The organism is Chlorobium sp. KB01 (genome assembly GCF_001975465.1).
Taxonomy (GTDB): Bacteria; Bacteroidota; Chlorobiia; order Chlorobiales; family Chlorobiaceae; genus Chlorobium.
In genome coordinates this window covers 7,501-62,284 of the sequence record NZ_MPJE01000115.1, presented here as the reverse complement: position 1 = coordinate 62,284, position 54,784 = coordinate 7,501, and the positions used below count along the sequence as shown (strand labels likewise).

64 protein-coding genes, 1 tRNA gene and 1 pseudogene (2 of these 66 running past the window's edge) are annotated in these 54,784 nt (G+C 49.9%); 38 read left to right on the top strand and 28 right to left on the bottom strand.

All coding sequences use genetic code 11. From position 1 onward, the window contains the following. From BOO20_RS12175 to BOO20_RS12150, 7 genes and pseudogenes are all read right to left on the bottom strand, one after another. Positions 1–1,250, bottom strand: the 5' portion of a protein-coding gene (locus BOO20_RS12175; protein ID WP_076792977.1) for a Clp protease N-terminal domain-containing protein. It extends 76 nt beyond the left edge of the window; the window shows 1,250 of its 1,326 coding nt (coding positions 1–1,250); the start codon lies at positions 1,248–1,250; its stop codon lies beyond the left edge, outside the window. 183 nt (positions 1,251–1,433) lie between these two features. After that, positions 1,434–1,736 (bottom strand): hypothetical protein, encoded by a 303-nt coding sequence (locus BOO20_RS12170; protein ID WP_076792975.1) that lies wholly within the window; start codon positions 1,734–1,736, stop codon positions 1,434–1,436. Positions 1,737–1,868: 132 nt separating this feature from the next. After that, positions 1,869–2,900, bottom strand: a complete 1,032-nt coding sequence (locus tag BOO20_RS12165) for a VWA domain-containing protein (RefSeq protein ID WP_006367109.1) — start codon at positions 2,898–2,900, stop codon at positions 1,869–1,871. Between the two features lie 130 nt (positions 2,901–3,030). Further along, on the bottom strand, positions 3,031–4,041 hold the full coding sequence (locus BOO20_RS12160; protein WP_076792974.1) for a VWA domain-containing protein: 1,011 nt from the start codon (positions 4,039–4,041) through the stop codon (positions 3,031–3,033). A 108-nt stretch (positions 4,042–4,149) separates the two neighbouring features. Then, on the bottom strand, positions 4,150–4,287 hold the full coding sequence (locus BOO20_RS13430; protein WP_368665439.1) for an HTH domain-containing protein: 138 nt from the start codon (positions 4,285–4,287) through the stop codon (positions 4,150–4,152). Positions 4,288–4,425: 138 nt separating this feature from the next. Then, a pseudogene (locus BOO20_RS12155) lies at positions 4,426–5,417 on the bottom strand (ATP-binding protein); the annotation flags it as partial. Then, positions 5,414–5,584 (bottom strand): ORF6N domain-containing protein, encoded by a 171-nt coding sequence (locus BOO20_RS12150; RefSeq protein ID WP_144277172.1) that lies wholly within the window; start codon positions 5,582–5,584, stop codon positions 5,414–5,416. The pseudogene BOO20_RS12155 and the gene BOO20_RS12150, both read right to left, overlap by 4 nt. Before the next feature lie 403 nt (positions 5,585–5,987). Here BOO20_RS12150 and BOO20_RS12145 point away from each other — a divergent pair, with 403 nt between their 5' ends. Then, positions 5,988–6,614 (top strand): plasmid pRiA4b ORF-3 family protein, encoded by a 627-nt coding sequence (locus BOO20_RS12145; RefSeq protein WP_076792971.1) that lies wholly within the window; start codon positions 5,988–5,990, stop codon positions 6,612–6,614. Positions 6,615–6,688: 74 nt separating this feature from the next. On the opposite strand, the gene BOO20_RS12140 is transcribed toward BOO20_RS12145, so the two are convergent. From BOO20_RS12140 to BOO20_RS12125, 4 genes are all read right to left on the bottom strand, one after another. After that, positions 6,689–7,663, bottom strand: a complete 975-nt coding sequence (locus BOO20_RS12140; protein ID WP_076792969.1) for a hypothetical protein — start codon at positions 7,661–7,663, stop codon at positions 6,689–6,691. Then, entirely contained in the window at positions 7,647–8,537 is an 891-nt protein-coding gene (locus tag BOO20_RS12135; RefSeq protein ID WP_076792968.1) for a DUF58 domain-containing protein, read from the bottom strand. Before BOO20_RS12135 ends, BOO20_RS12140 begins: the two co-directional genes overlap by 17 nt. A 5-nt stretch (positions 8,538–8,542) precedes the next feature. After that, positions 8,543–9,541, bottom strand: coding sequence for a MoxR family ATPase (locus BOO20_RS12130; RefSeq protein WP_076793051.1), 999 nt, complete (start codon positions 9,539–9,541; stop codon positions 8,543–8,545). A 97-nt stretch (positions 9,542–9,638) separates the two neighbouring features. Next, positions 9,639–9,866, bottom strand: a complete 228-nt coding sequence (locus BOO20_RS12125; protein WP_076792966.1) for a hypothetical protein — start codon at positions 9,864–9,866, stop codon at positions 9,639–9,641. A 23-nt stretch (positions 9,867–9,889) separates the two neighbouring features. On the opposite strand from BOO20_RS12125, the gene tsaD reads away from it, so the two are divergent. The 12 genes from tsaD to BOO20_RS12065 all read left to right on the top strand — a co-directional run bounded on the left by tsaD (position 9,890) and on the right by BOO20_RS12065 (position 20,215). Beyond that, entirely contained in the window at positions 9,890–10,942 is a 1,053-nt protein-coding gene (tsaD, locus tag BOO20_RS12120; RefSeq protein ID WP_076792965.1) for a tRNA (adenosine(37)-N6)-threonylcarbamoyltransferase complex transferase subunit TsaD, read from the top strand. An 82-nt stretch (positions 10,943–11,024) separates the two neighbouring features. Continuing rightward, entirely contained in the window at positions 11,025–11,378 is a 354-nt protein-coding gene (yajC, locus tag BOO20_RS12115; protein WP_076792963.1) for a preprotein translocase subunit YajC, read from the top strand. An 8-nt stretch (positions 11,379–11,386) separates the two neighbouring features. Next, positions 11,387–12,496, top strand: coding sequence for a glutamine-hydrolyzing carbamoyl-phosphate synthase small subunit (gene carA / locus BOO20_RS12110; protein WP_006367116.1), 1,110 nt, complete (start codon positions 11,387–11,389; stop codon positions 12,494–12,496). 43 nt (positions 12,497–12,539) lie between these two features. Then, positions 12,540–13,679 (top strand): alanine--glyoxylate aminotransferase family protein, encoded by a 1,140-nt coding sequence (locus tag BOO20_RS12105; RefSeq protein WP_076792962.1) that lies wholly within the window; start codon positions 12,540–12,542, stop codon positions 13,677–13,679. A 155-nt stretch (positions 13,680–13,834) separates the two neighbouring features. Beyond that, complete coding sequence (locus BOO20_RS12100; RefSeq protein ID WP_076792960.1) at positions 13,835–14,503, top strand: tetratricopeptide repeat protein; 669 nt, start codon at positions 13,835–13,837, stop codon at positions 14,501–14,503. Between the two features lie 4 nt (positions 14,504–14,507). After that, positions 14,508–15,953 (top strand): radical SAM protein, encoded by a 1,446-nt coding sequence (locus BOO20_RS12095; RefSeq protein ID WP_076792958.1) that lies wholly within the window; start codon positions 14,508–14,510, stop codon positions 15,951–15,953. Positions 15,954–16,023: 70 nt separating this feature from the next. Then, the gene (locus tag BOO20_RS12090) at positions 16,024–16,446 is read left to right on the top strand and encodes a cytochrome c5 family protein (RefSeq protein ID WP_076793049.1); all 423 of its coding nucleotides are present in this window, start codon (positions 16,024–16,026) and stop codon (positions 16,444–16,446) included. A 191-nt stretch (positions 16,447–16,637) separates the two neighbouring features. Further along, the gene (locus BOO20_RS12085; protein WP_076792957.1) at positions 16,638–16,970 is read left to right on the top strand and encodes a cytochrome c5 family protein; all 333 of its coding nucleotides are present in this window, start codon (positions 16,638–16,640) and stop codon (positions 16,968–16,970) included. Positions 16,971–17,198: 228 nt separating this feature from the next. Continuing rightward, on the top strand, positions 17,199–17,531 hold the full coding sequence (locus BOO20_RS12080; protein WP_076792955.1) for a cytochrome c5 family protein: 333 nt from the start codon (positions 17,199–17,201) through the stop codon (positions 17,529–17,531). A gap of 175 nt (positions 17,532–17,706) precedes the next feature. Continuing rightward, on the top strand, positions 17,707–17,961 hold the full coding sequence (locus tag BOO20_RS12075; RefSeq protein ID WP_076793048.1) for a SemiSWEET transporter: 255 nt from the start codon (positions 17,707–17,709) through the stop codon (positions 17,959–17,961). Positions 17,962–18,050: 89 nt separating this feature from the next. Beyond that, the gene (gene proC, locus BOO20_RS12070; RefSeq protein WP_076792953.1) at positions 18,051–18,851 is read left to right on the top strand and encodes a pyrroline-5-carboxylate reductase; all 801 of its coding nucleotides are present in this window, start codon (positions 18,051–18,053) and stop codon (positions 18,849–18,851) included. A 5-nt stretch (positions 18,852–18,856) separates the two neighbouring features. After that, a complete protein-coding gene (locus BOO20_RS12065) occupies positions 18,857–20,215 on the top strand; it encodes a BatD family protein (RefSeq protein ID WP_076792952.1) in 1,359 nt (452 codons plus the stop codon). A gap of 57 nt (positions 20,216–20,272) precedes the next feature. Here BOO20_RS12065 and BOO20_RS12060 read toward each other — a convergent pair whose 3' ends face one another. Both BOO20_RS12060 and BOO20_RS12055 read right to left on the bottom strand, forming a co-directional pair. Then, positions 20,273–21,103, bottom strand: a complete 831-nt coding sequence (locus tag BOO20_RS12060; RefSeq protein WP_076792950.1) for a glycerophosphodiester phosphodiesterase family protein — start codon at positions 21,101–21,103, stop codon at positions 20,273–20,275. A gap of 257 nt (positions 21,104–21,360) precedes the next feature. Then, the gene (locus tag BOO20_RS12055) at positions 21,361–21,669 is read right to left on the bottom strand and encodes a hypothetical protein (RefSeq protein WP_076793046.1); all 309 of its coding nucleotides are present in this window, start codon (positions 21,667–21,669) and stop codon (positions 21,361–21,363) included. 254 nt (positions 21,670–21,923) lie between these two features. Between BOO20_RS12055 and BOO20_RS12050 the strand changes: the two genes are divergently transcribed. After that, positions 21,924–22,094 (top strand): YqaE/Pmp3 family membrane protein, encoded by a 171-nt coding sequence (locus tag BOO20_RS12050; RefSeq protein WP_076792949.1) that lies wholly within the window; start codon positions 21,924–21,926, stop codon positions 22,092–22,094. Between the two features lie 99 nt (positions 22,095–22,193). Beyond that, on the top strand, positions 22,194–22,649 hold the full coding sequence (locus tag BOO20_RS12045; RefSeq protein ID WP_233120983.1) for a universal stress protein: 456 nt from the start codon (positions 22,194–22,196) through the stop codon (positions 22,647–22,649). A gap of 28 nt (positions 22,650–22,677) precedes the next feature. Here BOO20_RS12045 and leuA read toward each other — a convergent pair whose 3' ends face one another. Both leuA and BOO20_RS12035 read right to left on the bottom strand, forming a co-directional pair. After that, entirely contained in the window at positions 22,678–24,360 is a 1,683-nt protein-coding gene (gene leuA / locus BOO20_RS12040) for a 2-isopropylmalate synthase (protein WP_076792947.1), read from the bottom strand. Positions 24,361–24,680: 320 nt separating this feature from the next. Then, positions 24,681–25,163 carry an META domain-containing protein gene (locus BOO20_RS12035; protein WP_076792945.1) on the bottom strand — a complete coding sequence of 161 codons (483 nt, stop codon included), beginning with the start codon at positions 25,161–25,163 and terminating at the stop codon, positions 24,681–24,683. A gap of 251 nt (positions 25,164–25,414) precedes the next feature. Between BOO20_RS12035 and BOO20_RS12030 the strand changes: the two genes are divergently transcribed. The 10 genes from BOO20_RS12030 to rnc all read left to right on the top strand — a co-directional run bounded on the left by BOO20_RS12030 (position 25,415) and on the right by rnc (position 32,854). Further along, a tRNA-Asn gene (locus BOO20_RS12030) sits at positions 25,415–25,486 on the top strand. 149 nt (positions 25,487–25,635) lie between these two features. Further along, a complete protein-coding gene (locus BOO20_RS12025; RefSeq protein ID WP_076792943.1) occupies positions 25,636–26,163 on the top strand; it encodes a DUF177 domain-containing protein in 528 nt (175 codons plus the stop codon). A 25-nt stretch (positions 26,164–26,188) separates the two neighbouring features. Next, positions 26,189–26,380: a 50S ribosomal protein L32 gene (gene rpmF, locus BOO20_RS12020; protein WP_006367159.1), complete on the top strand. Its 192-nt coding sequence runs from the start codon at positions 26,189–26,191 to the stop codon at positions 26,378–26,380. A 28-nt stretch (positions 26,381–26,408) separates the two neighbouring features. Further along, positions 26,409–27,434, top strand: a complete 1,026-nt coding sequence (plsX, locus tag BOO20_RS12015) for a phosphate acyltransferase PlsX (protein WP_076792942.1) — start codon at positions 26,409–26,411, stop codon at positions 27,432–27,434. A 102-nt stretch (positions 27,435–27,536) separates the two neighbouring features. Further along, the gene (locus BOO20_RS12010; protein ID WP_076792941.1) at positions 27,537–28,529 is read left to right on the top strand and encodes a beta-ketoacyl-ACP synthase III; all 993 of its coding nucleotides are present in this window, start codon (positions 27,537–27,539) and stop codon (positions 28,527–28,529) included. Positions 28,530–28,560: 31 nt separating this feature from the next. Next, a complete protein-coding gene (gene fabD / locus BOO20_RS12005; RefSeq protein ID WP_076792939.1) occupies positions 28,561–29,469 on the top strand; it encodes an ACP S-malonyltransferase in 909 nt (302 codons plus the stop codon). Positions 29,470–29,663: 194 nt separating this feature from the next. Further along, positions 29,664–30,401 carry a 3-oxoacyl-[acyl-carrier-protein] reductase gene (fabG, locus tag BOO20_RS12000; RefSeq protein WP_076792937.1) on the top strand — a complete coding sequence of 246 codons (738 nt, stop codon included), beginning with the start codon at positions 29,664–29,666 and terminating at the stop codon, positions 30,399–30,401. Between the two features lie 86 nt (positions 30,402–30,487). Then, positions 30,488–30,727, top strand: a complete 240-nt coding sequence (gene acpP / locus BOO20_RS11995) for an acyl carrier protein (RefSeq protein ID WP_006367164.1) — start codon at positions 30,488–30,490, stop codon at positions 30,725–30,727. 51 nt (positions 30,728–30,778) lie between these two features. Further along, entirely contained in the window at positions 30,779–32,032 is a 1,254-nt protein-coding gene (gene fabF / locus BOO20_RS11990; protein WP_076792936.1) for a beta-ketoacyl-ACP synthase II, read from the top strand. Positions 32,033–32,041: 9 nt separating this feature from the next. Beyond that, on the top strand, positions 32,042–32,854 hold the full coding sequence (gene rnc, locus BOO20_RS11985) for a ribonuclease III (protein ID WP_083694692.1): 813 nt from the start codon (positions 32,042–32,044) through the stop codon (positions 32,852–32,854). Positions 32,855–32,911: 57 nt separating this feature from the next. On the opposite strand, the gene BOO20_RS11980 is transcribed toward rnc, so the two are convergent. Next, positions 32,912–33,130: a type II toxin-antitoxin system HicA family toxin gene (locus tag BOO20_RS11980; RefSeq protein WP_076792934.1), complete on the bottom strand. Its 219-nt coding sequence runs from the start codon at positions 33,128–33,130 to the stop codon at positions 32,912–32,914. Then, positions 33,123–33,332, bottom strand: coding sequence for a type II toxin-antitoxin system HicB family antitoxin (locus BOO20_RS11975; RefSeq protein WP_076792932.1), 210 nt, complete (start codon positions 33,330–33,332; stop codon positions 33,123–33,125). The genes BOO20_RS11980 and BOO20_RS11975 overlap by 8 nt, the downstream gene beginning before the upstream one ends. Positions 33,333–33,805: 473 nt before the next feature. Here BOO20_RS11975 and BOO20_RS11970 point away from each other — a divergent pair, with 473 nt between their 5' ends. The 13 genes from BOO20_RS11970 (at position 33,806) to pheS (ending at position 46,557) form a co-directional block, all read left to right on the top strand. After that, positions 33,806–34,060: a DUF4160 domain-containing protein gene (locus BOO20_RS11970; RefSeq protein WP_076792931.1), complete on the top strand. Its 255-nt coding sequence runs from the start codon at positions 33,806–33,808 to the stop codon at positions 34,058–34,060. A gap of 11 nt (positions 34,061–34,071) precedes the next feature. Further along, positions 34,072–34,314 carry a DUF2442 domain-containing protein gene (locus tag BOO20_RS11965; protein WP_076792928.1) on the top strand — a complete coding sequence of 81 codons (243 nt, stop codon included), beginning with the start codon at positions 34,072–34,074 and terminating at the stop codon, positions 34,312–34,314. A gap of 679 nt (positions 34,315–34,993) precedes the next feature. After that, on the top strand, positions 34,994–35,581 hold the full coding sequence (locus tag BOO20_RS11960) for a helix-turn-helix domain-containing protein (protein ID WP_076792927.1): 588 nt from the start codon (positions 34,994–34,996) through the stop codon (positions 35,579–35,581). A 288-nt stretch (positions 35,582–35,869) separates the two neighbouring features. Beyond that, positions 35,870–37,330: an aminomethyl-transferring glycine dehydrogenase subunit GcvPB gene (gene gcvPB / locus BOO20_RS11955; protein WP_076792925.1), complete on the top strand. Its 1,461-nt coding sequence runs from the start codon at positions 35,870–35,872 to the stop codon at positions 37,328–37,330. 144 nt (positions 37,331–37,474) lie between these two features. Continuing rightward, positions 37,475–37,987, top strand: coding sequence for an HNH endonuclease (locus BOO20_RS11950; RefSeq protein WP_006367168.1), 513 nt, complete (start codon positions 37,475–37,477; stop codon positions 37,985–37,987). Positions 37,988–38,035: 48 nt separating this feature from the next. Further along, positions 38,036–38,614 carry a nucleoside deaminase gene (locus BOO20_RS11945; protein WP_076792924.1) on the top strand — a complete coding sequence of 193 codons (579 nt, stop codon included), beginning with the start codon at positions 38,036–38,038 and terminating at the stop codon, positions 38,612–38,614. Positions 38,615–38,846: 232 nt separating this feature from the next. Next, positions 38,847–40,625, top strand: a complete 1,779-nt coding sequence (locus tag BOO20_RS11940; protein WP_076792922.1) for a glycoside hydrolase family 3 protein — start codon at positions 38,847–38,849, stop codon at positions 40,623–40,625. 16 nt (positions 40,626–40,641) lie between these two features. After that, positions 40,642–42,051, top strand: a complete 1,410-nt coding sequence (gene bchZ, locus BOO20_RS11935; RefSeq protein ID WP_076792920.1) for a chlorophyllide a reductase subunit Z — start codon at positions 40,642–40,644, stop codon at positions 42,049–42,051. A 211-nt stretch (positions 42,052–42,262) separates the two neighbouring features. Further along, positions 42,263–44,236 carry a threonine--tRNA ligase gene (thrS, locus tag BOO20_RS11930; protein ID WP_076792918.1) on the top strand — a complete coding sequence of 658 codons (1,974 nt, stop codon included), beginning with the start codon at positions 42,263–42,265 and terminating at the stop codon, positions 44,234–44,236. Positions 44,237–44,259: 23 nt separating this feature from the next. Further along, on the top strand, positions 44,260–44,901 hold the full coding sequence (gene infC, locus BOO20_RS11925; RefSeq protein ID WP_076792917.1) for a translation initiation factor IF-3: 642 nt from the start codon (positions 44,260–44,262) through the stop codon (positions 44,899–44,901). A 44-nt stretch (positions 44,902–44,945) separates the two neighbouring features. Further along, positions 44,946–45,140: a 50S ribosomal protein L35 gene (rpmI, locus tag BOO20_RS11920; RefSeq protein ID WP_006367174.1), complete on the top strand. Its 195-nt coding sequence runs from the start codon at positions 44,946–44,948 to the stop codon at positions 45,138–45,140. A gap of 26 nt (positions 45,141–45,166) precedes the next feature. Next, the gene (rplT, locus tag BOO20_RS11915) at positions 45,167–45,514 is read left to right on the top strand and encodes a 50S ribosomal protein L20 (protein ID WP_006367175.1); all 348 of its coding nucleotides are present in this window, start codon (positions 45,167–45,169) and stop codon (positions 45,512–45,514) included. 17 nt (positions 45,515–45,531) lie between these two features. Then, positions 45,532–46,557, top strand: a complete 1,026-nt coding sequence (gene pheS, locus BOO20_RS11910) for a phenylalanine--tRNA ligase subunit alpha (protein ID WP_076792915.1) — start codon at positions 45,532–45,534, stop codon at positions 46,555–46,557. 88 nt (positions 46,558–46,645) lie between these two features. Here the strand turns inward: pheS and BOO20_RS12800 are convergent, their stop codons facing one another. From BOO20_RS12800 to BOO20_RS11850, 11 genes are all read right to left on the bottom strand, one after another. Then, positions 46,646–47,191 (bottom strand): hypothetical protein, encoded by a 546-nt coding sequence (locus BOO20_RS12800; protein WP_076792914.1) that lies wholly within the window; start codon positions 47,189–47,191, stop codon positions 46,646–46,648. 421 nt (positions 47,192–47,612) lie between these two features. Beyond that, on the bottom strand, positions 47,613–48,725 hold the full coding sequence (locus BOO20_RS11900) for a DUF3570 domain-containing protein (protein WP_076792912.1): 1,113 nt from the start codon (positions 48,723–48,725) through the stop codon (positions 47,613–47,615). A gap of 28 nt (positions 48,726–48,753) precedes the next feature. After that, positions 48,754–48,993 carry a DUF4266 domain-containing protein gene (locus tag BOO20_RS11895; protein ID WP_198935461.1) on the bottom strand — a complete coding sequence of 80 codons (240 nt, stop codon included), beginning with the start codon at positions 48,991–48,993 and terminating at the stop codon, positions 48,754–48,756. After that, entirely contained in the window at positions 48,990–49,505 is a 516-nt protein-coding gene (locus BOO20_RS11890) for a TlpA disulfide reductase family protein (protein WP_083694690.1), read from the bottom strand. The genes BOO20_RS11895 and BOO20_RS11890 overlap by 4 nt, the downstream gene beginning before the upstream one ends. A gap of 621 nt (positions 49,506–50,126) precedes the next feature. Continuing rightward, entirely contained in the window at positions 50,127–51,362 is a 1,236-nt protein-coding gene (locus tag BOO20_RS11885; protein WP_076792910.1) for a hypothetical protein, read from the bottom strand. 125 nt (positions 51,363–51,487) lie between these two features. Next, positions 51,488–51,844, bottom strand: coding sequence for a cytochrome c5 family protein (locus BOO20_RS11880; protein ID WP_076793039.1), 357 nt, complete (start codon positions 51,842–51,844; stop codon positions 51,488–51,490). A gap of 773 nt (positions 51,845–52,617) precedes the next feature. Then, positions 52,618–53,073: a 50S ribosomal protein L9 gene (gene rplI / locus BOO20_RS11870; protein ID WP_076792907.1), complete on the bottom strand. Its 456-nt coding sequence runs from the start codon at positions 53,071–53,073 to the stop codon at positions 52,618–52,620. Between the two features lie 36 nt (positions 53,074–53,109). Beyond that, complete coding sequence (gene rpsR / locus BOO20_RS11865) at positions 53,110–53,388, bottom strand: 30S ribosomal protein S18 (protein ID WP_006367391.1); 279 nt, start codon at positions 53,386–53,388, stop codon at positions 53,110–53,112. 35 nt (positions 53,389–53,423) lie between these two features. Next, positions 53,424–53,897 (bottom strand): single-stranded DNA-binding protein, encoded by a 474-nt coding sequence (locus BOO20_RS11860; RefSeq protein WP_076792905.1) that lies wholly within the window; start codon positions 53,895–53,897, stop codon positions 53,424–53,426. A gap of 68 nt (positions 53,898–53,965) precedes the next feature. Then, positions 53,966–54,367, bottom strand: a complete 402-nt coding sequence (gene rpsF, locus BOO20_RS11855; RefSeq protein WP_006367393.1) for a 30S ribosomal protein S6 — start codon at positions 54,365–54,367, stop codon at positions 53,966–53,968. Between the two features lie 330 nt (positions 54,368–54,697). After that, positions 54,698–54,784 carry the 3' portion of a glycosyltransferase family 9 protein gene (locus BOO20_RS11850; RefSeq protein WP_368665438.1) on the bottom strand. It continues 834 nt past the right edge of the window, so 87 of the gene's 921 nt are visible here — the last part of the coding sequence; the start codon falls outside the window, past its right edge — the gene reads right to left on this strand; it ends in the stop codon at positions 54,698–54,700.

The window sequence follows — 54,784 nt, the reverse complement described above, 5'->3', positions numbered from 1 at the left end:
CGGTCAAGCTCTTCGGGGCTGCTGTCAATTTCGAGACGGAGCCGGGAAGAGGCCTCATCAATCAGATCGATTGCCTTGTCTGGCAGGAAACGATCTGAAATATAGCGGTTGGAGAGTTCGGCTGCCGCAACAATGGCAGCGTCCTTGATGCGCACACCATGATGGATCTCATACTTCTCCTTGAGGCCCCGAAGAATGGAGACTGTATCCTCTACGCTCGGCTGATCAACCAGCACGGTCTGAAAGCGGCGCTCAAGTGCGGCATCCTTTTCAATATGCTTGCGGTACTCATCAAGGGTCGTGGCGCCGATGCAGCGAAGTTCTCCGCGGGCGAGAGCGGGTTTCAGAATATTGGCCGCATCCATGGAGCCCTCGGCAGAACCCGCGCCGACAAGGAGATGGATCTCATCAATAAAAAGAATAACCTCTCCTTCAGCAGCCTGAACCTCTTTCACGACCGCTTTCAGACGCTCCTCGAACTCACCTCGAAACTTTGCTCCGGCTACAAGCTGAGCGATATCGAGCGCGGCGATCTGTTTGCTCTTGAGGTTTTCAGGCACATCACCAGCCACAATACGCTGGGCGATGCCCTCGACCAGTGCTGTCTTGCCGACACCTGGATCACCGATCAGCACCGGATTGTTCTTGGTACGGCGGCTGAGAATCTGGAGTACCCTGCGGATCTCCTCATCACGGCCGATCACCGGATCAAGCTTGCCCTTTCGGGCCTGGTCGTTGAGGTTTCGGGAATATTTTTTCAGGGAGTTATAGCTATCCTCGGCGCTCTGACTGGTAACCCTTTGAGAGCCCCTGATGGTTGTCAGCACCTTGAGAATAGCGTTACGGTTGATGCCTGCGTCCTGAAGCATACGTGAAACATTGAGCGAAGCTTCGCTCATGGCAATCAGCAGATGCTCCGAGCTGATATACTCATCCTTCAGATTCTCGGCCTCTTTCAGGGCTACGTCAAACACCTTGCCAAGATTCTGTGAGAGATACTGACCGGTAGCCGATGCTCCCGTTACTCTCGGAATCCGCTCGATTTCACGGTCAAGTGCCAGAAGAAGATTATCGGATGAAACTTCAAGTTTCTGCGCAATCTGAACAGCAATGCTACTTTTATCGTCAAGCATGCTGTGAAGCAGATGTTCCGGCTCTATCTGCTGATGCTGGCGACTACCGGCAAGGGTAGCGGCAGCCTGCAATGCCTCCTGAGCCTTGAGGGTGAATTTATTGGGATCAAACTGCATGGTTCGAACGGTTTTTTTTGTTTACGGTTCATGCGAACTGGTTACTCTATAACAATGTAAAAGCAAAAAAAGTTAATCATGCAACCCTGTTCACAGAGTGAGCATAAAAAAAGGCCGCGACACCGTAAGCTGTCGCGACCATAAATACCCATTGCACTTGCGTTCACCGCTCTTTTCCGACGTTCAGGAGCTGGCAGCACTGCCCTCATCACCCTGTTTCGGAAGATTTTTAATAAATGCACCTGCCACAAGACGGATAATCTGCGAACTGGTTGAGAGCAGTTCTGCGCTTTTCTCCTGGATGTGGCGCTGCGTAGCAACCTGATCTTTAAACAAATCCACACTCGCCTTGTCATAATTACCTTCGCTGACATAGGCATCAATAACCTCTTCAGCCTGCGAGTAGGGCATGGTTAAAACTTTCAGGCCAAGCTTGGCCCTTTCAAGAGGGTCGAGAACTTTCTGACCGGTGTTCTGCTGCTCCATAGACATACCTGTTTTTGTCTGAAAAAACAGTGCCGGGTACCGCAATCAAGAACGGTGCCGCCACCTGCGTACATAAGGAATGTAACAATTTTTTCTCAAGTGATCCTCACCCCGGCTCGCATCATCGCTTCTTTACGATTTTTGAGCCGAAGTGCGCCCTCCCCTGCCGATCATGGTTTCGACCAGCAGCAGTAACAGTCCCAAACCGAGAAAGTAGTAGTAGAGCGGTTCGCTTTCAACCGGCTCCATCACCCAGCGCGATGCTGCGGCAATACGGTTGATCCTTGCGGAGACCTCGGTGTAGACCGGCCGCTCGGCAAGGCTGTGGAAATAAAATCCTCCGGATTGACGGGCCAGATTCTGAAGCGTTTCCGGCCTGAAGCTGGTCGTAACAACCCGTCCGCGTTCATCCATCTTGAGCCCTGCTCCGCCCTCTCCAAGAGGAATCACCGCTGGACGGATCAAGCCCACCCCGATTGCAAAAACATGGATCCTTCCGTTTTTTATACGGTTTGCCGCAGCCGGAAGATCGCCGGCGTGATCCTCTCCATCGCTGAGAAGCACCATAATCTTTTCGCCTTTCGCAGCGGATGCAAGCCTGCTTTCCGATGAAGGCTCAAGAACGTTGTGAGCAAGTTCAAGAGCTGAACGGAAATCGGTTCCCTGTGCCTCGATAAGATCGGGTGAAGCCATACCGAGCAGTGCTTCAAAGGCATCCATGTCAGCGGTAAGCGGGCACTGCACAAGAGGTTTTGCGGCAAAAAGAATAATTGCCCGCCGGCCCCCTGTTACAGCACGGCTTATCCTCGATATTTCAAATTTCGCCTGCGTAAGCCGGTCAGGCTGAACATCAGCCGCCCTCATGCTGCGGGAGACATCAATCAAAAAAACCATATCAGCCCCTTTTCGCAAGATCGGCCGCCCGCCGCCTGAAAGCCTGGGGCCGGTAAGGGCAGCGAGCAGAGAGGCAATACCCAAAAAAATCATCACCTTTTTAACAATAATCACCCTGAACCCGACACCGGGCATCATCGCATCTGCCAGAGATGGTGCGACAACAACTTCACGGAGCTGAAAATGGCGAATAGCTCCATAGCCGAGAAATACGGCCAGAGGAATCAAAAGCAGCAGGTAAACGATATTTTCAGGCCAGGCAAAGGTCATGGGTTCGCTCCTCTCCGGTAGTCGGCACGATAACGGGTAAAACAGACAATGGGTCCGCTTGTCGGGATCGATTGCCGCTCAAGCCCCAGGGGGGCGAAAAGGGGTAGATGTAGAGCGGTGTCCCTAAGCATCACGGTATTCGCATCAGTCTTGTGTTGGACAGCAGTACCTCAAGAACAAGCAGCAGAACCGCCGGAAACAGCAACAGGAAAAACAACCCTGTCCGGTGCTCGACCGGGGCTCCTGCATGACGGGCTGTTTCGAGGCGTCCGATGGTTTTGATGGTGTTATCAAGTACCGAAGGATCTTCCGCCCTGAAATAGCCTCCTCCGGTAGTCCGGGCAATCCCCCGGAGTGACGCTTCATCCATGGCTGCATGGGCACTGCTTTCAGCTGAAAGATTCCCGGCACTCCCTCCGCTTTTAAATCCGGCATTGACCACATATATCCTGATGCCGTTCTGTGCAGCAAGAGTCGCCGCCGTAGCCGGCCCGACATCTCCGGTGTTGTTCTCTCCATCGGTGATCAGGATGATAACCTTCTGCAGTGACGTTGAGCCCTTGAAGCGGTTGGTTGCGATAAGAATTGCGCTCCCGATAGCTGTCCCCTCATCCTGTATCACCATCGGGGAGATATGATCAATCAGCATCGCAAGCACATCATGATCGATTGTAAGCGGGCACTGCGTATACCCCTTGCCACGAAAAACCACAAGGCCGATCCGGTCGCTGGAACGGCGGAGAACAAATTTGCGGGCAACCTCCCTTGCTGCATCAAGACGGCTTTTGCCCGAACCATCCTTCTGCAGCATCGACTCCGAAATATCAAGCGCCAGCATCACATCAATGCCCCGCGCCTCGGCTTCAGTCTGGCGGACAACCATGCGTGGACCGGCAAGGGCAAAAACACAGAGCACAAGAGCGCTCCAGCGCAGCCATTGCGGCAGATGGCGCAGCTCCCTTCTTGCCTCAAATCCGGAATCACGAAGCCGTTCAAGACCTGGAAAGAGTATCACCGGATTCTTGCCAAGCCGGACGCGCCGCACCCGAATCCATGCAAGCAGAGCAAGCAGCGGCAGGAGCAGCAGCCACCATGGTGCTGCAAGCTCAAAGCCGGGTATTCGTGCGATCCACTCCTGCATAGACTCACTTGTTTAACTCAATAACGCCAAAATTCGGTTTAACCATTGCAGAAAAGTGCATTGCTCTCCTCAGAGAACGCTCTTCAAGGATATTTTCGTTGATGCCGGTCATGCAATCACCTCCCAGTGACCACCCCTTGCAGGGCCAACACGACTCAAACGACACTGTACTTTAAGCTTGTCAATCTGCTTGAGCACTGCCCGCTTTGATATGCCCAAAGCTGATGCCAACTGTTCCGTCGTCATGGATGAATCGAAACTCAACAACTCAAGGATCTGATCTTCGGTTTTTGGTGAACTTTTTAGTGAACTTTTTAGTGAACTTTTCAACAAATCATTTGCCAACCTGAGCTCTTCCGCCGGTTTTCGGTGAACTGTTACGGTGAACAGGCAGCCGTCATGGTCATCCTGAAATTCAATCTGCGGCCAATCGCTCAAAGCGCGTTTAATGCCGGAACCAAGTCCATGATAGGGTAAAACCCCTTTGGCGACATAGGAAACCAGAATCGGGTTGCGGATGTTGGTATTTCCCCTCCGGATCTTTTCCACCGTAAGATTGTTTGGCAAGTGGCCGGGACTGATGATTTCAATACGGTTATCGAAAATAAACAAGCGAATCGGTGCACTCACCAGATAGTCCCGGTGCACCAGAGCATTGACCAAAAGTTCCTCAAAGACACTGTCCGGAATTTCAGGCGTACCCGATGCATTCACTCCTCTGCCAGCCTGAAGCTTGTGCAGATTGCGCATGACAAAGGCCAGAGAATCATCAAATACCTTTCGTAGCGAACCGGCAAAATCCTCAGTATCAAGGTAATCGGTTGAGTGAATCTGATTACCGGGATAGCGAATAGCTTTCACGACAAACTGAGGTGTTATCCACTCTGGCCGTTCAGCAAAAAGCAGCACCCCTGCAAGATTCAGAACTCCATCATCGGTGGCAAGATTCATTTTCTGCAAAAGAAGGGCCAATTCAGCCAATGAATCCGGATACTCCTGCTGGTACACATCACGCAAAAAATCACGAAATCGCAGTTTATCAAGCTTATCAATGCCAGCCTTGGTTGCCAGCTCATCTGTATGAAACTGGTTGGTAAACTGGAAAAAACGGCGCAACTCCTCCCTGGAATTCACCCGTCGCTTGTCGGCCCCGGCCTTCAGCCAGATCACTCCATTCTTGTCGAAGTAAGGCTTATCAATCTCTTTTGGTACGGTTAGCACAATCACCATGCGGCCACTCTCCAACGCAACATTCTCGTGTTGGCAAATGCCACCATCTCCGAAGCCAGCGACTCGGCATTGCGCACATCCTCCTTGAACTGTCGGGTACTGTCTTCGCCAAGAGCGATCAGGGATAAAAGATCAGCTTGCTTCATGCGGCATATAGCTCCTTTGCTTGCTCCATTTGCAACCACACCGGCACAAGCACATAGAGTTTATTGTTGTCAGTCACCACAAGATTGAGTTGCCGGGTATCAACACCATAGAGCGTAGCCAAATCACTATCAAGCATAACCTGCACACCGCGAATAGTGTAAATCATACCGGACAGTGATGCAGCAAGAATCACCAGCTCTGTAAGATAGCTATTCCCTATCATCAGATACCTCCGGATTCAGTAAAATTACAGCGCCAAGTTTCAGCCCCTGTCAGACACTCTCTGGCAATAGAGAAGATAATGCTTGATAATTTTTTTCCGGCAAATACACGTATTAAAAGGCAACAGCCTCAGAAGAAGAAGAAATATGTGACAGCAGATCAACCTTAACCATCCCGAACCCCTGTGAATTCTTTTGACATGCTTCCAGAGGCAAGCGGTAACGGTCAAAGATTGTGCAAACTGATGCAAAATAAGTATCCTAAAGCATGGTTTTATGTGATTCGCGTTGGATATTATATTACATCAGTCATGATTGCTGCTTGCTGCATTATTTTAATACAGAACTATGAAGAAGCTTGTCTATCAGTTCCGGATTACCCTGAATGTTGTTGAACCACCGGTATGGAGAGTAATTCAGGTACCTGCCGAATACACATTTTGGGATTTGCATGTGGCCATACAGGATGCCATGGGCTGGCTTGATTACCATCTTCATGAGTTCCGTAGTGACAAAAAACACAGCAGCAGTAATATCAGAATCGGTATCCCCATGAGCGAAGAGTTCGATACTCCGAGTGAACCGCTTGTCGGATGGGATGTTGAACTTGAGAATTTTTTTCATCTGCCCGGCGACAAAATGTATTACGAATACGATTTTGGCGATGGCTGGCTGCATGAGGTGCTGCTCGAAGGGATACTCCTGCGCGAAAAGGGGGTAAAATATCCAGGATGCATTGCAGGCGCGCAATCTGCTCCACCGGAGGATTGTGGTGGTCCGGGAGGTTACTATAATCTCCTTGAAATCCTTGCAGATCCCTACCATGAGGAGTATAAAGAGACTGTCGCATGGCTTCGCCATCATGCTAAAAATTATCTCCCGTTCAAACCCGATTCATTTTGCATCGAAAGCATAAAGTTCAGCAGCCCCCGAAGGAGATGGAACAGCGCTTTCGGCAATAAACGACAAGGCTGAACTGCGGGAGATTCGTCACGCTTCCCGAGGCAAACGATAAGAGGACGCCTCTGTTTAATTGTTCCGAACCCCGATTACTGCGTTGGGGGGGATTCGATGCCTTGATCTTCAGCCGGTCGGGCGGAGCGGATCACCTCTTCGGCTTTCTGGAGGGAGTTGCGGGACTCCTCGATATCGGGACGGCGGCCGGCGAACTTGACCAGATCGGCCTGTTTGAGAAGGCTCATGATGCTCTCAAAACCTGCAACGCCAAGCTTTTTCAGATCGCGCTCAATCTCCTGCGTTACCGCTTCGAGTGCCCTGATGCGGTAGTGGTTTTCAAGGAAGGAGCGCATGATGTTACTCAGCTCTTCATAGCACTCCGGTGGCGGCATTCCTGCAGAGAGCCTGGAACCGAGTTTGCGCAGCTTGCGCCGGGCAACCTGACCGGGATCAACCGTTTCGGCACTCTTGCGCACTGCCCGTTTTACGAGAAAGAGCAGCACCAGAACGACAACCGCAATGCCGAAGAGAAGTAAAATAAAGGGGAGTATCAGAAAAAAGGGAATCGAAGGTTTTTCCGGAGGTTTGATGGGCCGGAGTTCGCGCATCGAGGAGTCGGTAAGCGCCTTGACAAAAACCGGAATCGTCGCTCTATAGACAACCTTCCGGGAAATGCGCCCTTCGCTGTCGCGAAGAACAACGGTTAAAGGCGGAAGAAGCTGCCTGCCACTTCCGAAAAGAGCAAGATCGAGTTCAAAACGCTCTCTGCCGCTACCCGGAGTGGAGAGCAGGGAGGAGGCTCGCTGGAGGCTGATCAGTTCGAATTGCGGTTTTGAAGCCGGGTCAAGCCCTTCAAGCGAGGCAACCTCGCGCTCCCCGTGCTGCACCCTGATAATACAGCGGATACGGTCGCCAACGAGTACCGTGTCGGGTACAACCGTCACCCGGACACCCTGATAGAGCGGGCCTTCAACCGCCCGGATCGGAGCCGGAAGAGCAAATGCAAACAGCAGAAATAAAATCAGCCTGCATGCTCCGGTCCGAAACCATTCACACCTTGCGTTCACGATACCGGAAAAACGAGTTCAGTTCGCCGATGAAAGAGCGGTCGGTATCGAGAAAAACCGAGTCAATGCGCATGCGCCGGAGCCGCTGGCGAAGCTCTTCATAGACTCTCGACTGCTCACTGCGGTAACGCTCGATCTTGCGGCGGCTCCCTCCGTCCAGGGTGAGACGCAGGCCTGTTTCCGGCTCTTCGAGGTCAAGCAGCCCGCTGAGCGGCAGCGCTTTGTCAAGCGGATCACTCAGATGGACCAGCACAAAGTCGTGACGGGTGTTGAGCTGCTTCATCCCTTTTTCATAGTCGTTGTCAACCAGATCGGTCAGAAGAAAAATAATCGACTGCCTTCTGAGCGCGTAGCGGATAAAGATGAGCGCTGCATTGATATCGGTCTTGAGGCTCCGGGGCCTTAAGCGGAAAAGCTCTTCAAGAATAACCAGAACATGCTGGCGGCCTTTGCGTGGGGCAATAAAGGTTTCAACCCGGTCAGTAAAGACGAGAAGGCCTACCTTGTCGTTGTTCTGGATGGCACTGAAAGCAAGTACGGCGCTGAGCTCAAGGGCAAGCGCTTTTTTGCTGCGCTCCCGGCTGCCGAACTGCATTGATGCCGAACCGTCAACAACAAGCAGAAGGGTTCGTTCCCGCTCTTCGGTAAAGAGCTTGACATAGAGATCATGTTTGCGGGCGGAGGTGTTCCAGTCAATGGCCCGGACATCATCACCATACTGATATTCACGGACATTGCTGAACTCGATCCCTTTGCCCTTGAACGAGGAGTGGTACTCGCCGCTGAAGAGCTCGCTGGCCATGCTCTTCGAGCGGATTTCAACCCGTCGTATGAGTTTCTGAAGCTCTTTCAGGTACTCTTCATTGTTTTCCATAGCGCTCATGGCACCTGCACATGCTGGAGAATCTGACGGATAATATCGTCTGAACGGATATTGTCCGCCTCGGCTTCATATCCCGGCCTTATGCGATGGCGAAGGGTATCATAGGCGATTGCCTTGACATCCTCAGGGGTTATGTATGGCCGATTCTGCAAAAAGGCGTGCGCCTTGGACGCAAGCAGAAGAAAGATCGAAGCTCTGGGGGATGCGCCGTACTCGATCATGGTCTCAAGCGATTCCATACCGTAGAGTGCCGGTTTTCTGGTGGCAACGACAAGATCAACAAGGTAGCGCTGTACCCTCGGATCAACATAGATACGGTCAATCAGTCCTCTTGCCCTGGCAATATCATCCGGTTGCACGACCGCCGTAATCTCCTTGTCAGTTGCGGTTGTGGCCGACTGCAGCATAATCTCAAGCTCCTCATCGTAGGATGGATAATCGACCAGAACCTTCATCATAAACCGGTCAACCTGTGCCTCCGGGAGAAGATAGGTTCCTTCATGCTCGATAGGGTTCTGGGTAGCCAGCACCATAAAAGGCTCCTGAAGGGGAAAGGTCTGATTGCCGATGGTAACCTGATGCTCCTGCATCGCCTCAAGCAGGGCGGACTGCACTTTAGCCGGTGAACGGTTGATTTCGTCGGCGAGAATGACATTGGCAAAAACCGGCCCTTTGCGGGGATAGAACTCCATGTCTTTCGGATTATAGATCATGGTTCCGATAAGATCGGCGGGAAGCATGTCGGGGGTAAACTGGATCCGCTGGAACTTCAGATTCATGGCGGCGGCAAAGGTTCTGATAATGAGCGTCTTGGCAAGACCCGGTACCCCTTCAAGCAGGATATGACCATTAACCAGGAGGGCAATGAAGACCCGCTGGATAACCTCCTTCTGACCGATAATCCGGCGCGAAAGCTGTTCCTCTGCCTTTTCAAGAAAACGGGAGGCCTCCGAAATCTGCCGGCCCAGTTCCTCCAGTTCTACCGCATACTGCATAGCATCTCCATCGTTCATTTTCTTTGAAATAACGGCATGCTGCTGATCTCTGCAAGCCGCTCAAGTCGATGTTACCCTCCCCATGCAATCCGGAGCATCACCTCTTTTTGATAAACCCCCTGAGGCCGAATAGAATCAAGAGCAGACCGCCGACAAGCGCAGACCAGGAGTAAAGGTCGGAAAGGTAACTGAGACTGTTCCAGATACCAACTTCGGGAGCAAAGAGCAGGATCAGATCCGCTCCTACAAGTATAATCAGAACATGGAAAAAACTTACCTTGACAGGCGGTTTGCTATTTTTCTCGGGTTTGTTAGCTTTGGCCATAGCTCTACAGAAAAAATCAGTCCATGAAAATTTTAGGCATCGAAACCAGTTGTGATGAAACCTCGGCTTCCGTTATCTGTGACGGCAGGGTCGCCTCCAATGTCGTCAGTTCTCAGCGGTGTCACACGAGCTTTGGCGGTGTGGTGCCGGAACTCGCTTCAAGAGAGCACGAACGGCTTATCGTCTCGATTGCCGATGCTGCAATAACCGAAGCAAATATAACAAAAAAAGAGCTTGATGTCATAGCCGCCACGGCCGGCCCCGGCCTTATCGGTGCCGTCATGGTAGGGCTCTGTTTTGCCCAGGGTCTCGCATGGGCACTCGGAGTACCCTTCATACCGGTCAACCACATTGAGGCGCACATGTTCTCCCCCTTTATTGATGAGGGACCCTCTCACCGCGCTCCCGAAGGGGCTTTTATCTCCCTGACGGTATCGGGAGGTCACACGCTGCTTTCGGTAATAGAGCAGGACCTCTCTTATGCGGTTATTGGCAGAACGCTCGATGATGCGGCCGGAGAGGCATTCGACAAAACCGGCAAGATGCTCGGACTCCCCTACCCGGCAGGCCCGGAGATCGACCGTCTGGCAGGAGAGGGTGATCCGCAATTCCATGAGTTCCCGAGAGCGCTCACCTCCCGGTCACAGACCAGCAAAAGTTACGACGGCAATTTCGATTTCAGCTTTTCCGGCCTGAAAACCTCGGTCCTCACCTATCTGCAGAAACAGAAACCGGAATTCATAACAGCAAACATACAGAACATTGCAGCCTCCATTCAGTGGGCTATCGTCAGTGTACTGGTTGAAAAAACCATAGCCGCAGCCCGCTCCCGGGGCATAAAAGAGATCGCAATCGCCGGAGGCGTAAGTGCCAACTCGGGACTCAGAGCAATGATGCACGCTGCCTGCAAGAAAGAGGGGTTCACGCTCTATCTGCCCGGTGCCGTTTACTCGACCGACAATGCCGCCATGATCGCCACACTGGCCGGAGTAAAACTCTCACGGGGCATGAAAGCCGAACGGCTGTACAACATTGCGCCCTTCGCCAGTTTCAGCTCCGGCAGACCGAAGCCGTGATTGAAATAGTTCCATAAATACATTACATTATTGCTCACAAATTAAAGCTGTAACGATTTTTTATCCATATCACGACATAACCATGCATAACAGTATTCTCACACTGCTTCTTTTTGAGCCTCCTGCCGGCGGCCCTGCACCGAATCCCTTCCTTCAGATTGTTCCGATGGTGCTTATTTTTGTTGTCTTCTACTTTTTCATGATCCGTCCGCAGCAGAAAAAACAGAAAGAGAAGGAGAAGGTTCTCGACAGCCTGAAAAGAGGAGACAAGGTTGTCACCATAGGCGGTATTCACGGTACGGTTGCCGGAATCGACAGCGACAAAAAGACTGTACTGGTGCAGGTGAACGAAACCACTAAAATCAAGTTCGACCGGAGTGCTGTTGCCAATATTGAAGCACAGGATTCGGGCGATAAACTTACGACCAGGGAATGAGCAGAATAATGCAGCCAACTCCAGCAAAATTGGTATTGGAAAACGGATCTGTCTATAACGGAACAGCATTCGGCCATATCGGAGAGACGTCCGGCGAGGTGGTTTTCAATACATCACTGACCGGTTACCAGGAAATACTTACCGACCCCTCCTATACCGGCCAAATGGTGCTGATGACCTATCCCCTGATAGGCAACTACGGCATCAATATCTCCGATAATGAGTCATCAAAAATGTGGGCATCCGCCTTTATTGTCCGGGAGCTCTCCAATGTCCACAGCAACTTTGAAGCAACCGAATCTCTTGACTCCGCGCTCAAAAAGGCTGGAGTGATGGGGCTTGCCGGAATCGACACCCGCAAGCTTGTGCGCGAAATCCGTGAAAAAGGAGCCATGAGAGGGGTCATCTCCGCTCTTGACTCCAATAACGAAAGTCTCCATCAGAAAGCCCTGAACATCCCCGAAATGAGCGGGCAGGATCTGGTCAAAACCGTTACGACAAGCGAAAACTATACGCTTGAAAAAGCTGATGCCCGTTACCATGTTGCCGCTCTCGATTACGGCATCAAAACCAATATCCTGCGCATGCTCCAGAATTCGGGGTGCCGGGTAACGGTACTCAAGGCCGGAACTCCGGCTGAAGAGGTGATCAAGCTCAACGCGGACGGGGTATTTCTCTCGAACGGACCCGGTGATCCTTCTGCTGTCAGCTACGCAATAGAGACCATAAAAAAACTGGTTGAGTACAACCGCTCAACAAAACCGCTGCCGATATTCGGCATCTGCCTTGGCCACCAGCTTCTCGCACTCGCTTTCGGCGCTGAAACCTACAAGCTCAAATTCGGCCATCACGGCAGCAACCACCCGGTTAAAAACCTCCAGAACAGCCAGATAGAGATAACGTCGCAGAACCATGGCTTCTCGGTAAACATGGAGTCACTTCCCGAAGCTCTTGAAATGACCCATCTCAACCTCTACGATCATACAGTTGAAGGGGTAAAGCATAAAACGCTCCCCTGCTTTTCCGTGCAGTATCATCCGGAAGCAGCTCCGGGGCCGCACGATTCGCACTACCTTTTCGCAGAGTTCACCTCGCTGATGGATCAGGCGAAAAACTGACAGCAGAGGATCTCTTTAATTATAAAACCCATTTTCTGAAGAGATGAAAAAAAGATTATTTACGCCGGGACCGACGCCGGTTCCTGAAAATGTCATGCTTCGCATGGCCGCTCCGATTATCCATCACAGAAACCCTGAGTTCATGGAGATTCTGGCCAGGGTTCATGAGGATCTCAAGTATCTCTTCAGAACCAGCCAGCCGGTAGTTGTGCTGAGCTGTTCCGGCACCGGCGGCATGGAAGCCTCCATCTCAAGCCTCTTCAAAAAGGGAGACAAGGTTATCACCGTCAACGCCGGCAAGTTCGGCGAACGGTGGGGTTCACTGGTACGCATCTTTACCGGCAACTGCATTGAGGAAAAAGTGGCATGGGGTTCAGCCCTTCAGCCCGAACGCCTTGCCGAACTGCTCAAAGAGCATCCCGATGCCAAAGGTGTCTGCCTCACCCATTCGGAAACATCAACAGGAACCGCTGCTGACATCAGAACGCTCAGCGCACTCATACGCGAACAGTCCGATGCCCTGGTGCTGGTTGACGGCATCACCGCTGTCGGTGCTCACGAATTTCATTTCGATGACTGGGGCGTTGATATCTGCATTACCGGTTCACAGAAAGGACTCATGATGCCTCCCGGACTGGCACTGATTGCCATCTCCGAAAGAGCCCAGGATATCATCAATGGCCAGAAAGATATACCGCAGTTCTACCTGAGTCTAAAAAAGGCGCTGAAAGCCCACGGCGACGACGACACCCCCTTCACTCCTGCGGTTTCGCTGGTGATCGGCCTTGATGAAGCGCTGCAGATGGTGCGGGCGGAAGGCATAGAAAACATCTGGAAACGGCACGAAAGTCTTGCAAGCGCCTGCCGTCAGGGCTGCAATGCTCTTGGCATGAAACTCTTCAGTACCTCCCCCTCCTTTGCCGTTACACCGGTCTGGCTTCCGGAAGGTGTTGCATGGTCGGCATTCAACAAGGCGCTGAAAAACAACAACGGCATTACTGTTGCCGCCGGTCAGGATGAGTTCAAGGGGAAAATTTTCCGCATCTCCCATCTCGGCTATTACGACGAGCTTGACATGCTGACGGTTATCGGCGGCCTGGAAAGGGCACTGAAGGAGATAAACTTTGATTTTGAGATCGGAGCCGGGGTCAAGGCTGTTCAGCAGGCTTTTCTCGGTAAATGACCGTTCAGAGAGTTAACAGCAGAGCCCTGAATACTCGGGGCTTTGCTGTTTATGATGCGCAAAACAGAGTGCCTCCTCCAAACATATTAAGTGCGCAGCCCATACCTTTTTGAGTTTCAGTTCATGCTCGTATCTTTAGAAAAAGCACTCCGGCCATGATCAGACTTTCCGTACTTTTTCTGTTTGTTACCTTCACCTCTTCCATTCCGGAGATGTTCAGCGAGTACCGTCTGAAACTCAAAGCCGATGCCCTCTATAACGCGCATGACTACAGCCGTGCGGAAAATGCATACCGCATGCTCCTGCAGAGTGGCAGTGAGCCAAAAGGAGCCACATCATCACGATACAATCTGGCCTGCGCCCTCTACATGCAGGGAAAATACCGTGAAGCCGCATCCCTCTTTGCTCACAAGGCTGCCTATACACCGCAACAACAGGCTACAGCCCGCAAATCGCTTTTCAATGAAGGCAATGCGCTGGCAATGAGCGCAATCAACACAAGAGAAAAAACAGAAAAAACAGAGCTCTTCCGACGTTCACTTGCCCGCTTCAAATCAGTGCTTCTCGGTGATCCGGATGACGGTGATGCAAAAATCAACTATGAAATAGTACAACGCTACCTTCAGGAACTGGAGAGTCCTCCTCCGCAACCCTCTTCCGGATCCGGAAATCCGGCCAATGCAAACCCTGATTCAGGAATCGGTAGCGATGTGGCGTCACGCATTCTCGAAAAAGCACAGCAGGATGAATCCTCACTGATGCGGCAAATTCCCCGGAGCAGCAAAGCTCCTGCCGAGGAGAGCCGCAACAACCGGGACTGGTAGCACCATGGCTGCACATAAAAAAGTTCTGCTGGTTTTTCTTCCTTCTGAAAGCGGAGTTGACGGTGCCCGATCGCTCTACAGCGAGAGCCTCAGTAACCCGCTTGCCACCTGGTTCAACGGTTCACTGAGAACCCTTATCAAAAAAAGCCAGTTCGCCATTCCTCCACTCTCACTCATGATCCTCAGCTCAATTGAGGTCCCGGGTGTAGAGCAATCTATCTGCGACATGCGCTTTGAAGCGTTTCCGTTTCATGAAAGCTGGGATCTTGTCGGACTCAGCGTTCAGACCGGAATGGCCCGGCAGGCGTTTGATCTTGCCGACCGGCTTCGCAGAGAAGGAACCCCTGTCGCGCTTGGCGGAGCACATGTAACACTCTTTCCTGATTCATGCAGACCGCATGCCGACCTGCTGGTTCACGGCGAGGCCGACGACCTGTGGAAAGAGGTACTCACCGACCTCAAGTCAGGATGCCTGAAGCCCGACTACTACTCCGGAAGTTTTCCGGATATGAGTATTGCAAGACCGGTCAGTAAAGCCTCCCTGATTCCAGGCCGCTACTTCACGACCAACCTGATCCAGACCGGAAGAGGGTGCCCGCACCATTGTGATTTCTGCAATGTGCATGTTCTCAACGGCCATACACTCCGCCGAAGGGCAATCAGCGATATTGTGAGTGAAGTGGCGCGCTTTCAGAGGGATGACCAGAGGATCTTCTTTTTTGTCGACGACTCCATCAACGCCGATCCGGCTTATGCCCGTGAGCTCTTTGGCCAACTTATACCCCTTAGAATCAGCTGGTTCGGACAGGCAACAACAACACTCGGCCAGCAGCATGAGCTGCTTGAAACCTTCGCCCGGTCAGGATGCCGCGCACTGCTTGTGGGCATCGAGAGCATTGAAGCAAAAAGCCGAAGCGCTCACAAAAAAAATCAGAACAGGAGCAGTGAGCTTGCAGGAGCAATCAAAAGCATCAGGGAAGCAGGCATCAGCCTTTATGGAAGTTTTATTTACGGGCTTGATGGCGATACACTCGATACTCCGGCAGCAATTCTTGATTTTATCCGGGAAACAGGACTCGACGTCCCCGGCATCAATATTCTGCGACCCACTCCCGGTACCAGGGTTTTTGAACGGTTGAGAGAGGAGGGGCGACTGCTCTTTGACCCCCGCGACATCACGGCCTTCCGATACACCTTTGGCCAGGAGATGCTCTACCGGCCAAAAAACATCGATCTTGAAGCTTTTGTTGAGAGCTACTCCGCCCTGACCCGAAAAATATTCACCATAAAAAACTCGGTAACAAGGGGTTTTGCCGCACCTTCCGCCAAAGCTGCGGTCATGCTCTTCAACATCTTCTACACGCATCTCTATGCTCTTTCACGCCACGACCTCAAGCATCAACTCGCTGCAAACAGAGTGGAAAATACCATTTTGCCTTACGATGAATAATTTATAAACTGTCCCTATATTTTCAGCAGCTCATCCGGCTCAACAACGTTAATCCGACACCATCATGACCATGAAACCACTCCTGCCTCTCTTGACCGTAAGCCTCTTTACACTCGGTGCCTGCGGACTTGAAAAACCACCGGCAAAAATCGTATTCCCTGAAGATAAAACCGCCACGGCTCCGGCACCTGCAGCAGCTCCTGCTGCACCGGCAGCTCCCGCAGCTCCGGTTGATCCAAAGTTTGCTGCAGCAAAAACCCTCTACGACGCAAGCTGTGCCTCATGCCACGATGCCGCCTTGATGGGTGCACCGAAACCCGGCGACAAGGCCAACTGGGCACCCCGCATTGCTCAGGGAATCGCAACCGTTGAAAGCAATGCCATCAAAGGGTTCCAGGGCAAGGTTGGCATGATGCCTGCAAAAGGCGGCTCAACCCTTACCGACGACGAAATCAAAAGCATCGTAGCCTATCTTGTTGAAGTATCAAAGTAAAAGTGTACTCCATTTTTCACTGCAGAGGGAGCCTGTCACACAGGCTCCTTTTTTTATATCCATGATAAGAATCTGTTGCTTGATGGGGTTTTTGTGGAAATTTGGATTGGTGGTGTTATAATTAGTATTAATCAGGTTGTGTGCTTGCTTGCACACAACATCATACATCTAAATTTAAAGGAGTATTTCCAATGTCCCGTATTCTTTCTGCGGCCCTCTGCTCGCTCGTTGTTTTTGCTGCGGGCTCTTCTGATGCCTTTGCTGCCAATGCTGCTGCGGGTAAATCCGTTTACGATGCAAGCTGTGCAACCTGCCATAAAACCGGCCTGATGGGCGCTCCAAAGCTCGGTGATAAAGCCGCATGGGCGCCCCGTATCAAGCAGGGATTGCCGGTTCTGGTTGCCCATTCAATCAAGGGATTTCAGGGCAAGGCTGGCATGATGCCTCCAAAAGGTGGCAACGCAAAGCTGACCGACCAACAGATCGGCGATTCAGTAGCCTACATGGTCTCCGGATCAAAATAGGATTGATACCTCACGTTAACATGAGCGGGAGCTGAACCAGCCGGCCCCGCTCTTTTTATTGCGCCATTAATACACACGCCGACACAATTACCATAAATACCGGATGATTTTTCTGCCGATATTTGGATAGCTTGTGTTTTAATCGTATTAATAAAGGTTTGTGTCTACACGCACACAACAGCATATCATCCCATAACAACCCCGAAAACAATAAAAGGAGTAACCTCTATGTCTCGTATTATCTCTGCGGCCCTCTGTTCGCTCGTTGTTTTTGCTGTAAGCTCTTCTGATGCCTTTGCCGCCAATGCAGCAGCAGGCAAAGCTACGTATGATGCCACCTGCAAAACCTGCCACGCTGCAGGCCTGATGGGCGCCCCCAAGCTCGGCGACAAGGCCAACTGGGCACCCCGCATCAAAAAAGGCAATGCAGTTCTGGTCTCCAATGCCACCAAGGGATTCAAGGGTGCTGTTGGCATGATGCCTCCGAAGGGCGGCAATGCCAAGCTGACCGATGCACAGATCGCCGATGCAGTAGCCTACATGGTCTCGGCATCGAAGTAAGCTCGATAAGAACATTCAGATAAAAAAAGGCGGGATAATCTCCTGCCTTTTTTTATTGTCCGGTTGTCACTACGGTTAAAAAAGAAATCATTCGAATCAATGGCTCGGTATTGTCACCGCCCCTGCTTATTTTATTAAACAAAGACAAATAAGTTTATAGCACGTAAAAACAATGATGCCACACTCTGAATATCTCGGCTATGCTGCCGGCATCATTACCACCCTGGCATTTCTTCCGCAGGCTTTCAGGATTTTCAGCACCCGTCGAACACGCGACATCAGCCTTCTTTGGGCTCTTGCAATGAATACCGGTATTGTACTCTGGCTCCTCTACGGCATTGCAAAAAATGACCTGCCGATGATTGTCGCCAACAGCATCTCCCTCATTCTGCTCATGATCATTCTTTTTTTGAAACTGCGCTACCGATGAGAGTCAAAGAGCTCCGGCACCGGAATGGAAAATTCACTGAAAACATGTACATAGCGATAGACAATGCAGACAAATAAATAGCTCACTCAATGAACAGCCTTCATCTCGGATTCATCGGAACAGGAAGAATTGCCCGTGCGCTGATTGCCGGTCTCAGCGAAAAAGCCGATACCGTTATTTCCGGTTATGACAGGGAGCCTGCTGCCCTGGCCTCCATTGCCGCCGACTATCCGGTTAAACCATGCCACTCGATTGAGGAGCTTGCACAGTGCTCAAGGGTAATCATTCTTGCCGTCAAACCATATCAGATTGCAGAGGTGGTCGGAGTGCTGAAACCGGCGCTCGGCCAGGATCATCTGCTGATCAGTGTGGCTGCGGGCATATCCTCTGAATTCATCAGAAAAAGTGCTCTTGACACCACAAAAGTTATCCGGGTCATGCCCAATACTCCGGCATTTGTTGGTGAAGGTATGACGGCCGTCAGCAGAGGAAAAATGGCCTCAGACCTGGATGTGGCCCTTGCCTGTGACCTCTTCAGCGCGATAGGAAGGGTAGCCGTACTTGACGAGACACAGATGGATGCGGCAACTGCGCTCTCCGGAAGCGGCCCGGCCTATATGTTCCATATTCTTGATGCACTTGCAGCAGGAGGAGCTGCATGCGGCCTTACGGAAAATGAAGCCCGTATCCTGAGCGCACAAACCATGCTGGGAGCTGCCAAAATGGTGCTCTCGGGAGATAAAAGCCCGGAAGAGCTCAAACGGGAGGTAACAACACCCGGCGGCACTACAGAGGCCGGGTTGAAGGTGATGGATGAACAGAACATCCGGACCACTCTTATGGAAACCGTTGCAGCAGCAGCACTTCGATCCAGGGAACTGATGAAATAAACACTATGGAAGGAGGAGTTGATTATTTCCGATTCCGGGCGGCCGTTCTGCTCGTTACCCTGCTCTGCGGCTCTGCCGCTTACGCAGCATCCGGAGATAATGCCGCAAACAAACCCTTCCTGCTCTCCTCGATCAGCAACAGCCGTCCATGGGTAGGCGAAGAGACCATGCTCACCTATCGGCTCTATTTCAAGGATATCGCCCCGAAAATATCCAATGAAACAAACCCTTCGTTTCAGGGCATCTGGGCAAGGGAGTCCGTCGCTGAACGCTATATCAAAAGCATCCCGGTCACCGTTCACGACAAACCATTCAGAAGTGCTGTGCTCAAGCAGTTCAGGGTTGCTCCTGTACAGAGTGGGCCGATAAAAATTTCAGGCTACAGCATGCTTTGCTCACTCCCCCCGGAACCGCTTCTGAATAGTGAAAAAAACCCTGCTGAAAACCGTATTCAGCTCAGGGCTCCCGATATTTCCATATCAGCACGTGCACTGCCTGAACCTCTGCCGGATGGGTTCTCCGGGGCTGTCGGCACGTTCCATCTTGAACTCTTTGCCGATAAATCAACACTGAAGGGGGGAGAACCCCTTAAACTGGAGCTGGTACTTTCAGGAACCGGAAACCTTTTTACCCTTAAACTGCCACCGCTTCATCTACCTGAAAGCTTTCGACAGAGTCCGCCGGATGTGACAACAATCCTGAATAAAGAGTCGGTTGAGACTGCGGGAAGCAAAACGTTAACGGTTACATCCTGGCCACAATCGCCTGGCAGCTTCACCATCCCGGCAATCAGAACGGTTGTGTTCAACCCGAAAACAGCACAATTCATCACGCTGCATTCCAATCCCGTCACTCTATCCGTAACCAAAACCGCAGAGGGATCCGGATCCCCGAGTGAACCCATGTCACCCCGAAACAGCGATAGTGAATACACAGGAACCCATTCAGGGCGCTGGAAAATCGTTGCGGCAACCCTGCTGCTGCTGGCCGCAGCAGCACTTTTCATACTCAGAAAAAAACAGATAGAGAGGCAAAAAAGCGGTGCAGGAGTGCAGCGCGGAGAGTCCGGTACCGATATCAGTCAATCTGCCGCCAATGTCAAACAGCAGCTTTTTGCCCTGCTCAGAGAGAAAGGGATAAAAAGTCCTGGCGGGCTGACAAGAAAAGAGCTGAATAGTGCACTACGGGAAAACGGAATCACCAAAGAAGTTATTGCGGAAGTCACGGAACTGCTTGAGGCACTTGACCGGGTACTTTACGCACCCTCCTCAAATCAGGCAAACCCTCTTCCCGAGAGTGTTGCCGCAAAGGCCGAAAGCCTGCTGCAAAGAATCAAAACCTTCGACGGTACTCCCCGGAAATAGCGCCCGGCAGAGGCCAGACTCCAGGCCGTCAATAACTGGTCATCGCACCATGAGAAGTCAATCCTGCAGTGAGGCAAGAGTCAGCGCCACTTCGGGATAATCGGTTATGATTCCTTCCGCGCCCAACTGCTTCATCCTCACCATATCCTCAGGGCGGTTCACCGTCCATGGAATCATACCAATCCTCTTCGCATGGAGATATTCCGCCGTATCGCGATCAACAAGTGAGAGATGGGGATTGAGATAGCGGGGCAAAAAGCCCAGTTCCGGGAGATAGCGATCGATATGCTCTCGCTCTGCAATCAATAAACCATAGCAAAGCTTCGGGTTCTGTTTCCAGGCGGCCCTGACCAGCCGGTGATCGAAAGACTGGAGACGAACCTGCCCGGAGCGAGCCGTATCTTCGACAATCCGGAGAACAAGGGCCGCATACCTATCCGGTTCGGGATGAAAAACACCATCCTTGTCCGGCCAGGATTTCAGCTCCAGATTATAGACCATTCGCCCCTTCATACCCCTCGATGCCATATAGCTGTCAACCTCCCTGAAAACCGTTGAAAGCAGTGGCTTGTAAGTTGATATCCGCTGCTGGAGAGGAAAAGAGGGGTGCCGCCCGCCACAGTCGAAAGCGGAAATATCGGCATAGGTCATGTCGTAGATAGGATAGCTCATCCCCTCATCTGCGGCAAGAGGACGTCCTGCGGGGTCATGACAAAGGGGGCCTGAGAGCCATGGATCGTGAGAGACGACAATCTCATGATCTTTTGAGACCACAAGATCAAGCTCCAGAACGCGCACCCCGAGATCTGCCGCCTTGCAGAATGCCTGGAGGGTGTTTTCAGGGAAAAATGATCTTGCCCCCCGATGTGCCTGGATTTCAAATGTCATGATGCAAACGGAAACAATAACGGATAGCTAAAGCAATACCGGATGCAAATAATAAACGTAGTTTGCTGGTCAGCAAAGTGCTGTGGATCTGCATCATTAAACTTAAAAAAAAAAAGTGCTTTCCCATTACAGAACGGGCAGATGGAAATCAGGTGACAGGTTCGGGCGGATTGTCAGCAGTACCGGATAGAAACCCGGCTAAAATCAGTATCAGATGCAGTAGAGCAAAAAAAACGGTTGCACCGGAACGCTCAGTCCTATGCGTTTCGATTACCGGAAACCGGACGTGATACTTTTGAAAAACTCTTTTTCTTCGGCTTTCTTTTCTGAAGCTTGTTTGCCTCCGCACTTTTTGATAACGGATGCTTGCCGGTACCGCTCACACCGGAACTGACGGAAGTTGTTTTGTTTCTGATTTTGTTAAACCGATTTTTTCGATACTTCTTTTCAAGGTCGGCATAAGGACTGGGCGGGTCTGGAGAGGTCTTGTAGTTATTAAAATTTGGTTCGTCAATGACCTCATCAACATCATCCAAAACCACGTCGGGATGAACTTTTTTAAGCAACTTGTTTCTGTTTATGTTCACAAATCAGGAGTATTCCTTTTACTCACGATTATTACTGAAGGGATTCCAATTTACAATTTTAGAAGCAAAATGCAAATGATAGTGTCAGGAAGCCTCCCTGTATAACGATGAATACCGATACCGGTGTAGAACAAATAAAGAGCTGCAACAATCCGTATAGTGTTTTTACATTGCTTGTTGACTGTTTATGTATTAATTTTGCATTATTTCATTTATAACAAGGGAGCTCCACAATGGATATTCGCAGACTGATTCTTGCCGTTATTCTTCCTCCTGCCGCCGTCACCAACAAAGAGGCCGGAACAATCATGCTGACAGGAATTCTGACCGTATTCGGCTGGCTGCCGGGTGTTGCTGCGGCTCTTTTCCTCATATCCCAGGAAAATCGTCAGGAAAAAGCCTGAGACGGTCAAGGCGAATTTTCATTGTGGGGCTGATTTCAGATATCCCGAGCCATCGGGAAGAGAGAAAGGATAGCGTAAAGATTTCTTTGTAAAGAGAAGATGAACACCATGAAGCTTCTTGTTGCTATCGACTTCTCGAAATCTGCAGTCAGAGTTATTGATGAAGCGGAAAAACTTGCCAAAGCCTTGATGGCTGAAGTTTTTCTGCTTCATGTCATGCCGCCCCTCTCTCCGATCATTGATGTCACTCCCGATGCTGAAGCACTTCCCTTTGAGATGGAGAAGCTCCTCCCGCATTCCGGTTCTGCAACAGAAAAACTGCACGAGATCTCCGGCAGACTGCAAGGGCATGGTATCGAGACGACCATCATTCTGACACACAACTCTGAAGTGGAAGCCATACTTGATGAGAGCCGCAAAAACAGTGTTGATATGATCCTGCTTGGCTCTCACGGACATGGGGCACTTTACCATCTCCTGATCGGCAGCGTTTCTGAAGGAGTGATAAGAAAGGCATCCTGCCCGGTCATTATCATTCCATCAAAAAAGCAGTAACCACTTATACGGAAATATCCTGCCGGTCTTACGGGAGCCTGTTCAGTGCACTGACAATAGCCTTTATGGAGGCAAGGCTGATGTTGGAGTCAATACCTGCCCCGTAAGAGATGCGGCCATCTGCACAGCCGATCTTGATGTAGGCGATTGCCAGAGCTCCCGAACTGCGACCAATTGCATGTTCAGCATACTCATCCACACTGAACTCAAGACCGCTTGCTTTGATGATCCCCTTGACAAACGCATCAAGCGGCCCATTACCCCTGGCATCAAAAGCAAACTCCTGCTCTTTCATCTGCACAACAGCACTGATCACCGTTGCCTCTTCATCATTTCGCTGAAGATCCTCGTCATCCCAACTGATATGGCACTTCTTCAGGATAACCGGCTCAACGAGCTTTACATACCCGGTATGAAAGAGATCGTGAATCTGCTCCGTCGTGAGCTCAATGCCTGTCCGGTCGGCTACTGCCTGAACGGCTTCAGCAAAATCAGGCTGCATCCACTTCGGAATCTGAATCCCGTAATCCTTCTCAAGCACATAGGCGACTCCGCCCTTTCCGGACTGACTGTTAATGCGCACAATGGCTTCATAGCTGCATCCCACATCCTCCGGATCAATCGGCAGATAGGGCACAGCCCACAATCCACCGGGCGACTGAGGCTGCGCTTTCATCCCCTTGCTGATGGCATCCTGGTGTGAACCGGAAAAAGCCGTATAGACCAGATCACCCGCATAGGGATGACGGGAGTGAATCTCCATTCGGGTACACCGCTGGTAGATTTCGCGAATCCTGGGCAGATCCGATAAATCAAGTTCGGGATCAATCCCCTGGGTAAAAAGATTAAGCGCCATGATAACGATATCCATGTTTCCGCACCGTTCACCATTGCCAAAGAGCGCGCCCTCAACACGGTCGGCTCCGGCCATCATGGCCAACTCTGCCGTAGCTACTGCGGTTCCCCGGTCATTATGAGCGTGAACACTGATGAGCACTGCCTCCCGATTCTTTATGTTGCGACAGAACCACTCTATCCTGTCGGCGTATATATTGGGCGTTGACATTTCAACCGTTGAAGGGAGGTTGAGGATGATTTTGTTCTCTTCAGAAGCTCCCCATACATCCATAACCGCATGACAGACTTCAAGGGCATAATCCAGCTCCGTGCCGGTAAAACTTTCAGGACTGTACTCGAAACGGATACCGGCAACACCGGACTCATCCTTCAGGCGACGGACAAGAGCTGTCCCCTCGACCGCAATCGCCTTGATCTCCTCTCTGTTTTTGCGGAATACGATATCCCTCTGCAGGTGCGATGTCGAGTTATAGAGATGCACAATGGCATGCTTTGCTCCGCTGATGGCATCGAACGTCCTGCGGATCAGATGCTCGCGCGCCTGGGTCAGAACCTGGATAGTGACATCATCCGGAATCAGCCCCTGCTCTATCAGGCGACGCACAAAGGCAAACTCGGTAGCCGAAGCTGATGGAAAGCCGACCTCAATCTCCTTGAAACCGACAGAGACAAGAAGCTGAAGCATGGCAACCTTCTCCTCTACACTCATCGGTATCGGCAGCGCCTGATTACCGTCGCGAAGATCCACACTGCTCCATATCGGCGCTTTGGTAATGCGCCTGTCGGGCCAGCTCCTTGACGGCATTTCAACCGACGGGTATGGTGCGTATTTTCTGAAATTCATCTTTTTCATTGCTCCTCATCCTCCTTTAGTCATCTTTAAACGATAAAAGCCACCTACCCTCTGAGGGCGGCGGCTTTAAAACTGTTTTTCTCTACTGTAAAAAAACGAACTAAAAACCGCAACCCCTCCGAGCCATGATGCTCTGTAGCAGACCAAGGGAAAGCTGCAGTATGCCGGTGTTCGCTGTATACATGATTGCTGTCACAAATAAAACTCGTGTATTGACCTTTTGTCAAATATAAAAAAATACCCGAAGCATGCAAGAACAGGTCGGACGCCCTGGATCAAATGGCCGTGCAGGGAAATAAAACAGGCATCCGGAGTAGAGTTCAGGAGGCCCGCACCGCGATCAGCTCAAGTACCTTGCTGCCATCTTTACTGAAAAGCTTCAGAACTGCGCCGGATATCTCATATCGAGCAACCTGCCGAAGCGCCTTGATAAACTCCCGCTCTCTTGCCATAATCACCGGAGAGCAAGCCATCTCCGTCCGGTCTGCCGGAGTTAAACGCAGAAGGTCGGCAGTGCGACTGTATGAACCCATAAACGAATTACAACCGGTGTATCCCCTGATATAGCCGGAAGCATAAAGTACCAGGGATACATCCAGCTTCTGACCAGGTAAAAACATAACCCGGCTGCCATTTATTTCCACCGCCCTCCATGTTGTATTGATCAGGGGCTTTCTCTGCTCCGGCTTTGACAATTGCTGTGAACAGCCGCTTGCAAGCAGCAGCATCGACAGCATCAACACCGCAAATCGCCTGTAGTCCAGCCATCCATGAATGTTCATATCATGCACCATCTTTGACATATTCCAATCAGTTGAAATTCCGGAGCCCTGAGAAATGAAGACTCCTGTCAGTAAGAATAGTAATTACTGTTCCGGCATGCAAACAGTTCGGAAGGAGAAAGTAAAGGAGAAAAAGGAGTACAGGGAGATCAACGTTCCATACCGGCTGACGGGATCGAAAAATGCACAAAAAAACACAATGCAGGTTTGTATTTAAAAATTACAAATGTATATTATCTGCCCATTAGCACACCAGCGTTGATGGCACAGATTCCGCGATAGCTCAATGGTAGAGCATGCGACTGTTAATCGCAGGGTTGCAGGTTCGAGTCCTGCTCGCGGAGCTGAAAAAAGCAGATGTATCGGAAGATACTTCTGCTTTTTTGTTTCCCTGAAAACATGCAGCCCGGCTGCTTGATGATGTGCAATTCACGCTTTTCATTTTCCATAATAATTTTTGTACATTGGTGTTCTTTTACTGAAAAGAGGGTATATGCATAAAGAAAAAGCGCTGATAGAGATTCCGCTCGCGGGTCTTGTGCAGGGAACCCATGAATTTGATTTTACCTGTAAAGCTCGTGATTTCAGGGATCAGCAGTTTACGGATGCCGGCTTCACCGATGAGGTACATGTGCGGGCGACAGTCGATAAAAGTGAGCGCGAGGTGACGGTAGCAATTGAAGCATCAGCTGATGCCAGCTTTACCTGTGACATTTGTCTTTCTCCGGTATCAAAAACTCTTGAAGGCACGTTTTGTATATATTATGTCTGCGGTGAGCCTCCTGAAGAGGAGCAAACCGGTGATGAAGAGTACCGAATTCTCGACAGCAATGCGATTGCGATTGATATTACTGAAGATGTGAGGGAGACACTGCTGCTGTCGATACCGATGAAAGTAACCTGTCAGAATAATCCGGAGTGCCGACTTTATAGAAGCGAAGAGGCAGATCAGGCCGCTCAGCCCGAAAAGACAAGTTCATGGCATGAGTCGCTTGAAAAACTGAAAAACAAGTATTGTTAACTGATTATAAATAAAGAGGACAGTCATGGCCAATCCTAAAGCCAAAATGTCAAAATCCCGAAGGGATAAAAGACGAGCACAGTTCAACGCAAGAACCAAACCTGCCACCACGGTAAACTGTTCCAACTGCGGCGAACCAACCCTTCCGCATCGCGCATGCCGTCACTGCGGATTCTACCGTGGCAGATCGATAGTCGCCAAGTTGGCAAACAGCTGATCACCCTAACAAGACAAAAACCCCAATCATGTTGACTATTGCTGTTGACGCCATGGGCGGAGACAACGCTCCCGCCTGTGTGATCGAGGGAACAGTGCAGGCTTTACAGGAGAGTGACAACAGGTTTGAAGTTGTGCTTATCGGCCAGTCGGATAAAGTAGAACCGCTTCTTGCCGAATACGATATGAGTTCACTGAACCTGAAGTTTCTGCACGCCCCTGAAGTGGTGACCATGGATGATATTCCGGCCACCGCCGTCAAAACCAAACAGCAATCATCACTGGTGAAGGGTCTTCAGCTCTGCAAGGAAAAGCAGGCGGATGCATTTGTCAGTGCCGGCAATACCGGTGCACAGATGGCCGCTTCGCTCTTTGTGCTCGGAAGGATACCCGGCGTACTTCGTCCGACCATCTACGCCTATTTTCCCCGTCTCGGTGAAGGGTTGACCAATATTGTTGATGTCGGAGCCAACGTAGACTGCAAGCCGGAAAATCTGGTACAGTTTGCTGAAATGCTGACCATCTACCAGCGCTACGGTGCAGGAATTGAGAAGCCCGTTACCGGCCTGCTCAATATCGGAGAGGAGGAGGGCAAGGGTTCAGAAACGCTCAAACAGACTTACTGGCTGCTGAAAGAGGCCGACAGTAAAGGGAAAATCAACTTTATCGGAAATATTGAGGGGCATGATATCCTGAAAGGGAAAGCCTCAATTGTGGTCTGCGACGGGCTCGTCGGCAATACCATCCTCAAGTTTGGAGAGAGCATTCCTGAATTTCTCGGCGCCCTGTTCAAGTCGTCACTTGAACAGCTCATGGCATCAGGCAGGATCGACCAGAGTACCGCAAAAATAACCTCGGAGATGTTCAAAGGAATGTTTGAGCCGTTTGATGTTGAAAAATTCGGCGGAGTTCCATTCCTCGGTGTTGACGGCATCTCTATTGTCGGTCATGGACGATCGTCGTCAAGGGCGATCAAAAACATGATCTATATGGCCGAACATATGGTTGAAAAACGTGTCAATGCTCATATTGCGGAAGTCCTGAACGAAAAGTAAACGCTTAATTATTATCCGCATCCCCGCTGTTGCCCGGCATTAAACCCTGAGCAGCAGGGTAATTTTTTGCTACATCCTGCAGAATACATCAGAAAGCAACCCATGAAAGCTGTAATTACGGCGACAGCCAAATATTTACCCGACTCGGTTCTGAGTAATCATGATCTCGAACTCATGCTCGAAACCAATGATGAGTGGATTCGGACAAGAACAGGCATCAGTGAACGTCGTATACTCAGGGATCCGGAAAAGGCGACATCCTACATGTGTGGAGAGGTTGCCCGGCAGCTTCTTGAGAAAAGAGGAATATCGGCAGACGATATCGAACTGATCATTGTTGCCACCATGACCCCGGACATGCTCTTTCCCTCAACGGCATGTTTTACCCAGAGTATCATTGGAGCAAAGAACGCATGGGCCTTCGACCTTAATGCCGCCTGCTCGGGCTTTCTCTATGCGCTGCAGACTGCATCAAAATTTATCGAATCAGGTCTCCACAAAAAAATCATGGTCATCGGTGCCGACAAGATGTCGGCAGTTATTGACTATACCGACCGCTCAACGGCAATCCTGTTTGGTGACGGCGCCGGCGGAGTCATCCTTGAACCGGCAAAGGAAGAGGGGTTTGGTATTCTTGATGCACGCATGTACGCCGATGGCGAAACCGGTACCGACCATCTGCTCATGACCGGCGGGGGAAGCCGCCATCCGGCTACCCATGAAACAGTTGACAAGAGAATGCACTATATCTATCAGGACGGGAAGCAGGTTTTCAAATCAGCCGTTATATCAATGGCCAATGTTGCCGAAGAGATCATGACGCGCAACCGGCTCACGGCAGATGACATTGATTACCTTGTTCCGCACCAGGCCAACCAGCGAATCATCAACGCAACCGCCGAACGGATGGGGCTTGATGATGCCAAAGTTGTTTCGAATGTCGGTCGTTACGGCAATACAACAGCGGGAACCATCCCTATCTGCCTTGCCGAGCTTGACGAAGAGAAAAAACTGCATAAAGGCTCAAACCTTGTTCTGGTCAGTTTCGGCGCAGGCTACACCTGGGGCGGCATCTATCTGAAATGGAACCAGTAACCATTCACCCAACCGGGCAACCATAAAATACATGAAGGCATTTGTTTTTCCGGGACAAGGCTCCCAGTATTGCGGCATGGGGAAGGATATTTTCGAAACCTACCCCGCCGCACGAACCCTGATGGAAAAAGCTGACGCGATACTCGGCTTCTCCATAACCGATATCATGTTTTCGGGCAGCGAAGAGGATCTTCGTCAGACAAAATATACCCAGCCTGCAATATTTCTGCACAGTGTGGCTGTTGCTACGCTTATCGGCAGAAAGGATATCGTCATGACCGCAGGGCACAGCCTTGGAGAATATTCGGCGCTCTGCATTGCCGGTGCCCTCAGCTTTGAGGATGCCATCCGTATTGTTGCAAAACGGGGCGAACTGATGCAGAATGCCGGGCAGCAGAATCCCGGAACCATGGCGGCGATCATCGGCATGCCTGATGCGGCACTTCCTGAATTGCTTGCAGAAGCATCAAGTGAAGGTATCGTTCAGGCCGCCAACTATAACTCTCCGGGCCAGATTGTCATTTCAGGCGATCTTGCCGCAGTAAAAAAAGCTGTTGCGCTTGCACCTTCAAAAGGGGCCCGCATGGCAAAAGAGCTTGTCGTTTCAGGTGCTTTTCACTCCCCGCTTATGAAGCCGGCTGAAGAGGCGCTCGCCCGGGCCCTTGAGCTGATCGACATAAAGGATGCTGAAATTCCGGTGTGCATGAACGCCGTTGCCCACGCGGTCACCGGTGCAGCGGAGATCCGCAAAAACCTTATTTTACAGCTCACCAGTTCCGTGCTGTGGTCGCAGTCCATTGAAGCCATGGTCAAGAGCGGCATTACAGCATTTGTTGAAGTTGGTCCGCAGAAAGTTTTGCAGGGACTGATCAAAAGAATCGATAAATCGGTCACAACTACAGGTATCGACACAGCCGCAGACATTCAGGCCGTTCTTTAAAATAAAATTGTGCAACAAGGGCACCGCTATAAATTGTCGTGAGCGGTTTGAGTACGAGGCGGACGGAGCGCAGAAACCGGAATGTACACGTAGTACTTGAGGATTTCGAGCACCAACCAACGAAGTAATCGAATCGCGGAACAAATTAATAGCGGTGCCCGCAAGGTCATAAACATCAACCGACAGAAACCATCATGTTTAAAGGAAAAATTGCTCTTGTAACTGGCGCAGCCAGAGGTATCGGGCAGGCAATCGCATTTGACCTGGCCGCCAAAGGTGCTGATATTGTCGTATGCGATATCAAAGCCGAATGGCTGACGGAAACAACGGAAGGTGTTGAGAAGCTCGGACGGAAGGCTTACTGTTTTGAACTCGACGTCACCAACGCCGAAGCGGTCAATAACACGGTCAATGACATTGCCGCTGCAACTGGCAGAATCGACATCCTTGTCAACAATGCTGGCATCACCCGTGACGGGCTTCTGATGAGAATGAGTGAAGAGGATTGGGATGCCGTGCTCACCGTCAATCTGAAAGGAACCTTTTCATGCACCAAAGCGGTCAGCCGCATCATGATGAAGCAGCGTTCGGGCTCGATCATCAACATCGCTTCAGTCGTTGGACTCATGGGCAATGCCGGTCAGGCAAACTATGCAGCATCCAAGGGCGGCGTCATTGCCTTCACCAAGTCGGTTGCAAAGGAGCTTTCATCCCGTAACATACGAGCCAACGCCGTCGCACCGGGATTCATCTCTTCAAAAATGACCGATGCGCTCTCCGACGACGTTCGTCAGAAAATGCTTGATGCCATACCACTCGCCAGCTTCGGAACACCTCAGGATGTAGCCAATGCCGTAGCATTCCTGGCAAGTGACCAATCCTCCTATATCACCGGTCAGGTCATCAGCGTCAATGGCGGTATGGTTATGTGATTTGGGCAAGGTTATTTTCTTCGTATATTGACAGACTTTTTTAAAAAATTTTCATACAACAACCAACTCTTAATCGGGAGAACACCATGACCCAGGCAGAAATCAAAGACAAAGTATACGATATTATCGTCAGCAAGATGGGCGTCACCAAAGATCAGATCAAAATGGAATCAAAATTTTCCGATGATCTCGGTGCAGACTCACTTGACACGGTTGAATTGATCATGGAGCTCGAAAACGAGTTCGGCGTTCAGATCCCGGATGAAGATGCTGAAAAGATCGGCACCGTACAGCAGGCTATCGATTACATCGTCAGCAAAAAGTAATCAGCAATCCAGGGCAAGGCAGGCAAAAGGAAACCAGTTAAATCAGAATCTATGGCTCAGGAGCGTAAAAGAATTGTCATTACCGGAATAGGGGTCTTAACACCTATCGGTCTTTCCAAGGAGGAGTTTTGGGACTCTCTCTATCAGGGAAAGAGCGGAGCCGCGCCTATCACCTATTTTGATACCACTGATTTCGCAACAACCTTTGCCTGTGAGCTGAAAGGATTTTGTGCAGCGGATCATATCGACAGAAAATCTGCTGACAGAATGGATCCATACTGCCAGTATGCCGTTATCGCCGCAGGTCAGGCACTGAAAGATTCAGGGCTTGACCTGAAGGAGATTGACCCGCTCAGAATCGGAGTCGTTCATGGTTCCGGTATTGGCGGAATGACCACCTATGAACAGCAGTTCGAGACCTTCCTTGAAAGAGGTCCGCGCCGCATCAGTCCCTTCTTTATTCCGATGCTGATCCCCGACATTGCTGCCGGGCAGATCTCCATTCGTTACGGACTCATGGGTCCGAACTATGCAACAGCGTCGGCCTGCGCAACCTCACTGCATGCCATTATTGATGCCTGCCTCCTCATTAACGCAGGAATGGCCGATTATATGGTGTGCGGCGGTTCAGAGGCCCCGATTACGAGAATGAGTGTCGGCGGCTTCAACTCTGCCAGAGCGCTCTCTACGCTCAATGATCGGCCCCAGGAGGCGTCACGCCCTTATGACCGTGACCGTGACGGCTTTGTGATGGGTGAGGGTGGCGGAACCCTGATTCTTGAATCCCTTGAATCAGCAAAAGCACGCGGAGCAAAAATCTATGGCGAAATTGTCGGCGTAGGCGCTACTGCCGATGCCTATCACCTGACAGCCCCGCACCCGGAAGGGCTTGGAGCGGTCAATGCCATGAGAACAGCCATTGCCATGGCTGGAATTGCCCCCGAAAAAATTGATTATATTAACACCCACGGCACCTCCACCCCGCTTGGTGATCTGGCAGAAGTTGCCGCAATCAAGACGGTCTTTGGAGAGCACGCCCACAAACTGAGCATCAGCGCGACAAAATCGATGACCGGCCACTTGCTTGGCGCTGCCGGAGTGGTTGAGTCGATTGCCTGCCTGCTTGCCCTGCAGCATCAGACGGTTCCTCCTACAATCAACTGCGACAACCTGGACCCGGCAGTTGACATTGATGTTACACCGAACACACCGAAAAAACGGACAATAGAGTATGCGCTCAACAACGGGTTCGGCTTCGGCGGTCACAATGCATCACTGATTTTCAGGAACGGTTCATCCCTCTGAGGAGCAAGATTGCTGCCACTGGAGAAGTTTTGGGAAAAGCTGAAAGGCCTGGCTGATTCAACTGATGGTGGTAACGGGAGTAATGAAACGGTTACGGCGCTTTCAGAGGAAACCATAGCCTATCTGCGCAGACTTGTCGGTGAACCGGCAAGCAACCTGCTGCTCTACCAGACTGCCCTGACACACCGCTCGGTTGTCCATGACCCGGCAACCCAACACCTTGTTGAATCCAACCAGCGCCTTGAATTTCTGGGTGACTCGGTGCTCGGCCTGCTCATTTCCGATTACCTCTTCAGAACATTTCCCTGGAGTGCCGAAGGAGAGCTTTCAAGCAACCGCTCCAAAATCGTCAATCGGAAATCCCTTGCCGGATTTGCCGCAAGCATGAACCTCGCCGACTACCTCCTTACCGGAGAGTCAGCCGACCGAAATAAAATCACCTCCAGCGACTCCGCGCTTGCTGATGCCTTCGAATCACTGACCGGCGCTATCTATCTCGACAAAGGGATCCTTGCTGCAGAAAATTTCATCCGCAAGCATGTGCTCGAACATGAAAACTTCAGGATGATTGTCGAAGCAGAACATAACTACAAAAGCCGCCTGATCGAATACACCCAGTCGCGCCACCTGCCAATGCCGGTATACTCAGTGCTTGAAGAGTCCGGAGCTGAACATGAAAAACAGTTCACTGTCGGAGTATCATGCAGTGACAAGTGCCTTGGAACAGGAACCGCCCGGAGAAAGAAAGATGCCGAGCAGCTCGCCGCCAGGGAGGCACTCAGCATCATCGACGCCGCAGAGAAGGAAGAGACCCCGATCTGACGTTCCGAACATCCCCGCCTGATTTCAAATCCCGCAAGAGGCTATCGATAGCTTTGGCTAATGCAACGCAGTAATAAACTCTTCAGCCGAAACTCCTGCTTGTTTTAATATTCCTGCCAATGTACCTGTTTTAATTTCACGATGGTTGGGAACAACGCATCCGTACATATCTTTGCGAAGAATAACATGGCTTCCTTTTTGCCTGACCACAGTAAATCCAAGGCGCTGCAGTGCTTTAACTGCTTCGCTTCCAGATACAATTGGCAGTTCAGGCATGGCATGCAACTTGAAAGGTTGTAAGTAATGGCCTTTTTTCAGCAAGTATTACAGGAAACTCCTCTAAATAAAGCTCGGTGGCTTCTCGTAAATTTGTTAATGCTTCTTCAATGTTTTCGCCTTGTGTGGTTGTGCCGGTGTCAGGATTATAGGCAACATATCCACCTTCAACTGCGGGTGTAAGAATTGCGGTAAGTTCCATGATGGATGTGCTAAAAATTTAACCGATGGTTTATTACCAATAAACATAAGAAATATTACTGCCAACATGCAGGCGGTTCATGCTCTGATGTGATAGCCAACCCATTCCGGCAAGCTTCACCTGCCACCCCTCCGACGAAGGAAGACAATTCTGATACCAATCAATTTCGATCCGGCATTAAAATCCCGCATATCCGTGAACACGCAGGGAACGCCGGGCTCCAGCCCGGCATAAAACGTAGTTAGTGTGCAGAGCTGAAGAGCAGTTAAATGGCGTAACAGGTGCAGTTTGTTATGACCGTCCCCTTTCACCACACCGGAATGCTTTCGCTTTACTGGCATACTTTAGTAACTTCACAGAAAGAATGTTGAAATAAAACCACGAGAAGCGCCGCCATCAGTCTATACCAATAAACCGTATCGGAAAGCTATGGTTAGAATTCAATAAATAAGTGAACAGATGCAACTATCTCAATGTTTTTCGGAATCCTGATTTCCATTTTTTATGGCGACGATGAACAACACCATACTCCGTATGTTCATGCACGATACCAAGGAAAAAGTGTTTCTATAGCCATTGAGGATGGTAATCTTCTTGCTGGAAATATCCCGACTCGACAGCTTCGGATGGTCCAAGTATGGATAGACATTCACAGGGAGGAACTTATGGCTGACTGGGAACTCGCATGCGCCGGTGAAGAGCCATTTCGGATCGCACCGCTTCAATAAAGGAGAATATTATGGAACAACTTCTTGATGTCATAACAGTAACAACTCATAACGACTTCACCCTCGAACTTGTTTTTGAAAACGGGTCAAGGCGAATATTTGATATGAAGCCATTTTTTGAAAAAAAACCCTTTAACAAGCTCTGCAACTCTCCGCTCTTCTTCAAAGCTTCTGTCAAGTATGGCACTGTAGTCTGGCCGGGCAATATCGATATTGCACCAGAGACACTCTGGAATAGGTCAGTACCTACGTAAACTGGATCACTTCAAACCGGTCATTCTGTTATTTCTGGCAGGTAAATATAGCGGTTGCTTTTATAGAGATCCCCTGATGTACTAAATTATTTTAATTTTGAACACTTCGAGTATTACCATGACGGGGAACGTAACAAGTCAATGGCCGCAGTTGGAGAAAGGCCACTCGATGAGCTACAACCCGTCAACAAGGCAGCAAAATGCTTCGCGATAAATAACAGTAATATAAACGCATTATCGCAAAATAACAAGCAAGCTAAAGAGAGCGAGGTTTTCGGATACTATTCTACCGGTGGCTCTGCGCTGAATTGCCGGAGGATTACAACGGAATACGGAACTGCTGTCGCAAATTTAATAGTCAGCTTCCTTCAAACAGTTCCGAGACATTATCAAAATTTCAAATCCACATAACAGGGAACGCCGGGCTCCAGCCCGGCATAAAACGTAGTTAATGTGCAGAGCTGAAGAGCAGTTAAATGGCGTAACAAGTGCAGTTAGTTAAGACCGTCCCCTCGGTGGTTATACTGTCACGTAACCCGTCATGCCACTGCCGTCACAGCATTGAGCAAAGCGGACTATTTGCTTGCTGTTGCCTCAATCTGCTGTTCCAGTTGGTCACAGAATACCATGAGCTGGTCGATTTTGTCAAAGATTTAAAGAAAAACAAAGGGAGCTGACAATGGCTGTAGAGAGAACACATGGCAGCGTGAGCGAACTTTACGCAAAGCATGCGAGCACTGAAGAGTGCCAGGATTTTGTAAAGTTATTGAACTCAAAAAAACTTGCGAAGACATTGTTCGCACTTCGTTGCAAGGCTGGATTAACTCAAAAGGAGCTTGCCGCAAAAACAGGCCTGACGCAGAGCAAGGTATCGAAAATTGAACATTCGCAGGATGTAACCCTTACCATTGGTGATATCCTGCAATATTGCGAGGGGCTTAACGTACAATTGCACCTTGGTTTAATGCCGGAGGGATTGCCTCTTGTCCATAAAGTCAAGTTTCATTGGACCGAACTGCAGAAACATCTTGTAACAATTCGGGAAATCAGTAAAGGGGACTCCGCGATGGAGAGCGCTGCGAGAGATTTCACCTATGAGGCTGCACATAACATCACAAATGGCTTGCTTGAATGCCTTGGAAAAGTTATGCCCATTCAGGAAAAGGAAGAGCTGTTCACTGTTTCGGCTCCATCTGGCTCAAAAGAGGATCCTGAAGAGTGTAGCCCGGCAGTGCTATCCGGACGGTTTTGTCATCAGGAGGAGTAATCTGGTGACTACTGCCTGACTCCCTGTGTCAGCCCGTCTTCGCAGGTGTCATTCCGATTCCCCCCCTTGTCATTCCGAACGCAGAGAGGAATCTCCCGTTGGGCCACCAGAAATCAGATCCATCCTTTCAGTTCGGGATGGCAGATAAAAAGATCAGCATGAGCATATGTTGCGCGACTGAAAAATCTGAAGAATTTTTTTGATTGGCTTGAGCTTCTCTGCGCCTTCTTCTATATTGATCTACAGTTATTTTTACACCTCGGACCCACTCATGAAGTAACAAATACAATGAGAGAAAAACTGATTTTTGATCTGTCCCGTCCAGGACGCAAAGGCTATGCTTTTTCCGATCGCGATTTTACGGATAGCTCACTGGAGAGCATTCTGCCGGAAAAATTTCTGCGCAAATCACCCCCTGAACTGCCTGAGGTGCCTGAAAGTGAAGTGGTGCGCCATTTTGTACGACTCTCCAACATGAACTACCACGTTGACAAAAACATGTACCCGCTTGGAAGCTGCACCATGAAGTACAACCCCAAGATCAACGACTATACCTGCGACCTTCCGGGCTTCAGCACGCTTCATCCCCTCCAGCCCTCTGAAACAACCCAGGGAGCACTGCAGCTGATGTATGAACTTGCCGGGATGCTGCGTGAAATAGCCGGTATGGCGGCGGTATCGCTTCAGCCTGCGGCCGGTGCACACGGAGAGCTTACCGGCATCCTGCTTATAAAAAAATATCATGAGTCACGCGGATCAAAACGCCATAAACTGCTGGTGGTTGACTCGGCTCACGGCACCAATCCGGCTTCAGCCGCGCTTGCGGGATACGAGATTATCTCGGTGAAAGGCAATGCTGACGGCCGCACTGACCTCGATGATCTTGCCCGTAAACTGGACGGTGACGTAGCCGCCCTGATGCTGACCAATCCGAATACCATCGGTCTGTTCGAAAAAGATATCCTGCGCATCTCGGAGATGGTGCACAGCAATGGCAGCCTGCTCTATATGGATGGCGCCAACATGAATGCCCTGCTCGGCATTGCCCGCCCCGGCGATATGGGATTTGATGTGGTACACTACAACCTGCACAAAACCTTTGCTGCGCCGCATGGCGGCGGCGGTCCCGGCAGCGGACCGGTCGGTGTGAGTAAAATTCTTGAGCCATTCCTTCCGCTTCCTATCATTACAAAATATGAGAGCGATGAAGGTACGACCTACGCGCTCAATTACGACCGTCCGGAGAGTATCGGCAGGATGATGAATTTTTACGGGAACTTCGGGGTTCTTGTCAGGGCATATACCTACATCAGGATGCTTGGACCCGACGGGGTTCGCAGGGTTTCAGAGAATGCCATTATCAATGCCAACTACCTGCTCAGCCTCCTGCTTGAACGCTTTGATTTGCCATTTCCGAAGCCGGTCATGCATGAATTCTGTCTCTCCGGAGACCGGCAGAAAAAAGAGCACGGTGTCAGAACGCTCGATATGGCAAAACGGCTCCTTGACTACGGCTTTCATGCCCCGACCATCTACTTCCCGCTCATTGTCAGTGAGGCGTTAATGATCGAACCGACAGAGACCGAGTCAAAAGAGACACTCGATATTTTCGCAAAAGCGTTGCTCAGTATTGCCGATGAAGCTGCAAACAATCCGGAACTGGTGCTCTCAGCCCCGGTTACAACCCCGGTAAGACGGCTTGATGAAGCGATGGCGTCAAGGCAGTTGAATATATGCTGTTCGCTCTAAAATGAACTGATGGAGGGGGCTGCTTGATAGTTGTCGAGAGCGAGATAATGACAACTTAATTGCGACTCCCTGAGTAAATAATTCTTGACCTAACAATTTGTACCGTAACAATCATGCCGTTATATCATAAACTTCCGCCGGGATATGCCGTTACTTCGATCGAAAGTTCTTGTACTCAACAGCAGTTACGAGCCATTAACCGTTTGTGACGCCCAGAAAGCTGTTCTTCTTCTCTTTTGCGGTAAAGCCGTGCCGGTCACCCATAATCCTGAACGGGTAATCCGCACGGTTTCAACCAGTTTTCCCATGCCGAGCATTGTACGGCTTACCGTTTTTGTGCGGGTTCCCTACAAAAGGATTATGCTGAACCGTAAAAACATTCTCCTCAGAGATGCTTACCAGTGTCAGTATTGCGGGAGAACCGATCTGCCCCTTACCATTGATCACGTCGTTCCAAGATCCAGAGGCGGTGACTACTCATGGGAAAACCTGATAACTGCCTGCCGCCGCTGCAACACGAAAAAGGGCGATAAAACCCCGCGCGAAGCCGATATGCAGCCACTGAAACAGCCGATCCGGCCCAACAGCCTGATGTTCATGCAGCAGGTTACCGCTACGGTTTCCGATGACTGGAAACCCTACCTCTATATGAGCTGAGCAATTACAACTCTTTTCTGCGAAAAATATTTATAGCCTTTTTTTCTTATGGGCACCGGCTTTCCCGATTTACAGCTCCCTTCATGGACAACTGCGTATACTCCGTTTGATTCTGGCAAACTCCATTCTGACCATGACCGGATGCAGTTCACCATAGAACTTGCCCGAAAGAACACCCTGCATGGAACCGGCGGCCCCTTCGGTGCGGCGGTGTTTGAGCGCCACTCCGGCAATCTTGTTTCCATCGGGGTAAATCTGGTTGTCCGGAGCTGCTGCTCCCATGCCCATGCAGAGATGGTTGCCATAGCCATTGCCCAGAAAAAAATCAACTCCTGGACCCTTAAAACTGCAAAAAGTCCGCAGCATGAGCTGGTAACCTCCTGTGAACCCTGTGCCATGTGCTTCGGGGCCATTATCTGGTCGGGAATCTCCCGGCTGGTATGCGGCGCATCCACTGCTGACGCTACTGCCGCCGGTTTTGATGAGGGTCCGAAGCCGGAAAAATGGATTGAAGAGCTTGATAAAAGAGGTATTGATGTGGTAACCGGAATTTGCAGCAATGATGCAAAGATGGTTTTTCGGGACTATCTTGAAGGCGGCGGCATCATCTATAACCCGAACCCCTGACATGGGCACGTTGGATAAGAGCGTATTGTCCTGATTTTTTTTACTTTTCATACAGAAGGGCTCCGTTATAAATTGTCATGAGCGTTTTACGTGCACGGCAGCGCAGAAACCGGAATGGACACGGAGCACTTGAGGAGTTCAGGCACCGTCCAACGAAGCAATCGAATCCCGGAATACAGTACAAGTGGCGCCAATAAACTGACGGGGAAATATTCACCGATAACGGAACTACATGAACAGAAAATCACTCCTGCTGCTCCCCTGCCTGCTCCTCACCCTGCAGTTCCTTTTCAGTATGCCGTCCGCTTTTGCAAAGTCAAAACCGGGTGGAGAGCGATGGTGTGCCCAACAGATTTTCAGCCGTCAGGATCCCTCCATCGAAACAGCACTGCTGAATATGAGCCTCTCTGAAAAGGTAGGCCAGATGCTCATCGCTCAATCGGATGGAGAGTATAACCGCAAAAATGATATCGCATACCAGTTGCTGAGCCGTCTCGTACAGGAGGGAAAGGTAGGCGGCATCATGTTTCTCAAGGGCAATACCTTCGGCAGCAGCATGCTTGCAAACCATTTTCAGGCGATTGCTCCACGCCCCCTGATTTTAAGTGCTGATATGGAGAGAGGCCTGGCGATGCGGCTCTCCGGCGCAACCGAATTCCCTCCCAATATGGCAGTGGCGGCTACACGTGACCCGGAACTGGCCTCAAAAATGGCCAAAGCTATTGCCCTGGAAGCCAAAGCAGTCGGGCTTCACCAGAACTACGCACCCACCGTTGACCTGAACATCAACCCGTTAAACCCGGTCATCAACACCCGATCGTTCGGCGATAATGTCCCCCTTGCCATCACGATGGCCAATGCCATCATCGAAGGCATGCAGTCAAACGGTGTAATTGCAACCGCAAAGCATTTCCCCGGACACGGAGATGTAACGGTTGACAGTCATCTCTCACTGCCGGTGCTTCAGGCTGACCGTCGGCGCCTTGATGACTATGAACTGAAACCCTTCCGCTCGGCTATTGAGCACGGTGTTATCAGCGTTATGACCGGACATCTTGCGGTACCAAAACTGACCGGCACCATGGAGCCCGCCTCTGTTTCAAAAGTTATCGTGACCGATCTGCTCCGCAAAGAGCTCGGTTTTCAGGGGCTGATCATTACCGATGCATTGAACATGAAAGCGCTCTATAACGGTGAAAATGTCCCGGATATTTCTATTAAAGCCGTACTTGCAGGTAATGATCTGCTCCTCTTTTCGCCGGACCCGGAACTTGCTCACCGCTCCATTGTAAAGGCCGTAGAAGAGGGCGTAATCAGTATGGAGCAAGTCAATGCTTCCGTTCGCCGGATTCTCCAGGTTAAATTGTGGCTTGGCATTGAAGAGAGAAAGCTGGTCAATCTGAACCTTGTCAACATTGAATCAAGCCCTGAATCCCACAGGGTACTTGCAAAAGAGATTGCTATGCGCTCCATCACACTGGTAAAGGATGCGAACCATTACCTTCCGCTTAAACCGTTATCAACCGAAGAGAACATCCTTAATATCATTCTGCAGGATAAAGCGGACAGTGAAACCGGAAAGGGATATACAGCAAACCTTGATCGTTACTACAAGGTGACCCATATCAGAATTGATCCGGGAAAGGACTCCCTCTCCCTTGCAAATACCCTTGAACAGGCAAGCAAGGCTCCGGCCGTTGTTATCACCTCCTATGTCCAGATACACTCCGGTTCCGGAACACTGAAACTGACTGCAATGCAGCAGCAGTTCGTCCACTCGCTTGCGATGACGGTGCCAAAAGAGAAACCGCTTATCCTTGTCTCGCTGGGAACCCCTTATCTGATTAACTATTTCCCTGAAATAACCACCTACCTCTGCACCTATTCATCCAGTCAGACAAGTGAGGAGAATATTATCGATGTACTGAGAGGTGCACTTGAAGCGCACGGTGTTATCCCCGTTTCCCTTCTGGGAACTCCATCTGAATCCGGTACAATTACCAACCACTGATTATCTCTTGTATACCATGGGAAAAACCATTCGGGACGAATCAACCGCAAGCGCCTACTGGGCGGCTGTCAATACCTTCTGCGCGCTCAGGGATGTTCATGTTATAGCCGACGCTCCGGTCGGCTGCTACAATCTGGTCGGTGTGGCGGTCATGGACTATACCGACGCCGTTCCCTACCTTGAAAACTTTACGCCAACCAGCCTGACCGAAAAGGAGATCGCCTCATCAGGCAGTTCGGAAGTTGTCTGTGATATCATAGAAAAGCTCCGGGCTCCCGGCAGGCAGTTGATTCTGGTCTCAAGCGCAGAGAGCGAAATGATCGGCAGCGACCATGAGAAGATGCTCTTGATGAAATATCCCGATGTCCGGTTTTTTCCCTCGAACTCCCTTGGCGAAAATGAGTGGCAGGGCCGTGACCGTGCCTTGCGGTGGCTTTATGAACAGTTTGACGACCATAAACCGGCACGAGTCGAGAGCGGCTCCGTCAGCATTATCGGCCCTACCTACGGCTGTTTCAACAGCCCCTCGGACCTGGCCGAACTGAAACGGTTGATTGAAGGTGTCGGCGGCAGGGTTGCACACGTCTATCCTTTTGAAAGCTCTCTCTGCGATATTGCACTGCTGAAAAATTCCGATGTCATTGTGCAGATGTACCATGAGTTCGGAAGTGAGCTGGCAGGAGTGCTTGATCGCCCGGTATTGCAAGCTCCGTTCGGTATGAAAGAGACCGAGGAGTTCATCCGCAAACTGGGAGTACTGCTCAATAAAGAGCGTGAGGCCGCAGCATTCATGAAGGAGGAAAAGCGCACCACACTGAAACCGCTTTGGGACCTCTGGCGCGGTCCCCAGGCCGAGTGGTTCCCGACAATCCGATTTGGTGTTATTGCCGCTGAAAGTTATGCTCTCGGCCTGAAAACCTTTCTGCAGGATGAGATGGGCATGCAGTGCATCTTCTCCTATGACTCGGCAGATGCCGACAACACCATGGTCAGGAGTGAAATTCAGCAAAAACAGCCTCAGTTCCTCTTCGGAAGGATTGTCGATAAGATCTATCTGGCCGAACTTGATTCGAAAACACGATTTATCCCGGCAGGCTTTCCGGGTCCCATTGTCCGCCGCTCTCCCGGCACCCCCTTCATGGGTCACAGCGGCATGATCCATCTCTTGCAGGAGATTGTCAACGCCCTTTATGACATGCTCTTCAACTTCCTGCCGATCAACCGCCAAACTGCATCGGGGGAAGCTCCTGCAGGAAAGATGGCCTGGAGCAGTGAGGCCAATGCAATACTGAATGAAATAGTTAAAAAAGCGCCGTTTATAAGCCAGATCTCGTTCGGCCGGGAACTGAAACGAAAAGCCGAACTCTTTGCCCAAAAGCAGGGAAGAGACACCGTCACCCCTGAACTGCTGCAAATGATGAACTGATTTGGAGGTTTTTGATTTATTTCGTATCCTCCAAGTCCACATTCCGGACACGGGGTAACGGTAGCCGGGGTCACGAATTCATTGTCGTGACATCCAATACTGTGCAGCCCCCCCGATTCGGTACTACTAACAAGAAGAGGCTGTATTGATTTTTCCTGCGAAGCGACCATAAACCGTTGATTTCGCATGAAATAAAACGACAGGAAACAGAATGTCTGACAATCAGGAACAACTGGCAATGATAGCCATTACCCTGCCGGACGGGTCCGCAAGATCTTACCCTTCAGGCAGCACCGGTTATGATATTGCCCTCTCTATTGGGCGCAAACTTGCGCAGGACGCACTGGCTCTCAAAGTCAATGACACCCTTGTTGACCTCGCAACACCGCTCTATGCAGATGCCGAAGTGGCAATTATCACCTTCGATTCACCGGAAGGCAAGGATATCTTCTGGCACAGCTCCAGCCATCTTATGGCCCAGGCCATTGAAGAGCTGTTTGCTGGAAGCAGATTTGGCGCAGGCCCATCAATCGAGCAGGGTTTTTACTATGATATCGCTTCTGAGCACCGATTCAGGGAGGATGATCTCCGCCTGATCGAACAGAAGATGCTTGAAATCAGCAAGCGCGACAGCAAAATCGAGCGAGAAGAGATAAGCCGGACGGCGGCCATAGAATTTTTCAAAAGCACAAGAAACGATCCCTACAAGGTTGAGATTCTTGAAGATACCCTGAAGGATGTCGATACCGTATCGCTCTACCATCAGGAGGACTTCACCGACCTCTGCACAGGGCCGCACTTGCCAACCACATCGAAAGTAAAAGCGGTACTGTTGACCAACATCTCATCCTCCTACTGGCGGGGAGATTCGTCAAGAGAGCAGATGCAGCGCATATACGGCATCGCCTTTCCGTCGGAAAAACAGCTTAAAGAGTACGTTACCCTGCTTGAAGAGGCAAAGCGCAGGGATCACCGCAAACTCGGCACCGAACTTGAGCTCTTCTTGCTCTCGCCGGAGGTTGGCAGCGGTCTTCCTATCTGGTTGCCGAAAGGCGCAATCATTCGCAATGAGCTTGAGTCATTTTTAAAAGAGGAGCAGCGCAAACGCGGCTACCTGCCGGTCTATACTCCGCATATCGGTAATATTGAACTCTACAAGCGTTCCGGACACTATCCCTACTACAGCGATTCACAGTTTCCGCCGCTCACCTATCATGATGAAGAGGGTCGCAAGGAGCAGTATCTTCTCAAACCGATGAACTGCCCGCACCACCACCTCATCTACAGCTCGAAAATGCGCAGTTATCGTGACCTGCCCATTCGTCTGACCGAGTTCGGAACAGTCTACCGCCACGAACAGTCAGGTGAGCTGAACGGTCTTGTCCGTGCCCGTGGCTTTACCCAGGATGATTCGCACATCTACTGCCGTCCCGACCAGCTTGTTGACGAGATCTGCAGCGCAATAGAGTTGACCCGGCTTGTCTTCGGAACACTCGGGTTCAACGATGTTCAGACACGCCTCTCCATGCATGATCCGGAAAACCGGACCAAATACGGCGGTACAGCCGAAGTTTGGGCCCAAGCCGAAAAGGATGTGAAAGAGGCGGCCGACCGCATGGGTATAGAGTACTTTATCGGCATCGGCGAAGCAAGTTTCTATGGCCCGAAGATCGACTTTATTGTGCGTGACGCACTCGGAAGAAAATGGCAGCTCGGAACGGTTCAGGTAGACTATGTGATGCCGGAAAGGTTTGACCTCACCTATATCGGCAGTGACAGCCAGAAACATCGTCCGGTCGTCATTCACCGCGCACCGTTCGGCTCCATGGAGCGATTTATCGGTGTCCTCATCGAGCATACAGCCGGGAATTTCCCGCTCTGGCTTGCTCCGGTTCAGGCTGTGGTGCTTCCTATCGCCGAAGATGTGCATGACTATGCCAAAAGTGTTCATCAGGCACTCCTTGGAGCAGGAATCCGGAGTGAGCTTGACACCAGAAATGAAAAGATCGGTAAAAAAATACGAGAAGCTGAACTTGCGAAGGTTCCCTGCATGATCGTTATCGGACAAAAAGAGCAGGAGAGCGGCGAGGTTTCACTGCGTCGCCATCGCATCGGTGATGAAGGGCGCTTCACTGTTACCGGCCTCACTGAAAAACTTCTGAACGAGATTACAGCCAGAACCTGATTATCCAAACCAAACCTTAACGAATGAAGAAACAGAAGGTTACGACTCAAAAGCCAAAACTCACCTATCGGGTCAATGAGCAGATCCGTGTACCGGAAGTCAGGATTATTTTTCCTGACGGAACGCAGCAGGTGATGAAAACAATTGATGCAAAGCGGGTAGCCGAAGAAAGGAATCAGGATCTTATTGAGGTACAGCCAAATGCAATCCCCCCGGTATGCAAGTTTGACAACCTCGGAAAGTTGTTGTACAAGATGGACAAGAGGGACAAGGATCTGAAGAAAAAACAGAAGACCACGACCCTCAAGGAGTTGCGTTTTCATCCGAACACCGACAAGCATGATTTTGACTTTAAATCAGCCCATCTCGAAGAGTTTCTCCGCAAAGGAAACCGGGTTCGGGCAACGATTGTCTTTTTGGGTCGCTCAATCATCTATAAAGACAAGGGACTGGAACTGGCAGAACGGTTGACCGAACGACTCAGTGTTGTCAGTACCCGTGATGGAGAACCAAAGTTTGAAGGCAAGAAGCTTTTTGTCTATTTCGAACCGGACAAAAAGAAAATAGATGCCTATGACCGCATCAGGGCAAAAACAAATCAGCCGCCATCAGCGCCGCTGGCCCCATTGGCCGAGTCTGATCTGATAGAAGAGAGTGAAGAGTAAAAAGGAATTTTGAGGAATTTTATACTAAAAAACAGAGGACGATCATGCCTAAAATGAAATCACACCGCGGAGCATGCAAACGGTTCAAAGCTACCGCATCAGGAAAAATCAAGCGTGAAAGAATGAACGGATCGCACAACCTGGAAAAGAAGAACAGAAAGCGTTCACGCCGTCTTCACCAGTCAACCCTGCTTGACTCTGCCAAAGCAAAGCAGATCAAACGGATGATCCTTGCATAAATTTTCAACCTTAACTTTACACAACAATGCCTAAAGCAAATAATGCCGTAGCCTCACGGGCACGGAGAAAAAGAGTTTTAAAGAAAGCCAAGGGATTCTGGGGATCACGTGGCAATATTCTGACCGTCGTCAAGCATGCCGTTGACAAAGCCGAGCAGTATGCCTACCGTGACCGCCGTGCAAAGAAGCGCAACTTCCGTGCACTCTGGATCATGCGTATCAATGCTGCTGCCCGCCTGAACGGCACAACCTACTCCAGACTGGTCAATGCCATGCTGAAGAAGAATGTCGAAATAGATCGCAAGGCACTTGCCGAAATTGCAGTCAAAGACCCGGCTGCCTTCACCCAGATTGTTAAAGCGGTAATCGAATAAGATTTATTCCGGTATTAATGGAAAACACCATTCGCAGTTTACAGCAGGAGATCACTGACTTTGAGATTACCACTCATGCAGATCTTGAAGCATTCCGCCTTAAGTACACGGTTCGAAAAGGGCTCATTGCCGCTCTTTTCGGCCAGCTCAAGACGGTTGCTCCTGCTGACAAGCCGCGTATCGGACAGTTGCTCAACCAGCTTAAGCTGACCGCTGACAGCCGCATTGATGAAGAAGAAGCAAAACTCTCGGCAAATGCAGGTGACTGCGGTAAACGAATTGACCTTACTCTGCCGGGAAGACGCTATTTTACCGGCAGTGAGCATCCGGTACAGAAGGTGCTTGGCGAGATGAAGCAGATATTTTCGGCAATGGGCTTTGGAATTGCAACCGGTCCTGAGCTTGAACTTGACCGGAACAACTTCGACCTGCTGAACTTTCCTCCTGACCACCCGGCCCGCGACATGCAGGACACCTTTTTTGTAACCACCGGCGATGCGGATACCGACCTCCTTCTCAGAACGCACACCTCACCGGTACAGGTAAGGGTCATGCTCGACCGTGAACCACCGATTCGGGTAATATGCCCCGGAAAGGTCTATCGGAACGAAGCCATCAGCTCCCGCAGCTACTGTGTCTTTCATCAGCTTGAAGGGCTCTATATCGATAAAAAGGTATCCTTTGCGGATCTGAAGGCCACCATCTACTCGTTTGCTCGCCAGATGTTCGGAACAGATGTAAAGCTGCGTTTTCGTCCGAGTTTTTTCCCTTTTACCGAACCATCTGCAGAAGTGGATGTTACCTGCTACCTCTGCGGCGGCAAAGGATGCCGTGTCTGCAAAAAATCCGGATGGCTTGAAATCATGGGTTGCGGTATGGTCCATCCGAACGTCCTGCGGAACTGCGGCATAAACCCCGAAGAGTGGTCAGGCTACGCTTTCGGTATGGGTGTGGACAGAACGGTGCTCCTTCGCTACAAAATTGACGATATCCGTCTCCTCTTCGAAAACGATCTCCGGATGCTCAGGCAGTTCCCTGCATAAAGCTATGCATTGCACTACATCCCGAAACAGAAAAAGCGGCTCCGAAGCCGCTTTTTCATGTATCATCAGAATACTTCCATCTGGAAAGTTAAAGAACCGCCCAGGCAAGCAATCCAAGCGCACCGACACCGGCCACAGCCACTGCTGCTCCGCCGCCGCCGCTGCTTCCGCCGTCATCATCACTTGACTCTGCATTATGATCACTGTCGTGCGACGATGTGGTTGTAGCTGCTGTTGTTGTGGTTGCAGCCGTTGTTGTGGCTGCCGTCGTGGTCGTTGTGGCAGGTGTGGTCGTAGTCGTTGTTGTTGTAGTCGCTGCAGCACCATAATTAAGCGTTGTAGACCCTCCACCACCAAAAGTAAGGGTCTCCACGCTGGTAAGATGGAAGGTAAGACTGGTTCCTCCGCTGCTTGCACCGGTTACCGTGATCATACCATTTGCATCAGCCGTTCCGATGGTAAAGCCGGCACTTTTGTAACCGGCAGAAAATCCGGCATTCGCATAATCGCCAAGATAGAGATTATCGTTTCCAGCCAAACCATTATAGTCGTAAACATCACCGGATCTTGGTTTTCCACTGACACTCAAATCCAAATCATCAGCCGCAGCCGTTCCTGGAATAATAAAAGCCATATTTTCCTCCTGTTGTTATCAAAGATATAAGTAATGTTCAATAATAAGAGTTCAAGTCCTTAAGCAGCCTTAAGCGTGTCTTAATTTTTTCCTAAAAATGCAGTTGCATTGCTCTCGTTGTCAAAAAAAACCGCAAATCCAATCCTGTACCTGTAGCATACAGGCAGTGAATACGTCATGTAGGTACCTCTATTTATTTATTCAAAAACCCGATTACTGCGTTGGGTAGTGCTCGAAATCCTCATGTACTCCGTGTACACTCCGGTTTCTGTGCTCCATCCGCCTTGTCTTCGGGCTTCTCACGACAATAAATAGAGTGCCCATGTACTGCCGGAAATGAATGAGCCTGAAAGCTTTACTGACAGCTGCTCCTTCTTACGCTTAAGTAAGGAGCAGCTGTCAGGAGCCTGATCTCAGTTAATTAAAACAGGCGAGATACACCAAGCTGAAGGAATGTAGCAGTGAAAGGAGCAAGATTATTGTCGCCGCCACCGGTTACACACCAGCCCGCACGCTGCTCGTAGTTCTCATACTTGACATCCACAAGCCAGTCCTTGGCAATCCTTTTTTCCACTTTAATGCCAAGGGTCAGAGCGCCGAATGCTGAAAGGCGCTGATCAAGGGAGTTTGGTGTAATAGTACGAGGAACTGGCGGATAGACTGTCCGGTAAAAGTCGGCTGCCGTCTGGGAGTGAACCCTGACAGACGGGATTACCGTGAAATCATTCGGCAGTGGCTGCACATACTCAAGACCAAGCGTGCTTGCCTTGATGCCGAATGTGTCATAGTAATAACGGTAGGAGAGTCTCGTTGTACCGTCAGTTCCGTCAAAATGGTGGTTCCAGCGGGTCATGATCGTCTTGCTTTCGCGTCGGTCAGGGCGGGAATCATAAGACTTGTATGGGTCACTGAAATAGCCACGCCCTCTTGAAATACCAAAATTCAGCTGAAGAATATCAACCTTTGACAGCACTTTGGTAACGCCGAATAAACCGGCAATGGTCCGCTTGTCATACTGCAAACCCTGGGCTGTAGGATTGATCGTATCGGTAGTATAGCTGCCTCCAAGGGTAAACGTCGTGTTTTTATCCTCGGTCTGCAGGCTCCCCTGTCCGGAGTAGCCACGGGAGATGTAGTCATTCTCGGTTGAATAGACGGTTCCGAGAGTAAGGCTTCCTTTGGAGAAGTAGCGGGTAAGACCGAGGTCCACCTCCTCGCGAGTGTCATGCGAAGATGCTCCCGACAGAATATGCGTATGATAATCAGGTGATGCACCCGAAACCGAGTCATTCACATAGGTTGTAGAGATAGACCACTTGCCGGCAATAGGAGCCATAGCCGTGACCGTATAGGCATCAACACCTATACGATCCTGACTGGGCTGACTATCCTGATAATGAAGGTATTTAAACGCTACGCTACCCTTTTCAGGCGCAGCTTCAGCAAATGCGGGATGAGATGATGGCATAGCCATCGCAGCAGCAAAGAGTGCTGCGCCGATAATAGTTCTTTTTTTTGTCGGGACCGATTTCATTGGAGTATCCTGATAATTAATGGTTCAGTTAATTGCATCCACAGCCGCCACCGCCGACGCCAGCGCCGCCGGATGCTGCCTCTTTGCTTCCGTAGATATGCTCAGTGTACTTGGAGTCAAGAGCGTCGCCTTCAAAGGTCATCTCGGGACGTGCGAGGGTCTCTTTTTCCCACGGCTGAACAGCCTGGCCGATTGAACAGCCTGAAAGGCCGAGCATGAGCAGCAACAGTAATGCATGAACCGGTCTTTGTATCATATTTTTTTTCATTTGTTTGCCTCCAGTGCAGCCTTGATTTGTTTTTCGAGTCCATCACGATCAGCCTCTTTGAAACCTAAATGCTGAGAGATAATCTTGCCGTCGCGGCCAATCAGAAAACTGGTCGGCATCCCCTTGACTCCAAAAGTTTTCGGAGTCAACCCCTTTGAATCAAAAGCAACGGTAAATTTTGCAGGATTCTGGGAGAGGAATTTTTTAGCATCCTCATTCTTGCCGTCAACATTCACACCAATAACTTTAAGACCCTGTGCACGGTATTTTTCCTGAATGGAGTTCATCCATGGAAATGACTGGCGGCACGGTCCGCACCATGATGCCCAGAAATCCACATAAACCACCGATCCGGCGGTGCTCGACAGCGTCACAGAACCCTGCGACCCTGGCAGTGAGAAATCGGGAGCCTTGCTGCCCGCCTCAAGCGCGTAGGATGTACCGCTGAAGCCGACGCATAGCAGTCCGCCAACCAGAAGTGTACCGAGTTTTTTTCTAACCGTATTCACCATAAGTGTGTAGCGTTTGATTAAAGAGAATTGACCTTCTGAAAAGAGTTGATAAATGCAGGCGCACTGCACTATATCGTGACAAGCAAACAAAATAATGCTACAGGCCTCTTATTTCCAAGCAGAACCATTCCTGTGAGTGTAATATCATGGGGAAAATCGGCCTGTAAGGCAAAAAGCCGATCAAAATAAGCGTTATCTTATTCATCAAAAGCCCACCAAAGTACCCATCCCTGCCAGACAGCCGGTAACAATCATTTGAACCGAGGTTATTTTAATCAATAAATGTCTAAATCGCTATTAAAAACAGCTTAAAATTCACTTAAAATTACATCTTATGACGGGGACGTCGCAGCAGAAGCACAGATAGCATGTATATCAGAAGAGGAATTATGGCTCTATGTAACCATTATCAGTAACTTTACCACACATAACATATAGATAATGCCTGTATTGTTGAAATAAGATGAGTCAGGCTGAAGCTCTGCCTGTTATACTCTAAATACAAAGAGCCGTCTTCTCCTGTTGTATAAGGTAAAGACGGCTCTTGACTTACAATCAATCATTCAGTTGCATAAGACTCAAGCAAAGATCTCAAGTAGTTACAACGTAACAACTGTTTGATCAGAATGCGCTGTAGAACATGGCTGTGGTCAGCTGTTTGCCGGCAGCATCGGTTTTTACGTCACCGGAGTAGAAGCTGTGGTTGAGCTGGAAAACCATATTTCTTGCAACCTGGTAGTTTGCTCCAAGTGTCAGCGCATTATCATTGTCTGCTGCACCTGCACCGGAGTTGGCATTTCTGTAGGCAACACCAATACCAAGTCTGTTAGGCACAACACCGAGCTCGGTTGCGATGGTCAGTGCATTCTTGCTTCCTACCGTTGAAGCATTAAAGTAGTTGGCTGTCTGTCCTGCTTTCGAAGCAGCTGCGCTGCCATAGGCAACATAGACTCCAAGCGGCATGTCACCGGCTTTGCCCTGTGCCTGTGCATCAATAGCCCATGCTGCGGCATGATTGCGAGTCGGCGCGGCGGCGGTTCCTTCCGCTGAGCTGCCTGTCCAGATCTGAGCACCAGCGGCAAGATCCCAGTCTCCTACCTTTTCAGGAGTGACAACACCTCTGATATAGCTGAGCGGACGACCCGTAGAGAATGCAATACCATCGGTCATCACATCTTTGACCAGATATGGGGTATAGCTGAGGTAGCCGTACTTGTGCTGGGCAACAAGAGCAACACCGGTTGTTTGGTGCGCTGCACCGATATACTGCTGGGCAGATGCTTCATTTCTGTGCTCAAAAGCGCGGCTGAAGCGAAGCGCTCCGGTGTTGAGCAGCTCATAACCAAACGCTGCACCCTGTGCATCCGTATAGAAAGGAACGGTCAGGAAGGTAATGTCCTTTGATGCAGGGAACACAAAAGGAACCTTGAAGCCGACGATGCTTGCCGGGCTTACAAGGCTGATCTCAGCCTGGAATCCGATGTTCTTTGCAACTTTTCCGCCGATGGAGAGAAATGCCTCTTCCGGAACCTGGAACTGTCCTGCGTTCAACTCGGTATCAGCAGTTCCGTTTGTCTTCTGGTATCTGAACTTCGATACAAGGCCAGCATTAAGAATTGCAGGAGTTGACAGATTGTTATCTTCAATCGTGCCCTGTTTGCCTACTGTGGTGTAGCCGTTTGCCTTGAATGAGCGACCATAAGCGTTCAGCAGCGGAAAGCGCTGAAAATGGCAGGCTGCACAGGACTGATTGGTCTGTCTTGCAAACACCGGGGTGGCGGATGCCTCCTGCGGCGAAGAAAGCGCCATCAGACTGAGACAGCTTGCTCCAACAAGCATGGTTTTTTTAAGCGTCATAATTATTCACTCCATTGTTTTTGTTATGATTGAAAATGGCGATAAATCACCAATCTTTTAATGTTACTGCATCAATAAAACCGGAAACAGAAGGCATACCGACTCCTGCTTCACAAGAAACACCATCAGTCAAAGAGACACTGGTCGATCATATAGGCAACAGCATTGGCACTTTCAGTGAGCGACAGAGAGTCCATTCCACCCTTGGCAGGCATATTATTGAACCCTTCAACCGCATGCTTCACCATTGCCTCCATACCGTGTGCCATTCTCGGCTTCCAGGCCGTGATATCACAGAATTTAGGCGCGTCCATAACACCACTGCTATGGCATACCGCACAAACTCTTTCATAAACATCCTTACCCTGAACCATATCGTACTTTGCACGCAAAGTGGCTCTGGCAATATCTTCAGCTTTGACGATTTGCGAGGAACAGATAAAAACAACCATCAGAGAACAAACCTGAACAAAACGCCTCATAATCATCTCCATTATTGATTATAAAATTGATTTTAGCCTGTATTTTTGAGCCGAACTACTCAAAAGAACGACTCAAACACTCTTCACCCTAATCACTACAACCTGCTCATAAGCGCAAAAAACCGCTCACGATAGCATAAAACCCCTTAATGTCCGGAATGAGTGATAAGATCATCAGTCCGCCACAAAAAAGAGGGACAAGGCTAACAAAAGGACTACACCGTCCGAATGTCGACAAATGAACAACCTGAAAAGATTAAAAAATATAAAGCGGATGAAGCCAACGTTTCAGGGCATCAATCAACTCCAAAAGCAATTTCCTGCTTATAAAGCCAACACCTACTACAGAAAATTAAATTACAATGAAAATATGTTTAAAATCATATTAAAAACCAAAAAAAATAATTTCATCCAATTGCTGACATGACGCGGGCATTACGCTTTCTGATTCCTGCCGATGATTTCCTCCGGTTTTCAAACCACCTTTTCATATATAAATACGCAACCCTTCTCCGTACTGGCTTCTGCCAATAACAGGATCTCATATGATATACATCGATATACTTACGACTGCACTCAATAACGTTGAGCAGTGCTGTTAACTGATTGAATAAATTACTGATATACAACCGATTAAATTAATAAAATTATCATGGCAACTCCTGCGGAAAGTCTCGACAAGAAAAAAATAAGCTCCGTAACAATGAGTGTCACGGAGCTTATTTCAATAGAATCAGAGCGCAATAGGGTCAGATTTTATTCATTAATAATCCTCACTCTCCCGCACCTTCGGCCTCAACCTCGAAATGAACTTTTACCGATATATCCGAAAAGAGTCTGGCATCTGCTTCAAATTTGCCAAGAGTCTTGACCGGAGCGTCAAGCGTGATTTTGCGGCGATCAATCTCAAAACCCTGCACTTTGAGAGCCTCGGCAATATCAGCAGAAGTTACGGTTCCAAAGAGTTTGCCCGATTCACCGGCTTTGGCATATACCTTCAGTGCTAACTGCTCAATGTTCCGGGCAACTTCGCGGGCATGCTTGCGCAGTAACTCGACCTTTTTGGCCTGCTGCTTTTTTTCTGTTTCAAGAGCCTTGAGCGTTCCCTCGGTAGCTCTTATTGCGATCCCCTGCGGAATCAGGTAATTGTTGGCATAACCGTTTTTGACGGCAACAACTTCACCTGTGTCGCCAAGGGCAGCCACATCCTTTCTTAAAATGACTTTCACTGCTTAGCTTCCTCGTTCAATAGATTGCGAAAATGGTTATTTGTATTCATCGACAACATAGGGTATTACTGCCAGGAACCTTGCCCACTTTACCGAATGGGTTAAAAGGTTCTGCTCTTTGGCAGAGAGACCGGTGATGCGACGGGGAATAATTTTTCCCTGATCGTTGATGAATCTTTTCAGCTTGCGCTCATCGCGATAGTCAAAAAATACCACCTGATTTTTCGACACTTTTTTCTTCGACGCAAGAGCATTGCTCAACGATTTGTTGCCCTGCGATTTGTGGCCTTGTGACTGTGTAAATTTCTGTCTCATAAGTATCTCTACAAAAGTTTGCTTACCCTGTCCTCTCAATCGGAGGAAAGGTATTTGTATTCGTAAATGTGACTGGCTTCATCGTCGGGAATTTCTCCATGGTGGATATCATGACATTCATCCTCAATAAAGCCCTCTTCATCATCCTCACCATTCTTTTTACGTTTGTTGAGGAACTGGATTCTTCTTGCTTTTATCTCTACAACCGTTCTTGAAGTTCCGTCCTGAGCCTTCCATGTGCGGCTTTGCAATTCACCATCCACAAGGACAGCCGAACTTTTCTTCAGGTTGTCACGGCAGCTCTCGGCAAGCTTGTTCCATGCTACCACACCTACATAGCAGACATCCTCCTGCCACAGGTGATTGCTGTCACGGAACCTTCTGTTACATGCAATTGAAAAATTAACGACCGGCGTTCCGCCTGAATTAGTCTGCCTGAAAACCGGATCTTTCGTGAGATTTCCTGCGATTATCACACTGTTTATCTCAGGCATTTTCAATTCAGCCATAACATCTACTCCGTTTAAATCTCAAAAGGAATCACGTCGTTCGCTTGCTTTCACTCCAAACATGACAATCATTTAGCCGCTGCTTCAGAAGCTGCTGCCTCAAGGGCCGCAACATCTTCAGGACTGCCTATGACAACGCTGTATTTCTCAACCCTTTTGCGCATTTCAAGAAGAGCGCCTGTGAGCTGGATAATCAGGTAACGAAGCAGATCTTCCTCGTAACGAAGAACCTTTTCAATCTCTGCAATAACTCCCGGGGCTCCGGTAAATTCGATGTGGGCGTAGTAGCCGATAGTCCTCTTCTTTATCGGATAAGCCGTCTTGCGACGTCCGATTTCGAGAACACCGCTGATGCTCCCGCCTTTTTCGGTAATGACCCGCTGAACCAGCTCCATTGCAGCAGTAATCGCCTCGTCCTGAAGCCCGCCGTCAATGATGACTGTACATTCATAAAGTTTGTTTTTTTCCATAGCGCAAATTGCTGATAATCATTATTACTCCTCAGTTGCTTGCAAAACGGCGAGGGTCCGGTATTGCGCAGACCAGCCCCACGGCTTCACGGTTTCCCGTTGAACACCATCTGCAAATTTGAACATTAAAAGTAATCTATTTACACCAGTTTTCCAACCTGCTGAATAAAACCATAAAAAGAAGGTATTTCCAGGAGGCACAGAGCATAGAACTCCATTATTTATAACACTTTACACTAAATCACACCTTCCCGGCTACCCACAACCGGCAAACGGGATACCTGTTTACTCGACATTGCCGCCGATTGCAACACGCTATGCTGATCCTCTTTACAACTCCGCCTGCATGAAATAGTCAAGAATTCTGCTTGCTATCTCCTGAGCAGAGAGTTCGTTCATGCAGCGAAAATGCCCCCT

What these genes read in the sequence shown, in the direction of transcription:
- BOO20_RS12170 (WP_076792975.1), bottom strand. Translation starts at nt 1,736, where the DNA reads ATGGAGCAGCAGAACACCGGTCAGAAAGTTCTCGACCCTCTTGAAAGG.
- BOO20_RS12165 (WP_006367109.1), bottom strand. Translation starts at nt 2,900, where the DNA reads ATGACCTTTGCCTGGCCTGAAAATATCGTTTACCTGCTGCTTTTGATT.
- BOO20_RS12160 (WP_076792974.1), bottom strand. Translation starts at nt 4,041, where the DNA reads ATGCAGGAGTGGATCGCACGAATACCCGGCTTTGAGCTTGCAGCACCA.
- BOO20_RS13430 (WP_368665439.1), bottom strand. Translation starts at nt 4,287, where the DNA reads ATGACGACGGAACAGTTGGCATCAGCTTTGGGCATATCAAAGCGGGCA.
- BOO20_RS12150 (WP_144277172.1), bottom strand. Translation starts at nt 5,584, where the DNA reads ATGATTTACACTATTCGCGGTGTGCAGGTTATGCTTGATAGTGATTTG.
- BOO20_RS12145 (WP_076792971.1), top strand. Translation starts at nt 5,988, where the DNA reads ATGAAGAAGCTTGTCTATCAGTTCCGGATTACCCTGAATGTTGTTGAA.
- BOO20_RS12135 (WP_076792968.1), bottom strand. Translation starts at nt 8,537, where the DNA reads ATGGAAAACAATGAAGAGTACCTGAAAGAGCTTCAGAAACTCATACGA.
- BOO20_RS12130 (WP_076793051.1), bottom strand. Translation starts at nt 9,541, where the DNA reads ATGCAGTATGCGGTAGAACTGGAGGAACTGGGCCGGCAGATTTCGGAG.
- BOO20_RS12125 (WP_076792966.1), bottom strand. Translation starts at nt 9,866, where the DNA reads ATGGCCAAAGCTAACAAACCCGAGAAAAATAGCAAACCGCCTGTCAAG.
- tsaD (WP_076792965.1), top strand. Translation starts at nt 9,890, where the DNA reads ATGAAAATTTTAGGCATCGAAACCAGTTGTGATGAAACCTCGGCTTCC.
- yajC (WP_076792963.1), top strand. Translation starts at nt 11,025, where the DNA reads ATGCATAACAGTATTCTCACACTGCTTCTTTTTGAGCCTCCTGCCGGC.
- carA (WP_006367116.1), top strand. Translation starts at nt 11,387, where the DNA reads ATGCAGCCAACTCCAGCAAAATTGGTATTGGAAAACGGATCTGTCTAT.
- BOO20_RS12105 (WP_076792962.1), top strand. Translation starts at nt 12,540, where the DNA reads ATGAAAAAAAGATTATTTACGCCGGGACCGACGCCGGTTCCTGAAAAT.
- BOO20_RS12100 (WP_076792960.1), top strand. Translation starts at nt 13,835, where the DNA reads ATGATCAGACTTTCCGTACTTTTTCTGTTTGTTACCTTCACCTCTTCC.
- BOO20_RS12095 (WP_076792958.1), top strand. Translation starts at nt 14,508, where the DNA reads ATGGCTGCACATAAAAAAGTTCTGCTGGTTTTTCTTCCTTCTGAAAGC.
- BOO20_RS12090 (WP_076793049.1), top strand. Translation starts at nt 16,024, where the DNA reads ATGAAACCACTCCTGCCTCTCTTGACCGTAAGCCTCTTTACACTCGGT.
- BOO20_RS12085 (WP_076792957.1), top strand. Translation starts at nt 16,638, where the DNA reads ATGTCCCGTATTCTTTCTGCGGCCCTCTGCTCGCTCGTTGTTTTTGCT.
- BOO20_RS12080 (WP_076792955.1), top strand. Translation starts at nt 17,199, where the DNA reads ATGTCTCGTATTATCTCTGCGGCCCTCTGTTCGCTCGTTGTTTTTGCT.
- BOO20_RS12075 (WP_076793048.1), top strand. Translation starts at nt 17,707, where the DNA reads ATGCCACACTCTGAATATCTCGGCTATGCTGCCGGCATCATTACCACC.
- proC (WP_076792953.1), top strand. Translation starts at nt 18,051, where the DNA reads ATGAACAGCCTTCATCTCGGATTCATCGGAACAGGAAGAATTGCCCGT.
- BOO20_RS12065 (WP_076792952.1), top strand. Translation starts at nt 18,857, where the DNA reads ATGGAAGGAGGAGTTGATTATTTCCGATTCCGGGCGGCCGTTCTGCTC.
- BOO20_RS12060 (WP_076792950.1), bottom strand. Translation starts at nt 21,103, where the DNA reads ATGACATTTGAAATCCAGGCACATCGGGGGGCAAGATCATTTTTCCCT.
- BOO20_RS12050 (WP_076792949.1), top strand. Translation starts at nt 21,924, where the DNA reads ATGGATATTCGCAGACTGATTCTTGCCGTTATTCTTCCTCCTGCCGCC.
- BOO20_RS12045 (WP_233120983.1), top strand. Translation starts at nt 22,194, where the DNA reads ATGAACACCATGAAGCTTCTTGTTGCTATCGACTTCTCGAAATCTGCA.
- leuA (WP_076792947.1), bottom strand. Translation starts at nt 24,360, where the DNA reads ATGAAAAAGATGAATTTCAGAAAATACGCACCATACCCGTCGGTTGAA.
- BOO20_RS12035 (WP_076792945.1), bottom strand. Translation starts at nt 25,163, where the DNA reads ATGTCAAAGATGGTGCATGATATGAACATTCATGGATGGCTGGACTAC.
- BOO20_RS12025 (WP_076792943.1), top strand. Translation starts at nt 25,636, where the DNA reads ATGCATAAAGAAAAAGCGCTGATAGAGATTCCGCTCGCGGGTCTTGTG.
- rpmF (WP_006367159.1), top strand. Translation starts at nt 26,189, where the DNA reads ATGGCCAATCCTAAAGCCAAAATGTCAAAATCCCGAAGGGATAAAAGA.
- plsX (WP_076792942.1), top strand. Translation starts at nt 26,409, where the DNA reads ATGTTGACTATTGCTGTTGACGCCATGGGCGGAGACAACGCTCCCGCC.
- BOO20_RS12010 (WP_076792941.1), top strand. Translation starts at nt 27,537, where the DNA reads ATGAAAGCTGTAATTACGGCGACAGCCAAATATTTACCCGACTCGGTT.
- fabD (WP_076792939.1), top strand. Translation starts at nt 28,561, where the DNA reads ATGAAGGCATTTGTTTTTCCGGGACAAGGCTCCCAGTATTGCGGCATG.
- fabG (WP_076792937.1), top strand. Translation starts at nt 29,664, where the DNA reads ATGTTTAAAGGAAAAATTGCTCTTGTAACTGGCGCAGCCAGAGGTATC.
- acpP (WP_006367164.1), top strand. Translation starts at nt 30,488, where the DNA reads ATGACCCAGGCAGAAATCAAAGACAAAGTATACGATATTATCGTCAGC.
- fabF (WP_076792936.1), top strand. Translation starts at nt 30,779, where the DNA reads ATGGCTCAGGAGCGTAAAAGAATTGTCATTACCGGAATAGGGGTCTTA.
- BOO20_RS11980 (WP_076792934.1), bottom strand. Translation starts at nt 33,130, where the DNA reads ATGCCTGAACTGCCAATTGTATCTGGAAGCGAAGCAGTTAAAGCACTG.
- BOO20_RS11975 (WP_076792932.1), bottom strand. Translation starts at nt 33,332, where the DNA reads ATGGAACTTACCGCAATTCTTACACCCGCAGTTGAAGGTGGATATGTT.
- BOO20_RS11970 (WP_076792931.1), top strand. Translation starts at nt 33,806, where the DNA reads ATGTTTTTCGGAATCCTGATTTCCATTTTTTATGGCGACGATGAACAA.
- BOO20_RS11965 (WP_076792928.1), top strand. Translation starts at nt 34,072, where the DNA reads ATGGAACAACTTCTTGATGTCATAACAGTAACAACTCATAACGACTTC.
- BOO20_RS11960 (WP_076792927.1), top strand. Translation starts at nt 34,994, where the DNA reads ATGGCTGTAGAGAGAACACATGGCAGCGTGAGCGAACTTTACGCAAAG.
- gcvPB (WP_076792925.1), top strand. Translation starts at nt 35,870, where the DNA reads ATGAGAGAAAAACTGATTTTTGATCTGTCCCGTCCAGGACGCAAAGGC.
- BOO20_RS11950 (WP_006367168.1), top strand. Translation starts at nt 37,475, where the DNA reads ATGCCGTTACTTCGATCGAAAGTTCTTGTACTCAACAGCAGTTACGAG.
- BOO20_RS11945 (WP_076792924.1), top strand. Translation starts at nt 38,036, where the DNA reads ATGGGCACCGGCTTTCCCGATTTACAGCTCCCTTCATGGACAACTGCG.
- BOO20_RS11940 (WP_076792922.1), top strand. Translation starts at nt 38,847, where the DNA reads ATGAACAGAAAATCACTCCTGCTGCTCCCCTGCCTGCTCCTCACCCTG.
- bchZ (WP_076792920.1), top strand. Translation starts at nt 40,642, where the DNA reads ATGGGAAAAACCATTCGGGACGAATCAACCGCAAGCGCCTACTGGGCG.
- thrS (WP_076792918.1), top strand. Translation starts at nt 42,263, where the DNA reads ATGTCTGACAATCAGGAACAACTGGCAATGATAGCCATTACCCTGCCG.
- infC (WP_076792917.1), top strand. Translation starts at nt 44,260, where the DNA reads ATGAAGAAACAGAAGGTTACGACTCAAAAGCCAAAACTCACCTATCGG.
- rpmI (WP_006367174.1), top strand. Translation starts at nt 44,946, where the DNA reads ATGCCTAAAATGAAATCACACCGCGGAGCATGCAAACGGTTCAAAGCT.
- rplT (WP_006367175.1), top strand. Translation starts at nt 45,167, where the DNA reads ATGCCTAAAGCAAATAATGCCGTAGCCTCACGGGCACGGAGAAAAAGA.
- pheS (WP_076792915.1), top strand. Translation starts at nt 45,532, where the DNA reads ATGGAAAACACCATTCGCAGTTTACAGCAGGAGATCACTGACTTTGAG.
- BOO20_RS12800 (WP_076792914.1), bottom strand. Translation starts at nt 47,191, where the DNA reads ATGGCTTTTATTATTCCAGGAACGGCTGCGGCTGATGATTTGGATTTG.
- BOO20_RS11900 (WP_076792912.1), bottom strand. Translation starts at nt 48,725, where the DNA reads ATGAAATCGGTCCCGACAAAAAAAAGAACTATTATCGGCGCAGCACTC.
- BOO20_RS11895 (WP_198935461.1), bottom strand. Translation starts at nt 48,993, where the DNA reads ATGAAAAAAAATATGATACAAAGACCGGTTCATGCATTACTGTTGCTG.
- BOO20_RS11890 (WP_083694690.1), bottom strand. Translation starts at nt 49,505, where the DNA reads ATGGTGAATACGGTTAGAAAAAAACTCGGTACACTTCTGGTTGGCGGA.
- BOO20_RS11885 (WP_076792910.1), bottom strand. Translation starts at nt 51,362, where the DNA reads ATGACGCTTAAAAAAACCATGCTTGTTGGAGCAAGCTGTCTCAGTCTG.
- BOO20_RS11880 (WP_076793039.1), bottom strand. Translation starts at nt 51,844, where the DNA reads ATGAGGCGTTTTGTTCAGGTTTGTTCTCTGATGGTTGTTTTTATCTGT.
- rpsR (WP_006367391.1), bottom strand. Translation starts at nt 53,388, where the DNA reads ATGAGACAGAAATTTACACAGTCACAAGGCCACAAATCGCAGGGCAAC.
- BOO20_RS11860 (WP_076792905.1), bottom strand. Translation starts at nt 53,897, where the DNA reads ATGGCTGAATTGAAAATGCCTGAGATAAACAGTGTGATAATCGCAGGA.
- rpsF (WP_006367393.1), bottom strand. Translation starts at nt 54,367, where the DNA reads ATGGAAAAAAACAAACTTTATGAATGTACAGTCATCATTGACGGCGGG.